This window comes from Mesorhizobium sp. B3-1-6, from assembly GCF_006439555.1.
Taxonomy (GTDB): domain Bacteria; phylum Pseudomonadota; class Alphaproteobacteria; order Rhizobiales; family Rhizobiaceae; genus Mesorhizobium.
This window is the reverse complement of record NZ_VFTM01000010.1, coordinates 112,207-167,661: the sequence shown is the minus strand read 5'-3', so window position 1 is coordinate 167,661 and position 55,455 is coordinate 112,207. Positions and strand designations below refer to the sequence as shown.

The window sequence follows — 55,455 nt, the reverse complement described above, 5'->3', positions numbered from 1 at the left end:
GATATCGCGAACCTTCGAGATTAGCGGAGGTCTCTGTGCGTTCGTCATCCACGGGCGGAGCGGGAGCGAATCGGACGCGCAGACCCTAGGATGACGAAGGCGCGGAGTTCTCCGCCAATCTTCTGACTAGAGTTAGCCAGCGCAAGTCTCTTCAACCTTCCGTGCCCGACCCTAGCCCTCTCAGCTCTCGTGGAAGTGATTGTAGACCAGCTTCGCCACATGCTCGGAAATGCCGTCGACTTTGACCAGGTCCTCGACCGCGGCGCGGCTGACCGCCTTGGCGGTGCCGAAGGCGAGCAGCAGGGCGCGCTTGCGGCCCGGGCCGATGCCGGCGATCTCGTCGAGCGGGCTTTTGACCATCTCCTTCTTGCGCCGCGCCCGGTGCGAGCCGATGGCGAAACGGTGCACCTCGTCGCGCAGGCGCTGGACGAAATAGAGCACCGGATCGCGCACCGGCAGCATGAAGGAGTCCCTGCCCTTGACGAAGAAGCGCTCGCGGCCGGCGTCGCGGTCCGGGCCCTTGGCGATGCCGATGGCCACCACCCGGTCCTCGACGCCGAGATCGGCGAGGATCTGGCGCACCGCCGTCATCTGGCCTTGGCCGCCGTCGATCAGGATGACGTCCGGCCAGGCCGGGAAGCCGCCATTGCCGGCGACCAGATCCTCCTCGCCTGTTTCGTCCTCGACCGCCGGGCCGGGCTGAACGTCGCCATGTTCCTTGAGCAGCCGCGAAAAGCGTCGCTGCATCACTTCGCGCATCATGCCGAAATCGTCGCCTGGCGTGATCTCGGTCGAGCGGATGTTGAATTTCCGGTACTGGTTCTTCACGAACCCCTCCGGCCCGGCGACGACCATGGCGCCGACCGCATTGGTGCCCATGATGTGCGAGTTGTCGTAGACCTCGATGCGCACCGGCGGTTTTTCCAGGCCGAAGGTCTCGGCAAAACCCTTGAGCAGACGCGCCTGGGTCGAGGTTTCGGCCAGCCTGCGGCCGAGTGCCTCGCGCGCGTTCTGCAGCGCATGGTCGGTCAGGTCCTTCTTCTCGCCGCGCTGCGGCACCGAGATGGATATCTTGCGGCCGGCATGGGTGGAGAGCGCCTCCGCGAGCAGTTCTTGCTCCTGCGCGGTCTGCGACAGAAGCAGCGTGCGCGCCGGCAGCTTGTCGTCATAGAACTGCGCCAGGAACGAGCCCAGCACCTCCGCCGGCTCCAGCGCCGGATCGGCCTTGGGGAAATAGGCGCGGTTGCCCCAGTTCTGGCCGGTGCGGAAGAAGAACACCTGGATGCAGGTCTGGCCGCCTTCCTGGTGGATGGCGAAGACGTCGGCCTCTTCCACCGTCTGCGGGTTGATGCCCTGATGCGCCTGCACATGCGAGAGCGCCGCAAGACGGTCGCGATAGATGGCGGCGCGCTCGAAATCGAGCTCCTCCGAGGCCTGCTGCATGGCGGCCGAGATTTCGGTCTTCACCTTCTGGCTGCGGCCGGAAAGGAAATCCTTCGCTTCTTCGACCAGCTCGGCATAGCCCTCATGCGAGATCTCGCCGGTGCAGGGACCGGCGCAGCGCTTGATCTGGTAGAGCAGGCAGGGCCGCGTGCGGTTCTCGTAGAAGGAGTTGGTGCAGCTTCGAAGCAGGAAGGCGCGCTGCAGCGAATTGATGGTGCGCCCGACCGCGCCGGCCGAGGCGAAAGGGCCGAAATAGTCGCCCTTGCGCGAGCGCGCGCCGCGATGCTTGTAGATGCCGGGCGAGACATGGTCGCCGGTCAAGAGGATGTAAGGGAACGACTTGTCGTCCCGCATCAGCACGTTGAAGCGGGGCCTGAGCCGCTTGATGAGGTTGGCCTCCAGCAGCAGCGCCTCGATCTCGGTGCGAGTGACGACGAACTCCATCGTCGCCGTCTCGCGCACCATGCGGCCGATGCGGGCGGTGTGGAACCGCCCCTGAGCATAGTTGGTGACGCGCTTCTTCAGGCTGCGCGCCTTGCCGACATAGAGCACGTCGCCGGCGGCGTTCATCATGCGGTAGACGCCAGGCTGGTTGGGCAGCCGCTTGACGAAGGTCTGGATCACCTCGGCGCCGACCATGCCGTCGGCGTCGCCGGCATGAGGCGTCCAGTCTATGGCCGTGAAGGCGACGTCAGGCCCAGTCGGGATCGACTCCGGCTCGACGATCTCCTCCGCCGCCTCGTCCTCGATGTCGAGATCGACATCGGGCGGCAGATCGTCGGCGGCGCCGTTTCTTTTATGTCTTTGGGCTGCGGGACTCATTCCACCATGCCTGTCACATCGGGCGTCTGCCACGCAAGATGCTGGCCGCCGTCGAGCGCGATCATCTGGCCGGTCACCGAGCGCGCCTGCCAGAGATAGCGGATCGTGGCGCCGAATTCGGGCAATTGCGGGCCGCGCTTCAGAATGAGGCCGTCGACCTGCTTGCCGAAATCATCGTCGTCCTGTCGCTTGTTCTTCAGCGTCGGGCCAGGACCGATGGCATTGACGCGGATGCGCGGCCCGAGCGCCTGGGCCAGCATCTCGGTTTGCGTCCACAGCGCCGATTTCGACAGCGCATAGGAGAAATAACGTGGCGTCGGCCGCCAGACGCGCTGGTCGATGATGTTGACGATCAGCCCCTCTTCGCCTTCAGGCAGGGCGCGGGCAAAGGCCTGCGCCAGAAGCGCCGGCGCCTTCACATGGATGGCGAAGTGGCGATCCCAGGCCTGCCAGTCGAAATCCTCGACACGATCGTCGACGAACAGGGAAGCGTTGTTGACCAGCAGCGTGACAGGTCCGAGCACCGCTTGCGCGCGACCGACAAGGCCGCCCACGGCTTCCATGTCGGTGAGGTCGGCCGCTACCATGGCGGCGCGGCCGCCTTCGCCCGCGATCTTCTCCGCCAGCGCCTCGGCCTCGTCGCTTGACCGGTTGGCGTGGATGGCGACAGCAAAGCCATTGGCGGCAAGGTCCTCGACGATCGCCTTGCCGATCCGTCTTGCTCCACCCGTCACCAGCGCGACAGCCGTGGCTTGTCTCATCTTGTCAATCCTCAATCGGCTTCACGATTCCGGGAAGCCGGCACAATATGACGGGCCAAGCGTTAAATGCCATTTCCACCTGGGGCAAGAATGTGGCGAAGCGGCCCGGACGCGCTTCCGCCCCGCCGGATTCGGGGCACCGCTCCCGGCAATATATGTCGCTGGACCCCTTGAACCAAGCGGTGTGCAGCGCAACATATTTAGCCTGCTGACATTCGCTGTTGCGAAGATGCAACGTCAACTTTCGGCCTCATTCGCGCCGGGATATGACCCAAGTTCAGGTTCGCTTCAGCCGCATTTCAGCACGACATTTGGAACCGTTGAGCGCCAAGCCCGTTTATCCCCCCGGACGGGCCGGGGCGTTTCATGAACAAACAAGCCTAAGTGTCTTGTGGCTTAAGGAGAGTATAACAATGAAGACCAATCTCAAATTCGCGCCGCTCGCCGCTGCGCTCGGGCTGTTCGCCCTTGGTGGTACCGCCTTCGCGGCCGACGTCGTTTCCGAGGAGCCGCCGGCTCCCGCCCCGGTTGCCGAGCTTCCGGTTGCTTCCTGGGCCGGCCCTTATGCCGGTATCAATCTCGGCTACGGCTTCGGCGGCCATGTGAAGGCCCCGGGCGTCGACGCCAAGACCAAGGGCTTCATCGGCGGCGTTTTCGGCGGCTACAACTGGCAGCAGGATAACTTCGTCTACGGTGCTGAAGCCGACCTCGGCTACAATGGCACCAAGGGTTCGGACAACGGCCTTTCGGCCAAGACCGGCATCGAAGGTTCGCTGCGCGCTCGCCTCGGCTATGCCGTGACCCCGGAAATCCTGCTCTACGGCACGGGTGGTCTCGCTGCGAAGAACCAGAAGATCGACGACAGCGTCACCGGCGTGAACGACAGCAAGGCCATGCTCGGCTGGACCGCCGGCGCCGGTACCGACATCAAGATCACGGACAACGTGTTCGGCCGCGTCGAGTATCGCTACACCGACTACGGCAGCAAGAACTTCGGCGACACGGGCAAGGTCAAGTCTTCGGACAACCGCGTCACGTTCGGCGTCGGTATGAAGTTCTAAGTCGTAAAAGCCACGACACGGAAAAGCCGGGCCTTGCGCCCGGTTTTTTTGTGTCCGCGGAAGACAGAACGGCTGCGAGCTCGTCAGTCGTCCTCATTTCGACCGCTTCGGCAGTTTCGCCTTCGCCGGCAGCGTCTCGACGAAAGCCAATGCGCGGCCGAGCCAACCGGCAAGATCGGCGTCGGTTGCCGTCCCTTCGGACGCGACACGGATATAGCCTTCCATCGAGCGTCCACCCATCTCCATCGTGCTTGCATGAGGAAGTGCCGCGGCGGCCGCATGCGCGCCCTTGCCGACACGTACCAGAAGCCCGCGCTTCGAGGTGCCGATCAGCATGTTGCCGTTGATCATGAAACAGGTGCCGCCGAACATCTTCTGCTCGGTGAAGGCGCGTCGACCGAGGGCGGCGCGCAGGCGTGCGACCATCGGGTCCGGCGCGGCGCTGGTTGAGGGCTTTGCCATCTTCACCACTCCGACTTGGGTGATGCCAGGCAAGCATGGAAGGGAATGGGGTTCAAGTGGGGGCGGCGTTATGGAGAAGTGCAGCGGCGAAGCTGCTGATCTCCCCCGCAAAGAGGGAGATTGGCAGTTCTCACCCCGGCACGCTTGCCTTCAGCTCCGGGAACTTCTCGTCAAACCTCGCGGCCCAGCGCACGAGCCGGCTGTGGCCTTTCTCCCATTGGCCGGAAAAGCGCAACGCGAGATAGCCGAGGGCGGCGCGCAGCGCCATGTGGCCGGCGGTGATCTTCTTCGGCAGCTTCGGCGGGTTGGCGTTGATGAAGTCGAGCGCGGTGGCGATCTTGGTCCACTGGCGGTCGAGCCAGGGCTGGTAGACCATCGCCTCCGGCCGCGTGCGGCGCTCGTAGACCATCGACAGCGCGCAGTCGCAGATGCCGTCGGCCAGCGCCTCGAGAACTTCCGCCTCGAGCCGCTTGTCCGGATTGCGCGGGAAGAGGGCGCTCTTCGACAGCCGGTTGAGATGCTGGGTGATGGCGCGGCTGTCATGGATGGAGCGGCCGTCCTCCAGCACCAGCGCCGGGATCTTGCCGAGCGGATTGGCCGAGATCAGATCGGCGGGCTTGTCCTCCGTCTTGACCGGCACGAGGTCGATCGCGATGCCGGCATAGGCGGCCGCCATGCGGACCTTCGAACTGTAGGGCGACGTGGAAGCGTAGAGCAGTTTCGGCATGATCGGGTTCCCAGTTGTTTACGGCACTGTTGACCGATCGGGATCCGAAGGGCAACGGCCAGCCGGGCAATCCGGATTGGCCAATGCATCTTGCCGGCGCAGGCACCCCAAAGAAAAAGCTCCCGGACGTTTTGCCTGGCGGCAAAATTTCCGAGAGCTTTTAGGAGGAGCGTCCGCTCCGACTCCGCTCGCTCTGACACCGAATTGGCGAGAGGGATGCCAAGGTGGCACCCGCCCTCACCTGTTGCGGTTCGCGAGCGAAGCTACGCGATTACTTCTTGGCGGCCGGCTTCTTCGCCGGAGCTGCCTTCTTGACAGCGGCCGGTGCCTTGGCGGCGGCGGCCTTCATCGGAGCCTTGGCGGCGGGCTTGGCCGCGGCCTTGGCTGCCGGCTTCTTGGCGGCAGGCTTGGCCGCCGGCTTTGCCGCGGCCTTGGCGGCGGGCTTGGCCGCTGCCTTCGCCACCGGCTTCTTGGCGGCGGGCTTAGCCACAGCCTTCGCCGCTGCCTTGGCCGGAGCCTTGGCGGCGGGCTTGGCCGCTGCCTTCTTCACTGCTGCAGGTTTCGCGGCAGCCTTAGCCGCCGGCTTCTTTGCCGGCGCTTTCGCCGCCGGCGCCTTGGTTGTCGTCTTTGCCATGCGATGCCCCTTGCGTTTTGCCGATGGTCGTGAGTGACCCGGCGTGTCTATGCATATCTGACTCGCGACTGTCTAGCCAGCGAAGCAACACAATGATTTTCAGTTGTTGAATTTTGGTTACACGAAACGCTCGAAGATGCATCTCATTGAAAAATTGTGAGCGAATCTATCACTTTCGAAGTGACGGCCCGGCCCACAGATTTTCGCGCGGCTTCTATCGCACGATCCTCCACCGACCGGCGGCATAACCTTGCATCACAATGTGAGCAGAGTGCTCATAATAGACAAGAGGCCGTCGGACGTCGACTTCATCTTGTCCAGCAGAAACATCTACAGATGAACCGGTCATGCGCGACGACCAAAGCTTGAGCGCTTTAAAGTGAGCTTAAGGCTCATATTCAGGCACCACAATCAAGCGCCAGCCGGTTGGCGTCCGTGCAGCAGGCGGCGCGCCGGCTCGACCCGGTGCAGATGGACGGCGTAGGTGTCCCAGGGCGGCGAGTGCGCGATCCTGGCCAGCATCCGGCCGATCTCGCCGCGATGGTAGCTGCCGTGCAAGACGATATGGGTCAGCATCTCCTGCCTCGTCATGCAGCCCCTGTCGCCGTCGGTGAAGGTGAAGGCGACCGGGTCGGCAAGCTCTTGCTCCGCAACGGTTTCAAGATAGTCGAGATACCAGCCGTCGATCTCAGCCAAGGCGACGCGCAACGCGCGCGGTTCGGGCGTGTCCGGGGTATTGTCGCTCGGATAGCCATGGGCGACGCCCCTCAGATGCGCGGCAAAAATCCGCGACACGACATGGATATGGTTCATCAGGTAGATCGCGGCGCGCCGCTCCTCGGGATCGCGGGACGGATCCATCCCCGCAAGCTTTCCCGCGAGCTCATCATTCGCCCAGGCCTGATAGACAAGCAGGCTCTTCAGCAAGGTCTTGGCGCTCATGTTCCGGCCCATTTGCGTTGGTGAAATGAATGTGAGTATCCTGTTTATATTCTCGGGAGACGGGCCAGCATGTCTACTCGCATTGCAAAGCCGGCCGCGCGCATGCGCAAGCAGCCGCGCCAGGCGCGTTCGATCGCCACCGTCGAGGCGATCATCGAAGCCGGTGCTCACGTTCTTAGCGAGCTCGGCTGGGCGGGCTTTTCCACCAACAAGGTGGCAGAGGCCGCAGGCGTCAGCATCGGCTCGCTCTATCAATATTTCCCCGACAAGCTCGCTCTGGTCGAAGCGATCCGGCGCCGTCACTTCGATCATGTGCTGTCGGTGATTCGCGAAGCGGCGGCCGACGAGAAGCCGCTGAGGCAATTCGCGCGCGAGCTGGTGCGCGGCATGATCGGCGCACACTCGATTCATCCGACGTTGCACCAGGTGCTGCTCGACGAGGCGCCCGGCGACCGCGGCTCGCGTGCCGCGCATGCCTCGTTCCAGACGCGCTATCTCGAACATTACGCGGCGGCCGTCGCGCAGTACCGCAAGCGCCGCAAGGATACCGAGACGATGGCGCGCGTGCTCTCGTCAGCGATCGAAGGCGTGATCCACAACGCGGCACGGCGCAACATGCTCGACGCGCCGGAATTGCAGAGGCAACTGGTCGAGCTGATCGAGGCTTATGTATCGGGCGGCAGGGCAGCCTGAGGCAGTGACGGCTGACAGGCTGGCGCCGGCCGCGTGCCCGCGCCTCCTCGGTTACCGGCATCGCAATTAAATTCGTATCGCCTGTCGATTCCGACGATCGCCGTTCGTCGTATCATCGCAACCTGCAAACCGAAGGAACACAAGATGCGTTTCATGATGCTGATGATCCCCGGCGGCTACGCCACCGCGGCTCCCGACGTCAGGCCCGAGGCCGAGGCCGTGGCGACGATGATGAAATACAATGAAGAGCTGAAGCGGGCCGGCGTGCTGCTTGCGCTCGACGGGCTGCATCCGCCGTCCTCGGGCGCGCGGGTTTCCTTCAATGGCGGCAAGCCAGCCGTCACCGACGGCCCGTTCGCCGAGGTCAAGGAAGTGCTCGGCGGCTATTGGATGATCGACGTGCGCTCGCCCGAGGAAGCCATCGAATGGGCACGCCGCTGCCCCGCCGGAGAAAACGACGTCATCGAGGTCCGGCGCGTTTTCGAGATGAACGATTTTCCCGAGGACGTCCAGAAGGTCGTCGACGGGTTCGACGAGCTCAAGGATTGACCACGACTGCAACGGTCGAAGCGGTCTGGCGGATCGAGCAGCCGAAACTCGCCGCCAGGCTCACCCGCACCCTGCGCGATGTCGGGCTGGCCGAGGAGGTGGTGCAGGATGCCTTTGTCGAGGCGCTGGAGCGCTGGCCCGGCGACGGCATTCCGCACAACCCGGCCGCCTGGCTGACCAGGGTCGCCATGAACCGCGCGCTCGACCGGCTGCGCCGCACCGTGCTGATCGACGGCAAGCATCGGCAGCTGGCCGTCGATCTCGCCGAGCTGGAGTGCGCCATGCCCGACATCGAGGCGGCGCTTGACGAGGATATCGACGACGATCTGTTGCGACTGATCTTCACCTCTTGCCATCCGGTGCTGCCGGCAGAGCAGCGCGCGGCGCTTGCGCTGCGGATGCTGGGCGGACTGTCGACGCCGGAGATCGCGCGCGCCTTCCTGGTACCCGAGGCCACCGTCGCCCAGCGGATCGTGCGCGCCAAGCGGACCTTGCGCGACGCCGGCATCGCCTTCGAGACGCCGCGCGGGCAAGAGCGGCGCGAGCGCCTGACTGCTGTGCTGGAGGTGATCTACCTGATCTTCAACGAAGGCTATGTCACGTCCTCCGGACCGGACTGGCTGCGAGCCGATCTCGGCAACGAGGCACTGCGCCTCGGCCGCCTGCTGGCGACGCTGATGCCGGAGCAACCGGAGGCGATCGGACTGCTGTCGCTGATGGAACTCGGCGCCTCGCGCTTCGGCGCCCGCACCGACGGAGCCGGCAATCCGATCCTGCTGCTCGACCAGAACCGCGGCCGCTGGGACTGGTCGCTGATCCGGCGCGGCCTCGACCGATTGAAACGCGCGATGGCGCTCACGCCGACGCCCGGTCCCTATCAGCTGCAGGCGATGATCGCCGCCTGCCATGCCCGCGCGGTGAGCGCGGCCGACACCGACTGGATCGCCATTGCCGCCTATTACCAGGCGCTCGCGCTGGCGGCGCCCTCGCCCATCGTCGAGGTCAATCGGGCGGTCGCCGCCGGCATGGCGTTCGGACCGGCGCAAGGGCTGGCCATCGCCGATGCGCTGCGGGACGAACTGCGGCTGAAAGAGTCGCACCTCTTGCCCACGGTGCGCGGCGACCTTCTGGCGAGGCTCGGACGGATGGAGGAGGCCCGCGCCGAATTCCGCCGCGCCGCCGAGCTGACAGCAAATGAGCGGGAGCGCGCGCTGCTGCTGGCGCGGGCTGGTGACGGTGATGGTTGAGAGAAAAAGGATAGGCCGGCGGGACAGCGCCCCTCCGGCCTGCCTATCAGCCGGAAAATTTACCTAAGCACGCGGCAGCGGCCGTTATAAACCAGCCAGCGGTCGAAGCCCGAGACGCAGAATTCTACATTGTCGCCGATCGAGGCAAAGCCCTGGCCTTCCTCGATCAGGTAGAAGATCGAGCGGTCGCGACCGTCCGACAGGTTGACGGTGGCGCGGCAATAGTGGCGGCCGATCGGCCATTCGTCGCTCGCCGGCTCGTAGCGGTGCTGGCGGATGTTGCGGAAATCTGTGATCGCGACATCCGGCAGGTGCGGCACGTGATGCACTTGGTAGGAGAAGCGGTCGGTGATCTTGCTCAGCACCCAGCTTTCGCCGCAGACGCTGCCATCGTCGCCGCTGTAGACGGAAAGGTCTGCGGCCTGCGCCGCCTGGGTGAAGCCCAGCGGAGCGGCAAAGGGAGTGGACAGCGCAACCAGCGCGGCAAGGGCGGAATGGGCGAAGCGAGTCATGACAGCCTCTCAAGGTCGGTTCCGCACACTGTGCGGATTCGCTTGGCGGCGGTCAAGCGGTCGCGAAAACAATGGTTTCCGCAAAACTTCGTTCCAGACTTGACCAGCTAACCAAGAGTGCCGGCAAGCAGCAGCCCGCCGATGACCGCGATGTTGATCAGGAACGCGTTGCGCAGCACCTGGCGCTCCGGTTCCTCGCTGGCCCAGAAACGCAGCAGCATCGCGTTCGTCGCCAGCGTGAAGATGACCAGCGCGCCGGCGGCGAAGGGCCGGGCCATGCCAACGGCAAGCAGGAAACCCGCAACGATCTCGACCGCCGAACCGGCGGCCAGCATCAAGGCCGGAGCTGGAAATTTCTGCGCGGCCAGATAGCCGCGCATCGCCCCGAATTTCAGGAAATGTTCGATGCCGGCGAAGACGAACACGCCACCGATGAGGAGAGCGCCAAGCGCTTGAACGGTTTGACCAGGCATGACGGCCTCCCCTCGATGATCTGCTTCGCTCCGCTCAGTCCTCGGGGACGAAGGCCGGGTTGTAGACGACCTCCCACAGATGATCGTCGGGATCCTGGAAATAACCGGCATAGCCGCCCCAGAAGGTTTCTTGCGCCGGCTTGACCACGCGCGCCCCGGCCTTGACGGCCTCGGCCATTGCCGCGTCGACCTCGGCCTCGCTGCCGACATTGTGGCCAATGGTCAATTCGGTCGGGCTGCGGCCGCTCTGCGGCACCGTGGCATCCCAGGCGATGTTGGCGCGTTCGAAGATGGCAAACTTCAAGCCGCCGGCGAGTTCGAAGAAGGCGACGGCGCCATGCTCGAATTCCCGGCCGATGATGCCTTCGGTCGGCAGGCCGAGGCCGTCGCGATAGAATTTGAGCGACGCTTCCAGATCGTCGACGCCGAGCGTCAATACGGTGATGCGAGCTTTCATTTCTCTCACTCCTTTCTATATTCGAAACCAACATCCGAAATCGGATGTGGTTGGCAAATGCGCCGATGGGCGCCGTCAGGCTGCGTCTGTTCTGCCATGGATGAAGTGGCCGGCCTTGAAGATTTCGGCCAAATTGACCGTCGCACCGATCCGGCATCCGCCGGAGCAGATCGGAGAAGAGATGGAACCGGTCCTGGCGCAGACAACCGGCTTCTTCCGGGAACGGCCCGCTGGCAAAGGCCTGGCCGATGCCTTCTGTGCGATCTGGGTCCACCGCATGGACGAGCGCGCCGCTCCGCCCATCGTCATCACGCCTGACGCGACGATCGACCTGCAATGGATCGACGGCCGCTTCCGCGTTGCCGGGCCGGACAGGGAGCCACAGATCGAGACGCCTGCCGCCGGCGCGGTGATCGTCGGCTTCCGCTTCCGGCCGGGCGCGGCCGCCGGCTGGCTCGGCGTGCCGGCCAGCGAAATCGTCGGCGGGCGGCTGGACCTCCAGGAGTTATGGGGCATGCGTGCCCGCGAACTGTCGGATCGCATCAAGGCTGCGACCGATCTGCCGGCCATGCTGCGGCAGTTGGAAGAGACGGTAGGCATGCACACCGAAGGCCGCGATGCGCTGGACCCGCGGATGGGCCGGGCCTTTGGTGTCCTCGACGAGGGCCTGTCGCCGGAGACGCCGCTGGTTCCCTTCCTGCAACGCCATTTGCATATGAGCGAACGGACGCTGCGACGCCGCTTCGAGGACGCCTTCGGCTATGGCCCGAAGACGCTCGACCGCATCTTGCGCTTCCACCGGTTCCGGCGCCTGCAACGGCAGCAGGGCGAAGCTTCGACCGCGCTGCTCGCCATCGAGGCCGGCTATGCCGACCAGGCGCATCTGATCCGCGAAAGCCGGCGGCTGACCGGTGTGACGCCTACGGCGCTGGCTTAGGCGCGCGGTCGCCCTACTCGCCCGCCAGCCAATCAAGCGTCCATCGCGACGGCTGCCGGACTGCGAGCGCCTTGTGAAGGGCGGGCAACAGCACCTTCAATTCGCCTTCCAGCGTGTAGGGCGGATTGACCACCACCATCCCGCTGCCGTCGAGGCTGGGTTCGTTCGAGGCAGGCCGGATCTCAAAGGCAATGTCGAGCAGTTTTGGAATGCCGGTCTCCCTCAGCGCCGCGCGGAAAGCGGTCACCGCCCTGCGATCCTTGATCGGGTACCAGAGCGCATAGATGCCGCCCGGCCAGCGCCGATGCGCCTTCAGCAGGCCATCGACGAGCCTGGAGAACTCGCCCTCCTCCTCGAAGGGCGGATCGATGAGGACGAGGCCGCGCTTCTCCTTCGGCGGCAGTTGCGCGCCCAGCGCCAGCCAGCCGTCGAGCTCGATCACCCTCGCCTGGAAATCGCCGGCGAGGACGGATTTCAGCCGCGCGGCATCCTCTGGGTGTAGTTCGACCGCCGTCAACCGGTCTTGGTTGCGCAGGAGATGGCGCACGATCAGCGGCGAGCCGGGATAGTGCTTGAGGCCGCCGTCGGGATTTTGCGCGCGCACCGCCTCCAGATAGGGCTTAAGCAGCGCCGCCGCCCGCGGCTCGAGCGTCGCCTCGGCCAGCCGGCCGATGCCGCCCTGCCATTCGCCGGTCTTGCCTGCCTCGATCGAGGCGAGGTCGTAGCGGCCGATGCCGGCATGGGTGTCGATGACGCGGAAAGCCTTGTCCTTCTGCTTGAGATATTCGACGAGGCGCGCGAGCACGGCATGCTTGACGACATCGGCGAAATTGCCGGCGTGGTAGGCGTGGCGATAATTCATGCGCGCTTACCTTTTGAGAGCATGATGTCGAGCGAGAACCGCTTCACACTTTTCGGCATCATGCCCGTGGCGAACCGTTGCGGCCCCAGCGCGGCGGTGGGGGCTGCGAATTGGGATTTTGCGGGCCATCGCCGCGGCGCCCGAAGACCAGCGAAAGCGCCAGTCCGGCAAGGCCGACGCCCATCAGCGTATAGCCGGCCGGCTGCGCGCGTTCGTCGATCGAGCCGGTGCCGGCGCGCAGGATGAGATCGACCGCGCGCATGTCGATGCCGTCGACATCGCCCGGGCCGACGGTGAAGAGGTAAGGACCGGGCGCGACCCTATCGATGGCGCCGGCCTCGTCGCGAAAGATCTTGTCGGGCAGTTGCGGGCTGGCCTGGCGCGGATTGTCGGTGTGGTTGAAGGAGAGCGCCGAGGCCAGCACCGTGCGGCCGCCGCTCGCTGCGGTCAGCGTCAGCACCGTGCGCTGCTGGCCCGCGACGCGCTCGGCCCGCGCGGTCAGGTCGACCAGCACCCTTACCGGAGCGTCGCTCGCGGCAAGTTGCACGGTGACGGGCCGGAAGCGGCCGCCCTCATAGACGCGGTAAGTACCGATCACATGGCCGGAAAAATTGCTCATCGCCCAGGGATAGAAGATGCCGATGGCGGCACCGGCGATGAGGAGAAGGACAAAGAGGAAGCGCATTCAGAGCCTTGGTTTTCTGGGCGAGATCGCCGCTATTTTTTGGCGGGTTCGTTTCGGGCAGCTTCGCGGACCCGCTCCATCTCGTCCAGAAACATTTCCAGGCCAAGCTCGAAAGTCTTGTCGAAGCCGCTGGCGCCGAAATAGGCGCCGGCCTTAATGACGCTCGGATAGTCGCGCGCCAGTTCCTCGTCGCTGACGGTGGTGACCGCCGAAGGCCCCTTGGCGTAGCCGGCCGTCTCGTCGAGGATCGCACCCATCAGATAATAGCCGGCGGCGCGGAACAGGCGGGCGCTGAGCTCGGGGCCGAAACCGCCATCCTCGAACAGGCCAATGATGGCGTTGAGCTTGGCGAGGCAGGGCGGCGAGTTCATGCGATAGACGACGATGAAGGGCGCGAAGGCCGGGTGCTCGGTGGCGACGCGGCGGAATTCCTGCATGCCGACACGCGCCCGCTCGCGCCACGGCAGGCTGTAATCGGGGATGACAAGCCCGCTCATCTGCCGGTCGACCAGCGCCTCGTACAGATGCGCCTGCGAGGGGAAGTGGTGGTAGATGCTCATCGCCTCGCAGCCGAGCCTGGCGGCGAGCTTGCGCATCGAAAAGCCGGAAAGCCCTTCCCGCTCGATCACCTCAAAGGCGGCGTCCTCGATCATCTCGCGGGAGAGCTTTCCGCGGGGTCGCTTTTTTTTGCTCTGTGCATCCATGGCGGCGCTTGACAACTTACACTGTAAGGTTCATCTTCCACACACCTTACAACGTAAGGCTAACAAAAACCAGAGGAGAAGATCATGTCAGTCATTCGCATCGTCTCAACCGTGCATTCCTGCCTTCATTCCGCCTCGCTCATCGCCGCCGCGAGCGTGTTTGCCACTGCCCTGGCTTCCGCGCCCGCCCGGGCCGATGATTATGACGCCACCCTCAAGGACATCCAGTCGACGATGGGCGGCGTGCCGAGCTTCGTGAAACAGTTCCCGAAAGCCGGTCTGCCCGGCGCCTGGGCCGAGGTCAAGGCCATCGAGCTCAGCGACAAAACGGCGCTGACGCCGAAGGAGAAGTCGCTGATCTCGCTGGCGGTCGCCGCGCAGATCCCCTGCAGCTACTGTATCTGGTCGGACACCGAGAACGCCAAGCACGCCGGCGCCACCGACGAGGAGATCCAGGAAGCCGTCGCGATGGCCGCGCTGACACGCCACTGGAGCACCATCTTCAACGGCATGCAGGTCGATTTCGACCAGTTCAAGAAAGAGATGGCCGGGCAGTAAGACTTATCCCGGCATAGCTTACCCGGCAAAGCGGGCGGGCGAACCCCGCCCGCCTTTCGCCGCCTCGATCGACGCTCCAACCAAGCTTGTGGATTCGCCGCCGCCGCTGCTCTATAGGAACAGCGCCTTGAAAAAGCCGGCACGGATCCGATGTCGGACCGCCGCCGGCCGGGCCGACATTCGAGAGTTGCCGCTTTGCAGGCCCTCGGACAGCGCTTCCGCCCCGACCGGGCGGCCCATTTGGAGACCTAATTGAAGCGAGCGATATCGATAATCGTCACTCTGGCGCTGCTGGCATGGCTTGCCAGCGACCAGCGCTGGAAGATGGTGGGCGATGCTTTCGCCTCCATCACGCCCGGCGCTTTCGTGGCGGTGGCGGCGGCGCTGTTCGTCACCTATGTGCTCAGGGCGCTGCGTGTCTGCGACGAGTTTCGCGACGATGTGAACGGCCGCTTCGGCGCCGTGCTTCGCGTCATCCTGATCCACAATGCGATGATCAATGTCGTGCCGTTCCGCGGCGGCGAGACGGCCTTCCCGATCCTCTTGCGCCAGGTGTTCGGCGTCTCGATCGTGCGCGCCAGCGCTTCGCTGCTTTGGTTTCGGCTGCAGGACGCTTTCGTCGTCGGTGTGCTGGCCTGCCTGGTCTGGCCGGGCCTGCATCCGGCGCTCAGGGCCGCCGGCATCGCGGCGCTGATCGCCGTGGCATGGTATCTGCCGCGCTGGGCGCGCGCGCCGCATAACTGGACCACTGGCGGCAGGATCGTCTCGAAGCTCGGCAAATTGCGCGATATCTTCACCGAAGCGACGGGACGCTCACGCTATGGCTGGTGGTGGACGATCGCCAACTGGGCGCTGAAGCTCGGCGTGCAGGGATGGCTGCTCGCAATGCTGCTCAACATCTCCTTCCAGACCGCCTTTCCGGGCGCCGTCGGCGCGGAAGCCGCGGCCATCCTGCCGGTGCAGGGCGTCGCCGGCTTCGGCACCTATGAGGCGGGCGCCGCAGCCGCGTTGCTCTATTCCGGCATTGCCATGAAGGATGGCCTGCAGGCGGCGCTGGCGCTGCATCTCTTCATCCTCTGCTCGGCGGTCGCAACCGGTGCGATCGCCTGGCTGTTCCCCTCGAAATCGACGCTGCCGGAAACCCCGACGGCAGGACCGGCAAGGAAATGACCGCCATGAACGTGCTTCCCATTCCGGCTTCCGGACTGCCCGAGGGCGCCGTCATGCCCGAGCACAAGCTCTCCATCGTCATCCCGATGTATAACGAGGCTGACAATGTCGAGCCGCTGCTCGTCCGCATCCATCAGGCGATGGAGAATTACAGCCAGCCCTGGGAAGTGGTGCTGGTCGACGACGGCAGCACCGACGCCACACCCGCCGAGATCCGCCGGCTGGCGGCTCAATACGGACCGCATGTGCACGGCGTGGAACTGGTGCGCAACTACAAGCAGACCGCGGCCATGCAGGCCGGCCTCGACGCCGCGCGCGGCGACGTCATCGCAACACTCGACGGCGACCTGCAGAACGACCCGTTCGACATTCCACGCATGGTCTACCGCCTGCTGACCGAGGATCTCGACCTCGTCGCCGGCTGGCGCAAGGACCGCAAGGAAGGTTTCTGGATGCGCCGCTTGCCCTCGCGCATCGCCAACAGGCTGATCGCGCGCGTCACCGGCGTGCAACTCAAGGACTATGGCTGCAGCCTGAAAGTGTTTCGTGGCAGCGTCATCCGCAGCGTGCGGCTCTATGGCGAGATGCACCGCTTCATACCGGCGTGGCTGGCGACGGTGACGACGCCGCGCCGCATCGCCCAGGAAGTGGTGACGCATCACGCACGCATCCACGGTCAGTCGAAATATGGCATCTCGCGCACCTTCCGCGTGGTGCTCGATCTCGTCTTCATGTTCTTCTTCCTGCGCTACCGCACGCGGCCCGGACATTTCTTCGGCGGCATCGGCATCGTGCTCGGCGTGCTCGGCTCGCTGATTCTTGCCTATCTCTTTGCGATCAAGGTTTTCCTGGGACAGGATATCGGCACCAGGCCGATGCTGATCACCGGCTTCTTCCTGGTGATTGCCGGGCTGCAGGCGGTGACGTCGGGCGTGCTCGCCGAGATGCTTTCGCGCGTCTATCTCGAGGCCAATGGCGCGCTCGCCTATGTCGCGCGGCCGCAGCCCGCGCATGGCGAGGGCGACGGCTGGCACTGGCCGAGCAAGCCGGCGGCTGTGGAAAAGCCGAAGGCGCGCCGGAAGTGATCGGGCAGACTGGCCGGCACCAGCTGCATTGCCAATCGCCTTGATTTCGCGCATCGGTCCCCGCGACGGGAACGACCGCGAATGACCGATGCCGAGGGCTGACAGATCCATCCTGATTACAGGGGCACGCGCGCCGGTGGCGCTGCATCTGGCGCGCCTTCTCCATGGCGCCGGGAAAAGGGTGATCCTGGCCGACACGCCGGCGCGGCCCATCGCGGCGGCGAGCAAGGCCTGCGCGCGCTATTGCCGGCTGCCGCCGCCGCGCTTCGAGCCGCAGGCTTATGCGGATGCGGTGGAGGCGCTGGTCCGAGCGGAAGGCGTCGAGATGGTCGTCCCGACCTGCGAGGAGGTCTTTCACCTCGCACTCGCCTGGCGCGGCAGGACCACGCCGGTGCGATTGTTCGCCCCCGATATCGGGTTGCTGGCGCAGGTTCACAACAAGCACAGCTTCATCCGGTTGGCTGAACAGCTTGGCCTGGCGGTGCCGGAGACCACGCTTCTCAATTCCCGCGACGATCTGGAGGCGGTACGTGGCCGCTCACGCGACCTGGTGTTCAAGCCGGTCTGGTCGCGCTTCGCCAGCCACGTTCTGCTGCGTCCGACACCGGATTTCCTCGATGCGATCGTGCCCTCGCCCGCCATGCCCTGGGTGGCGCAGCGTTTTGTCGAGGGCAAGGAGATCAGCGCCTATGCGGTGGCGCTAGAAGGCAGGCTCAAGGCGCTTGCGCTCTACCGCTCGCTCTACCGCGCCGGCAAAGGCGCCGGTATCTTCTTCGAGCGGGTCGAGGACGATGCGGCGCGCGATCTGGTCGAGCGCATCGTCGCCGGCACCGCATGGACCGGGCAGATTTCCTTCGACCTGATGCGCGAGGCGCGTGGCCGTGTGCTGCCGCTCGAATGCAATCCGCGCGCGGTGAGCGGCCTGCATTTCTTTCGCGACCCCGCGCGCTTCGTGGATGCCGTGCTCGGCGACGGTCAGGAAGTCGCGCCCGACGTTACCGCCCCGCAAACGGTGCGGCTTGCGATGTGGATTTACGGATTGCCGGCGGCGCTGCGTTCGGGAGGGTTTGGCGGATTCCGAAAGGCGATGCGCGAGGGCAAGGAATTGCTCAATTGGACGGAAGATTCAGCGCCGGTTAAGGCGCAATGGCCGGCGCTGGCGGAGATTGCACGGGTGGCATTGCGCGAGCGGGTCAGCCTGCCGGCGGCATCCACGCGCGATATCGAGTGGAATGGGCCTGCTGGAAGCGCTTCAAGCCCCGAGTGAGCCCGGGCCGACAGGCTTGACCTCAAGTTGCAAACCCAGCGCCCTGGTGACGCCCAGCAGAGTGCTGAGGCGCGGGTCGCCCTTCTCGCTCAGTGCTTTGTAAAGCGCCTCGCGCGTAACGCCAGCCTCTTTCGCCACGGCCGTCATGCCTATGGAGCGCGCTACGTCGCCGAGCGCGTGCGTAATGAGCGCGGGATCGCCATCCTCGAAGGCAGCTTCGATGTAGGCCAAGCGATCCTCCGGAGTTTTCAGGTGGTCGAGAATGTCGAAGCGGGTGGTTTCGAGAGGCATCGTCATATCTCCTTTGCCATCTGTTTCGCCTTGGCGATGTCGCGCCTTTGGCTGGACTTGTCGCCGCCACAGAGCAGTATGATCACGGCGTTTCCAATCTTCACAAAGTAGAGCCGGTAGCCTGGGCCATGGTCGATCCGAAGCTCGCCGATGCCATCGAAGTATTTGACATCGCCGATGTTACCGATCTCGACCCGACGGATGCGGGCGACGACGCGCTGTCGAGCCGCGGTGTCGCGAAGCGCGTCCAGCCAGTTGGTGAAATCGGCGGTCTGCCGGACCTCGATCATGCGTGAACTATAATTCACGAAAGCATTCAAATCAAGGTATGTGAACTATAATTCACAGCTCGATATAATGCACCCTTGCCTCACCTGCCGCCGCCGGCATCTTACCCTCCATGATCGCGGCGATGTCGCGGCGCAGGAAATCAAGCGGGCCGATCACCGGCAGGGCCTGCGGCGGCAGCCGAGCGTTGTCGCTGGCCGATTTCAGCACCCGGCGGTCCTGGTGCAGCGCGACGGTGAAGAGCGGCTTGAAGGCCAGCGCCTTCATCTCGCCGAGCAGACCCTGGCGGCGGCCGATCAGCCAGCCGACGCCCTCGACGGTGCGTTCGTCGGCCTGGCGGAGGTGAAAGGTGGTGGCCAGGACCAGCCCGTCCTTGCCCCAATATTCGAGCTCGGCGATGCCGGGATGACGGAAGCGACCAATGGTTTTCGCGCGCTCGCCTTCGAGCAACCGGCTGATCAGGCCCTGCTGGCGATCCTCGCCAGTGTAGCTGGCCTCGACCCAGCCCTCGCCACCGGTCACCTCGACCCGCACCAGATGGCGCTTGGAGGTGAGGCCGCGCAGCAGGCCCTTATGGGTGAAATGGGTGTGCGTGGCATCGAGGATGTTTTCCGCCGCGTCGATCACCGTCGACTGCGTCGATGAGCGCACCCGCCGCGCGATGATGTCCCTGCCCTGCATGCAGTGCAGGTAAGGCTCGCCCCGCGGCGTGCCGGACGAGATGAAGACGACGCCGTCGCGCTCGATCGCCGCGTAGCGGCGGACCCGGTAGTGCGGCAGGGCGCCGACAAGGCCGGGGATCGCGGTGCAGCGGCCTTCGCCGTCATAACGCCAGCCGTGATAGGGGCATTCGATCTCACCGCCGACGATCTTGCCGGTCGACAGCTCGACCAGCCGGTGCGGACAGCGGTCGAACAACGCGGCGATGCCCTGCGCCGAGCGGAACAGCACCACCGGAGCGCCGTCGAACAGAATGCGCTTCGGCCGCTTGCCGATATCGGCGGACAGCGCCGCCGCCTGCCAATGATCCTCCCCACGCCGCTCGCTCACAATTCGAACCTCCTGAGCAGGGGAATGCCGACCAGCGCCAGCACGGTCTCCATGACGCGGATCGCCAGGCGCCGGCGAAGCGCAAGATGCCCGGCATAGACGGCGTTGTATTCGATCGCGGCGACCGCGCCGCGCCGGCGTTTGAAATCGGCGGCACCCGCGCTCATGTTGAAGAACAGGCCGCGCGCCGTGGCGTGGTCCTGCGCCACCGCCATCATCATGCGATAAAGCCCGTCGGCCACCGGCAAGCCCGTGTCGTAGCCGACGATGGGCTGGGTCAGCGTACCGCCGTTTTCGAACAGGCCGGTGACGGCGACCAGCTCGCCGCCCGGCCTGCGCAGCCCCGCCAGGCCGATGATGCCGCGCCGGTGCATTTCGGCGATGTAGCGAGCCGTGTAGTGCGGATTGAGCGGCGTGTATTTGTCGAGATAGAGCATGTTGTAGAGGATTTCGGCACGCGCATAGTCGGCCTCGGTGAAATCGCCATTGCCGACCCGCTCGAACGGCGTCGCGCGCAGGCGGGCGCGATCGCGCTTCATGTCGCGCGTCATTGCGGGTGATGCGCTGCGGTCGGCGAAGATGTAGATCTGGCGCGCCGCCAGCATGCGGAACCCCTCGGCCTTCAAGGCGGCCATGGTCGCTGGATCGGCGATATCGTTCAACGAGCGGATGACGATGGCGCGATCGGGAAAACGCGCGGTCAGGGTCGCGCGCAGCGACGCGACCGCCGGCCGGTCGAGCAGCGGCACCGGGTTGGTCGAATAGAGCCAGTTGTTGACCTGCGCCTGATGGTCGAGGCCGCTTGCCCTGACAAGCGGCGCGCACGCCCCAATCAGGGCGTTGAGCGCGCGTTGCAGCAGCGGGTGGGCGGCGAAGTTGCGCGTCTCGTCCATCGCATAGTCGATATAGGCGCAGGTCGGGCAGCAGATATAGCAGTTGGGCGCTTCATCGGCGTCGTTCAGCGTCAGCGGAAAAATACGCCCGGCGACTTCGAACGTCTCGACTTTCGTCTTCAGGTTGGCGATGAGATCGCGCACCGGCACCTCGTTGAAAAGCCTCACAAAAGCCTCGACCTTTGCCGGCTTGTTCTCGACCCGGTCGGCCTGCTGCGCAGGCCTTTCCATCATCGCCGCGCCGCTCACCGCGCCGGCCCCAGGCGGCATTCGACGCGGCGCAGCTTGCGGCCTGTTTCCAGCGGCAGCGGCGCGCGGATGAGCGTCACGGTAGCGACCGCCTTTCGCATTTCCAGCAGCGCGCGGACTGCCTGATGAGCGGCCTCCGCCGCTTCGTCCGCGAGCGTTGGTGGAAGCCGGAGTTTGACCCTGTCCGGCGCGGACTGGACGAGGCGAAAGTCATCGATGCGGCGGTCGGCCTTGAGCACGGCGTTGCGCAACACATCCGGCGTGACCAGGATCGGGCCATCCGGTGACATGAGACGGAAGACATCGTCCATGCGACCGACGATCTCGTCGACGCAGCGCAGCGGCGAGCCGCAGCCGCAAGCCTGTCCGGACAGGCGCAAAAGGTCATTCATCCGGTAGCGCACCATGATTTGGGTTTGGCGGCGAAAGGCCGTCACCAGCGGCGTCACCAGCCCCTCTCCCGCCGGCTCGAATTCGAAGAAGACGGAGTCTTCCGCAAGATGCAGTCCGCCCTGCCGGCAGGTCACCGCAAACAGGCCTTCGGTCGCCATGTAGATCTGGTCGAGCGGCAGTTGGAAGAAATTTTCGATTACCGGACGGTCGACCGGATCGAGCGTCTCGGCGGCGGAAAAAACGCGCTTCGGCCGGAGCCGAAAGTCTTCGGCCGCGAAATGGCGCAGGATTTTTGGCGGTGCGATGATGACCGTCGGGTCGAACATTTCGAGCGCGCCGCGCCAGCTCTCCGGCCCTGCGGTCAGATCGAAGAAGGCGAGCTTGATCAGGCGCGATTTGCGGGCGCTGTCGTAAAGCCAGGTGTTCTGCGGCAGGATGACGGCGAGGCGCATGCCGCGCCACAGAAGATCCGGCGCCGCCTTGGCCAGAATCGCGCCCAGCCAGCGGTATTTTTCGGCCTCGGAAATCACGAACAGGCCGCGATTGCCCGATGTTCCGGTGCTGGCGCCGACAGTGAGCGATCCGGCGCGGCCATCGCGCGCCAGGGCCGCCCAGGCTTGCGTGGCGGTGAGACCGTGGATGTTGAATTCGTCGAAGCGCGCCATCAGCAGCGCCTTGTCGGTGATCGGCAAGTCGGCGAGGTGCGCCGGCGCCTTGCCGTAAAAGGACGCGCGCGGCAGGTCGCGGTCAAGGAAGCGCCGCAAGGCGGCCGCCTGCCAGCGCTCGAAGCCGGGCCGGGTCTTGCGCGAGACCCAGTGTGTCAGGGCGAAGCAGCCTGCCGCTTCCGCCAGCCCGTTCATGCGGCCTCCGGCGCGAGATCATAAGATGTCGGAGCGGGATCATGGCAGAGCATCACCTCGCCGCCGACGGCGAGGAAGCGGCGCAGCATGGCACTGGTCGGCTCGATCGCCGCGGCATCCTCAGCGATCAGCGTGGCAGGGAAACCAGGCGCGCGGTTTTCGGTCAAGGCCGTGAGCAGCCATTGCACGTCGACGGCATAAAGCAGCGGCCGCTCCAGGCCGGTAAACAGCAGGCCGAACTGGCCATCGGCATGTCCAGGCAGATCGACCGCGATCACGCTGCCGTCGCCAAAGAGATCGGAGCCGCCGGGTACATCCTCGCGCGCCTCGACCCTCCGCTTCGCGGACAGGCCCTCCAGCCTCGCCTCGAAATCCAGCGGGAAGAGTTCGGCAAAGACGCCATGGCGCAGATTCTGCCTCGGGCTGCGCGCCTTGACCCGCGCCCAGGCGGCATCGCTGGCGATGAAGCGGGCATCGCGGAACAGCGACAGGCCCGAAATGTGGTCGGCGTGGAAATGGGTGACGATGATTGTGCGGATGTCATCGGGCGACAGGCCGAAGCGCTTCAGCACCGGCAGGGCCTGCTCGGCGGCGTTCAACTCGGGCTTCAGCAGCGTGCCATAGAGCTGCAGCATCCGGCCGCGCCCCTCGCCTGTCAGTGCTTCCGGCGTATAACCGGTATCGATGAGCACCGGCCCGGCAACCGGGTGAAAAATCAGCCCGTAGCGGACACGCAACCTGACTCTTTGCCAACCGCCGCCGCGCAGTATCAGCCGCTCGGCGGCGCTCACCCAGGCACTGTTGGCGAAGACGATCCTCAAGGCTCGGCGTCACCGGCAAACGTGCGGTCAAGCCCTTGCTCGAACAAGATTTTCGGTGCCCAGCCAAGCATCCGCTTCGCCTTGGAAAGATCGAGACTTTGCGCATAGGCGAAGAGACCGAGCCCATAGCGGGTGACCGGCGGCTCGGGCTGCCCGGGCAACCGAAGCGCCACCGCTTCCATCAGGCCGGCCGCCAGCATCGCCGGCATGAGGGGCGTCGGCAGCCAGCGCGCCTTGAGACCGGCGCGGCTGCAGGCCTCGTCGGCGATGCGGCGGACCGGCAGCACTTCGCCGCCGGAGATGTTGAAGACCTGGCCCTCCGCTTCCCTGGGCGCGGCAAGCGCCGCCAGCACCGCGTCGACGACGTCGTCGACATGGGTGAGATCGATGGCCGCCCGGCCATCGCGAAACAGCGGCAAAGGCCGGCTCCTCGCGGCCTTGATCAGGCGCGGCAGCAGCGCCCGATCGCCGGCGCCGTAAATGCCGCGCGGCCGCAGGACCACCGGATGGATGGCGGGCTGGCCGAGTACGATCTTTTCAGCCTCGCGCTTGGTGCGGGCATAGTGATTGACGGGCTCGGGCAAGGCCGCGTCCTCGCTGAGCCCAAGCTGGTCGCGGAAGGCAAAGCAGACGGACGGGCTGGAGATGTGGACGAAGCGGCCGACGCCTTGCCGCTCGGCGAAGTCGAGCAGGTTCCGTGTCGCCGTGACATTGGCCGCCTCGAAATCCGCGAGGCGTCCGAAAGGCGAAGAGAGCGCTGCGCAATGGATGATCCGCTCGACCCTGCCAAGCCTCGGATCGAGCGCGCCATCGAGCGGCTGCGCGAGATCGTGGCGGACGATGCGATGGCCGGCGGCCTCCAGCGCGGCGCAGCGCGCTTCATCGCGGCCGAGCCCGAGCGCCAGCGTGCCGGACGCGGCAAGCCGCTCGAGCACATGAGCACCGAGGAAGCCGCTGGCGCCGGTGACAAGCACAGCCATCCCTCAGGTCTCCAGCGCCATGCCGCCGAAGGAGACGCCGGCCGACGTGCCGAGGAAGAGCAGCTTCATGCCTGGCGCGACGCGCCCCTCGCGGCGCGCGACGTCGAGCGCGAAGGGAATGGAAGCCGCGATCTGGTTGCCGAAGCGGGCGGAGATGTCGACGAGCTTTTGCGGCGCAAAACCGGTCTGGCGCGCCATATGGGCAAGCGCGAAGGGGCTCGCCTGATGCGGCACGACGAGATCGACATCGTCATGCCGCCAGCCGGCGCGCTCGAGCAGAGCATCGACGAAGCCGTTGAAGTGGCGCGAGGTAAGCCGGAACAGTTCCTTGCCGTCCATGTGGAACAGGCTGTGCGCGGCAAACGCTTCCCGATCCTTGCGGAAATCGAAGCGCGTGCCGCCCGAACCAATGCCGCAGGCTTCCCAGCCCGACGGATAAGTGCGCATCAGGCTCGCCGCCACCTTTCCCTCGCTTGGCTTGGCCTTGCGCAGCACGGCCGCCGCGGCGCCGTCGCCGAAGAGCGCGGCGATCTCCGGCGCGTCCTGCCACGGCAAAGCGCGCGAGGCGACTTCGGACGAGAAGACCAGAGCCGTCTCGCACTGCCCCGCCTCGATCATGCGGCCCGCGGTCTCGAAGGCTGTGAGGAAGCCAAGGCATGTGCTGTTGACGTCGAAGGCGGCGGCCGAGCCGTCCGCCACCCCGAGGCACTGCATGACCAGCGGCGCGGTCGCCGGCAGCGGTTGGTAGGGCACGCCGCAGCCGCCGACGATCAGGTCCACGGCGCCGGCCTCTACGCCGGCATCCTCAAGCGCAAGGCGCGCGGCGGCACAGGCGAGATCGATCTGCGATTCGGCATTGCAGACATAGCGCTCGACGACACCGGTGACGGTTTCAAGCGCGCCCTCGCCAAGGCTCAGCTTCGCCTCCAGGGCGCGTGTGGTGAGGCGCTCAGCCGGTACCGCCCTGCCGGTTCCGACGATCCTGATCCGCATTCTCCCCCCACCGCGTGAGCTTGGCCCTATCTAACGCAAAAAGCGGTTCGAGGCGACGACCATCATCGGCGTCTGCGCGACCATGTTTGATAGTCGATCATTCTGCTGTAAGTATGCGATGCTTCCAGGGGGTGAGGTATGGCTAATTCTTTTTCTCGCTTTATTTCTTTTGTCTTTGGGAATTCTGTTTCTAAGCCAAATGCAGACGCTGTCAGAAGCCCGTGGCCGAGCGGTCTCCAGCATCTGTTTATCGAGCCATCAAAGAAGGATATCTGGGAAGCGCTGGACGGCTGGAAGTGGATTGGGCTTGATGGCTTGGAGCCCGGCGCAGTCTCTGCGTTCGGCGACATTTTCTTCCGCGCTCCCGATGGTTCCGTCAAATTGCTGGACATGGTCGGAGGCCGATTGACCCAAGTGTCGGAAACGTGGCCGGAACTTACAACCCAGTTCAATGATCCTGATCGTCGCGACGAACTGTTGCTGGCTGGATTAGTGACGACGGCACGAAAGAAGGGATTGGTCTTGGGGGTCGACGAATGTTACGACTTCGAAAAGCCGCCCGTGCTCGGTGGCGAAATGTCCGTTAAGCAAATCAACAAGACTTTCTTCGTGGTCAAAGTGCACATAGCCGGCCAGATTCACCGGCAAGTAAAAAACCTTCCGCACGGCACAGAAATCAACAAGGTAACGATCGGCGATCGCTGACGGCTCTCACGCCTTGCGCTCCCAGCGACGGTCGGGCGTCTGCTGCCAGTAGGTCACGGCGTGGCCGGCTTCCTTCAGCGTCTTCCAATGCGTCCGCGCGCCTTCGAGCTGCGCGGCGTCATGGCCATCGAAAAGGAAGACGGCGCGCTCGTAGCCCGATAGTTCGGGCGGGCTTGCGCCGTCAACCAGGAAGCGAATCTGCGCGGCGTTCTGGTTGCCCTCGCCCGTGGTGAGCAGGACCGGCTGTTCGGCCGGATAGGCCTCGCGGTCGGTGGCATGCGCCAGAAAGGAATCGTCGCGGAAAATCCAGAGATGCTGGTCGAGCGCGTCGCGACGCTCCTCGGTGCCGGTCTGCACCACCGCGCGCCAGCCGCGCTCGACGCTGCGCTCGAGCAGGCCGGGCAGCGCCTCCTCGAGCGTCGATTCGGTCAAATGGTAGAATAGGATGTCGGCCATCCCTACCCTTCGTAGTGATCGCGCACCAGCCTGTCGAGCAGCCTCACGCCGAAGCCCGAGCCCCAGGACTGGTTGATCTCGCTCGACGGCGCGCCCATCGCGGTGCCGGCGATGTCGAGATGCGCCCAGGGCGTGTCCTTGACGAAGCGCTGCAGGAACTGCGCGGCGATGATGGCGCCGCCATAGCGGCCGCCGATATTCTTCATGTCGGCGTTCTTGGAATCGATCAGCTTGTCGTATTCGGGCCCGAGCGGCATGCGCCACAGCCGCTCCTGGCTGGCCTGGCCGGCGCCGAAAAGCCGGCCGGCAAGCTCGTCATTGTTTGAGAACAGGCCGGCATAGTGCTGGCCGAGCGCCACCATGACAGCGCCGGTGAGCGTCGCCAGATTGATCATGAATTTCGGCTTGAAACGGTCGTTGGCGTACCAGAGCGCGTCGGCCAGGACCAGGCGGCCTTCCGCGTCGGTGTTGAGCACTTCGATGGTCTGGCCAGACATCGATGTGACGATGTCGCCGGGGCGCTGGGCATGGCCGTCGACGGCGTTCTCGACCAGGCCGATGATGCCGACCACATTGGCCTTGGCCTTGCGCGCGGCGAGCGCGTGCATCAGGCCGGTGACGGCGGCCGCGCCGCCCATGTCGCCCTTCATGTCCTCCATTCCGGAGGCAGGCTTCATCGAATTGCCGCCGGTGTCGAAGGTGACGCCCTTGCCGATGAAGGCAAGCGGCGCGTCCTTGGCCTTGCCGCCGTTCCAGCGCATCACCGCCAAGCGCGCGCCGCGCGGCGAGCCTTGCGCAACGCCGAGCAGAGAACCCATGCCGAGCTTCTTCATCTCTTTTTCAGCCAGGATCTCGACCTCGACGCCGAGCTGCTCCAGCGCCTTGACGCGTTCGGCGAATTCGACAGGCCCGAGCGCATTGGCCGGCTCGTTGACGAGATCGCGCGCAAGCAGCACGCCATCGGTCACGGCTTCCTCGCCCGCAAACGCCTTCTTCGCGGCCGCGGGGTCGGCGCACTGGATGGTTATCCTCGCGGGCTTCGCCGCCTCGGCCTTCTTGGCGCCCTTCGCGTCAGATTGCCCGTCTTCCTTGTCTTTCTTGGTCTTGTATTTATCGAAGGAATAACTGCGCAGCAGCATGCCGGCGGCTAGGTTGGCCGCCTGGCGGCCGTCGGGCTGCAGTTCGGGCAGATCGAGGATGACGGCCACCTCGGCCGCCTTGCGCAGCGAAGCGGCAATGACCCCACCGAGCTTCAGCCAGGCATTGTCGTCAAGGCTCGAGACCTTGCCGGCGCCGATCGCCACCAGCCGGTCGACCGAAGTTCCTTCCGGCGCCAGCACCTCGGCCGAGCTTGCGAACTTGCCGGAAAAATCCGCGACCGGAAAGGCGCGTGCCAGCGCGCCGACCGGATCGCAGGCCTTCGCCGCCTCGCCGAGCCCACCGCCATCGGCCGCGAACACGAAGACGCTGCCCTTTTTCGGCGCGGCAAACTTGGCGAAAGAAATGGAAGGTCTCGACGTCATCAGGTCCTGCTTTCGGGGATGGCCGGAAGGTGCCGGCAAAGGGTATTTCTTGGCGAGCAACGCGTTTGGCAAGCGTGCGCGACATTTGGTCGTTTTCAGCCATTTGGCAAGACTTTGGCCGAAATCGCTGTCTATATCAGCGCCACCATAGACAAAGGATTCGCCCCGGCACGACCTTAGCTTGCCGCCGTAACGTGCTGTTAACCATCGATGTTTTGCATTTCTTATCCATTGACGCGGAGACTCCGCCGCGCCGGGGCACGCGGCGTGGGGCGACGAACCGGAGCGAGCCGCCTATGACCCAGTTGTGCGGGCGTTGCCGGATCACTACCTTGTCGGCGGGCATGATGCCGTTCGGCAAAATCGAGAAAAGCCTTCATGAAGGTCGTTGAACGCTACATCATGCGCCGCGCGCTGACGATGTTCCTCGCATCGCTGGTCTGGACGCTGGCGATCGTGTGGACGACGCAGGTGCTGGCCAAGATCGACCTCGTCACCGACAACGGCCAGTCGGCGCTGACCTTCTTCGAAGTCGCGGCGCTCATCATCCCCTCCATCATCCCGATCGTGGTGCCATTCGCCCTTGTGGTGGCGGTGGCGCAGACGCTGAGCGCGATGAACACAGATTCGGAGCTGGCGGTGCTCGGCGCCGCGGGCGCCTCGCGCTGGACGATCGCGCGGCCGATCCTGCTGCTCGCGGCCTTTGCCTGCGCGTTTTCCTTCGTCGTCGACAACGCCGCCGACCCCTATGCCAGGCAGAAAAACCGCCAGCTGGTGGCGGCCTCGCGCGCCGACCTCGTGTCGCTGATCATCCAGGAAGGCACGTTCCGCAAGATCGACGAGGGCCTTTACCTGCAGGTCGGCGAACGGCTTCCCGGCAACCGGCTCGGGGGCATCTTCGTCGCCGATTCGCGCGAGGAAGGGGCCAGCCTCACCTATTACGCCAAGACCGGCAGCATCGTCGAAAAAGGCGACGAGAAGGTGCTGATGATGAATGACGGCGTCATCAACCGCAAGTCGGTGACCGGCGACCTCTCCGTCATCCGCTTCACCTCTTACGCCTTCGACATGTCGGCCTTCCTGTCGGCGGCGAACGACATCACGCTTTTGCCCAAGGACCGGACGACGGCGTATCTGCTCAACCCGGATCCCAACGACAAGATGTTCCAGCGCGAACCCGGCAGCTACCGGGCGGAACTCAACCAGCGCTTCGCCGAATGGTCCTATTCGCTTGTGTTCGCGCTGATCGCGCTTGCGGTCGCGGGCGATGCGCGCTCGCATCGCGAGTCGCGCATCAATCCGCTGATCACGGCGATCGCAATCGCGCTTTTCGTGCGATGGCTGGGCTTCTTCGCCGCCGGCAAGGCCGACAAGGTCTGGTATTACGTCTACCTGCTCTACGGCATACCCATCATCGCCTCAGCGGTTTCGATCTGGTTCATCGTTTCCTCGCGCACCATGGAATTGCCGGTCAGTTGGGCCGACTGGCTGACGAACCTTGCCAAGCGCACTGGCGACAATTGGACGGCATTCAAGCTCTGGCTCGCCCGGCGCACTTCCGGCCAGGGAGCCTGACCATGGGCTGGACGCTGGGCCGCTATTTCTTCTTCCGCTACGTCTCGATCACCTTCTGGTTCTTCCTGGGCCTGCTGGCGCTGGTGTTCCTGATCGACTTTACCGAGCTTTCCGGCCGCACGACCGGGTTGCCCGGCTTCACCTACGGCATTGCCTTCGCCATTTCGGCGCTCAGGATGCCGATGATCATGCTGCAGACGGTGCCGTTCGTCGGGCTGTTCTCGGCAATGGCGACGCTGGTGTCGCTCAACCGCCGTTACGAGCTGGTGATTGCGCGCTCGGCCGGCGTCTCGGCCTGGCAGTTCCTGTTCCCCTGCTGCGTCGGCGCGCTGATGTTCGGCGTGCTGTCGGTCGCCATCATCAACCCGATCGCCGCGCATGGCTTTTCCTGGTCCGAGCAGATGGAGAACGACCTGCGGGCCGGCAAATCGAATGCCGTCACCACCAATGTCACGCCGTGGCTTCGGCAAAAGACCGAATCGGGCGACACCATCATCGGCGCCCGTGCCATCCTCAATCAGGGGCTGGAGATGGCGGATGCGGTGTTTTTCGTCCTCGACCATGAGGGCAACATCACCGAGCGCAAGGATGCCGCCAAGGCCTTCCTGCGCGACGGCTATTGGGAATTGCAGGACGTCAAGGTCTTCAAGGGCGGCAATATCCAGACGCTGGCGTCCGACAAGGTGCCGACGAATCTGAAGCCGGAATTCGTGCAGGAGCGGCTGGCGCGTCCGGAAACCATCCCCTTCTACGAGCTGCCGCGCAAGATCGAGGTCGCCCGTTCCTTCGGACTCAAGGCAAACGCCTTCGCCATGCAATTTAATTCGCTTGTGGCATTGCCGTTCCTTCTCGTCGCCATGACGCTGATTGCTGCAACGGTTTCAATGAGATTTGCGCGAATGGGGCAGTCGGCAACGATGATTCTGGGTGGCGTCGTGGCCGGCTTTCTGCTTTATGTCGTTTCGGTACTGGTCAAGGCATTCGGTGTCGCCGGATTCGTGCCTACTGTGGTGGCTGCATGGGTTCCGGTTGTCGTGGCTATGTTCTTTGGGGTGACGTTTCTGCTATACAAGGAAGACGGCTAGTGAGGGAGGCGGTTTTGCGCAGCCATAGGCAGGCCGGTCTGGCACGCCTCTATGGGGCGACCGCCTTGGCGTGTCTGTTCGCCTGTGCGGCGCCGACGGTGCCCGCGCTGGCGCAGACGATCGCTGCCAAGTCCGTCCCTTCCGGCACGCAGATGCTGCTGGCCGCCGATACGCTTGTCTATGACAACGACAAGCATACGGTGACGGCCGTCGGCGGCGTGCAGATCGACTATGGCGGCAACAAGCTGGTCGCCCAGCGTGTGGTCTACAATCGCGACACCAAGCGCCTCGTCGCCAGCGGCGCCGTCGAGTTGATCAACAGCGACGGCACCAAGGTCAATTCCGACCATATCGACATCACCGACGATTTCGCCGACGGCTTTCTCAACGCGCTGCGTGTCGAGACGATCGACAAGGCTTATTTCGCCGCCGAGAGCGCCGAGCGCATGGGTGGCGTGCTCACCACCTTCCACAACGGCGTCTACACCGCCTGCGAACCTTGCGAGGACAAGCCGGACAAAGCGCCGACCTGGCGCGTCAAGGCGCGCAAGATCATCTGGAACGGCGAGAAGAAGACGGTCCGCTTCGAGAACTCGAATTTCGAGTTCTTCGGCTTCCCGCTCGCCTACCTGCCGGCCTTCGAAATCGCCGACCCGACGGTGAAGCGCAAGAGCGGCTTCCTGATCCCCGGCATCGTCTACAACAACCATCTCGGCGTCGGCGTCAAAGTCCCCTATTATTTCGCGCTGTCTCCGACCTATGACCTGACCGTCACCGGCAGCGGCTATACCAAGCAGGGTTTCCTCGGCGAGGCCGAGTGGCGCCAGCGCTTCAACAACGGCCAGTACACGCTGAAGATCGCCGGCATCAACCAGCAGGATCCCGATGCGTTTGTAGATTCGGCCGGCCATAATGTGAATTCCGGGCCTGCCAACGATCCGAACAAGTTCCGCGGCATGATGGGCACCAAGGGCCAGTTCGCCATCAACGAGCGCTGGAATTTCGGCTGGGACGTGCTGCTCCAGACCGACAAGGAATTCTCGCGCACCTACAACATCGACGGCTACAGCGACCTCGTCCACCAGTCGTCGATCTATCTGACGGGCTTGAGCGACCGCAATTATTTCGACGTCCGTGCCATGCGCTTCGAGGTGCAGGAAGACACGCTCTCCAGCGACCCGACAGCGCGCGCTGCCAAGCAACCCTGGGTGCTGCCGTCGCTCGACTACGCCTATATCCCCGACACTTCGGTGGCCGGTGGCCAGCTGTCGTTCAACGTCAACGCACGCGTGATCAGCCGCAACCGGCTGGACGCCGTGCTGGCCGATGGCAGCGATCCGAATTCGATCAACAACGTGCGCGGCATCGAAGGCGAGTCGAGCCGGCTGACGGCGGAAGCCGAGTGGAAGCGCACCTTCACCACCGATAACGGCCTGCAACTGACGCCTTTGCTCGCGTTGCGCGGCGACGCCGGCTATGTCAACGCCAATTCGGCTTCGCTCGATGCCGTCAACCAGATGGCGACGAATCTCGGCCAGGACGTGGACATGCGCTCGTCGCTCGCCCGCTACATGGCCACCCTCGGCCTCGAGGCGCGTTGGCCGCTGCTGTTTTCGATGCCCAGTTCCAGCCACATCCTGGAACCGACCGCGCAGGTCTTCGTGCGCCCGAACGAGCAATATGTCGGCGGACTGGCGATCCCCAACGAAGACGCGCAGAGCTTCGTCTTCGACGCCACCACGCTGTTCGAGCGCGACAAATTCTCGGGCTACGACCGCATAGAAGGCGGCACGCGCGCCAATGTCGGCTTCCGGTATTCGGGCGCCTATGACAATGGCTGGGGCACGAACGCCATCTTCGGCCAGTCCTATCAGCTCGCGGGCGAAAACTCTTTTGCCGCGCCCGATCTCGTCAATGTCGGGGCCGAGTCCGGTCTGGACAAGCCGACCTCGGATTATGTCGGCCTGGTCGGCTTCAACAGCCCGAGCGGTTTCTCCGGCTCGCTGAGCGGGCGTTTCGACGAGCAGACCTTCGAGGTCAGGCGCGCCGAAGTGAAGGCCGCCTATTCCAGCCTGCCGATATCGCTCAGCGCCAAATATGCCTTCATCGAGGCGCAGCCGCTCTATGGTTTCACCACCGACCGCCATGAGCTCACGCTCGGCGCCTCGACCCATGTGGCGCAGAACTGGCGGCTGTTCGGCACCGGCACTTACGACATCCAGACAAATGTGCTGGTCAAGGACGGTGTCGGCTTCGCCTACAACGATTCCTGCTTCACTTACATCATGACGTATTCGCAGACGCGTGACACCGTCACCAAGGAAGTGTCGCAGAACATCGGTTTCAACCTGTCGTTCCGCACGCTCGGCGATTTCGGTTCGTCAACAAGCGCGGTCGATACCATCCAGTGACCAAGGGTGGGCGTACGGAGCCGTGCGTCGCTCGGCGCTGATGGTGGTTTGGTCTTGATTTGGCGCCTGATCCCCTGAGTATAGGCTCGATTCTAGGCGTCATGAGCCGGCGACATCGTTTCGCCGCATAAGACGGGCAATGGGGTCGACCGCATCGCGCAGGCGTTCGGAGGACGCGCGGCGCCGTCATGGTGGGGAAGATTGGGAAGGTAAGATGAGGAAATACCTGTTTTCAGCGGGATACGCGCTTCTGGTGGCGACCTCGGTTTCGGTCACGGCTGTCGTGCAGCCTGCTTTCGCCGCTGAGATCAAGTATGTCGTCAACAACATAGCGATCACCACCGGCGACATCGCGCACCGCGCTGCCTTCTTCAAGCTGCAGCACAAGAAGGGCGATGCCGCGCAGGAGATGATCGACCAGACGCTGCGGCTGGCCGAGGCCAAGCGGCTCGGCATCCGCATCAGCGACCAGCAGGTCGACGCCGCCTACCAGCGCTTCGCTTCGGGCAACAAGATGCCGCTGGCGAAACTCGACGCGATCATGGCGCAATCGGGCGTCACCAAGGAACACTTCAAGGAATTCATCCGTGCCCAGATGGCCTGGAACCAGGCGCTCAGCGCGCGCTACCGCTCCGGCGAAGGCGGCTCGGTGACCGAGCAGGATGCCGTGCGGCGCATGCTGGACAAGGGCGGCGCCAAGCCGACCGCGACGGAATACATGCTGCAGCAGGTAATCTTCGTGGTGCCCGCGTCGGAGCGCGCCGCCACGCTCGCCAAACGCAAGCGCGAGGCCGACGCCATGCGCGCTCGCTTCAGCGGCTGCAACACCACGCGCGACTTCGCCAAGGGCCTGATCGACGTCACCGTGCGCGACCTCGGCCGCGTGCTGGCGCCACAATTGCCGTCCGACTGGGCCGAGCAGATCAAGGCGACCAAGGTCGGCGCCGCGACGCCGACCCGCGAGACCGAGCGCGGCGTCGAATTCATCGGCATCTGCTCCTCGCGCGATGTTTCCGACGACAAGGCCGCGCAGATGGTGTTCCAGGCAGAAGGCAGCAACGACAAGGACGCCGACGAACTCAGCAAGAAATATGTCGCCGAGCTGCGCCAGAAGGCCAAGATCGTCGAACGCTAGAGCGACAAGCGTGCGATACCGCAGCTGGCCCACCGCATGAACGCGCAGAAGACCGATGCGCCGCTGGCGCTCAGCGTCGGCGATCCCTCGGGCATCGGGCCCGAGATCGCCATCGCCGCCTGGCAGGCCGGCGACAGCGCCGGCGTGCCGCCCTTCTACCTGCTTGCCGACCCCGCTTTGATCGAAGCCCGCGCCCGCCTGGTCGGCGCAAATGTTGCGATTGCCGAGACGCTGCCAGGACAGGCAGCGCATCATTTTTCCCGCGCGCTGCCCGTCGTGCCGCTTTATGCGCGCCATGTCGACAGCCCGGGAGAGCCGGACCCGGCCAATGCCGCAGGCACGATCGAAGCCATCGACCGCGCCGTCGCGGACTGCCTCGCCGGCCGCGCCGCGGCGATAGTCACCTGCCCGATCGCCAAGAAGCCGCTCTATGATGCCGGATTTGGCTTTCCGGGCCACACAGAGTATCTGGCGCATCTGGCCTCGCGCCACACCGGCAGGGACGTGACGCCGGTGATGATGCTGGCCGGACCGGACCTGCGCACCGTTCCGGTGACCATCCACATCGCGTTGGCCGAAGTGCCGAAAATGCTCACGACGGAGTTGATCGTCGCAACCGCGCGCATCACCGCCGCCAATCTCAAGAGCCGCTTCGGCATCGCGCGGCCGAAGCTTGCGATCGCCGGGCTCAACCCGCATGCCGGCGAGGGCGGCGCCATGGGGCTGGAGGATGCAGCGATCGTCGCTCCCGCCGTCGAGATGTTGCAGGCGGAAGGCATCGACGCGATCGGACCGCTGCCGGCCGACACGATGTTTCATCAACGCGCGCGCGCCGCCTATGACGCAGCGCTCTGCATGTATCACGACCAGGCGCTGATCCCGGCCAAGACTTTAGCCTTCGACGAGGCGGTCAACGTGACGCTCGGCCTGCCCTTCATCCGCACTTCGCCCGACCACGGCACCGCTTTCGACATCGCCGGCAAGGGCATCGCGCGCGCCGACAGCCTGATCGCCGCGTTGAGGCTGGCGCGTCGGCTGGCCGACAGCGGACGGCAGGCCGCCGCCGCGTGAGGATGCATTGAGCGGACGCACCACAATCGACGGGTTGCCGCCGCTGCGCGAGGTGATCGAGCGGCATGGCCTGCAGGCCAAGAAGGCGCTCGGGCAGAATTTTCTGCTCGACCTCAACCTGACAGGCAGGATCGCGCGCGCCGCCGGGGATCTCGGCGAGACGACAGTGATCGAGGTCGGTCCGGGCCCAGGCGGACTGACGCGGGCACTGCTCTTCAACGGCGCGCGGCGCGTGATCGCCATCGAGCGCGACGAGCGCTGCCTCGAAGCGCTGGCCGAGGTTTCCAACCGTTATCCCGGCCGGCTCGAGGTCATTCCCGGCGATGCGCTGAAGACGGATTTTGCCGCACTCGCCGGCGCGGCGAACGGCGCGCCTGTGAAGATCGTCGCCAACCTTCCCTACAATATCGGCACGGAGCTTCTGATCCGCTGGCTGACGGTGGCCGACTGGCCGCCCTTCTACCAATCGATGACGCTGATGTTCCAGCGCGAGGTAGCGGAGCGCATCACCGCGGCTCCTGGCAGTGACGCCTATGGCCGGCTGGGCGTCCTGGCCGGCTGGCGCACCGAGGCGAGGATCGCCTTCGACGTGCCGCCGCAGGCGTTCACGCCGCCGCCGAAGGTCACCTCATCGGTGGTGCATCTGGTGCCGCGACAGTCCCCCCTCCCCGCCGACACCAAAAAGCTCGGTCGCGTCACCGAGGCTGCCTTCGGCCAGCGCCGCAAGATGCTCAGGCAAAGCGTGAAGAGCCTGGGTGGCGAGGCGCTGCTGACCCGCGCCGGCATCGACCCGACGCGTCGGGCGGAAACGCTGAGCGTCGAGGAGTTCGTCAGGTTGACGAACGCGGTGTAGTATCCGGCGTCGGCCCGCCATAATCGGCGGCGCGATTGCCCGGAAATCGTGGAACATGGTAGTGTCGCTGAATGAAGAAGAGCCACACCGTCATTCGCTCCGGCCAAAATGGTCAATTCATCCTGACCAGTGACAGAGGCGAGAAGATCAGCGCTGTTGAAGGTCTCAGATTGTCACGCCGCATGGCGACAATCCTAACGGAAAGCCGCGCGCGGGGCCTTACCGGGGACGAACGCAGGGCCTTGATCAAGGAACAAGTATCCCGAAAAAAATAGGATCAGCAGGTGGTATACGCCGCTGAAGACGATCCGCTATGCTATCCGGGCACGACTGTTCTTCGTAACAAGCTGAATATCGAGGACCAGGCCGAACTCGACGAATTCGAGTTAGCGCTTTTTCTGACGAGAGCCGATGAGAATATGCCGGTCGGTAGGCTGGACTATGAGCACTACAAAGTCGTTCATCATCACCTATTCCAGGACATTTACGAATGGGCTGGCGAGGTTCGCACCATTCGCATCGGCAAAGGCGGCAACTGGTTCTGTTATCCCGAATACATCGATCAGGAGATGCGCAGGATATTCGAGGGATTGACTGACGCCGACCATTTTCGCGGGCTTGCCATCGAAGACTTTGCGGTTGGGGCTGCGCATGTTTTGGCCGAGATCAACGCCGTGCATCCATTCCGTGAAGGCAATGGCCGTACACAGCTCACTTTCCTGGTAATGTTGATAGAGAATGCAGGATTCTCGTTTAATGCCGACATGCTCGAGCGCGAACGCGTTCTGGACGCAATGATCGAGAGCTTTGCCGGTGAGGAAGTACCGTTGTCGCGCCTCATCATGGATATCGCCATGCTGAAATGACGGGCGATTTACCCCGTCTTCTCGTCCAGCAACCCCGAAATGAAATCGAACAGGCCAGGGCGCCTGTCGCGCCGAAGCCGCTCCGCCGTCACGATGGCGCGGACCTCGGCGAAGGCGCGGTCGAGATCGTCGTTGACGATGACGAAGTCGTATTCCTTCCAATGCTCGATCTCGAGGCGGGCGTTCTTCAGCCTGGTCTCGATGACGGATTCCTGGTCCTCGGCGCGACGCTTTAGGCGCGCCTTCAATTCCTTCATCGACGGCGGCAGGATGAAGATCGAAACGATATCGGCGCGCATCTTCTCCTTGAGCTGCTGGGCGCCCTGCCAGTCGATGTCGAAGAGCATGTCGCGGCCTTCGGCCAGCGCGATTTCCGCGGGCTCACGCGGCGTCGCATAGCAATTGCCGTGCACCTCGGCCCATTCGAGCAACGCGTCGGAGTCGCGCAGCCGCTCGAACTCGCGCATGGTACGGAAATGGTAGTGGACGCCCTCGATTTCCGAGCCGCGGCGCGGCCTTGTCGTAACGGAGACCGAAAGCTCGAGACTTCCATCGCTTTCCAGAAGATTGCGCGCGATCGTCGACTTGCCGGCGCCCGACGGCGACGACAGCACCAGCATCAATCCACGACGGCGGATGCGGGACCCCAGATCCCTGGCGGCCGTCGGTTCCTTGGCAACCATCCCGTCACTCCAGATTCTGGACCTGTTCGCGAAACTGGTCGACCACCGCCTTGAGCTCCAGCCCGATCGCGGTGACCGCGGCGGCGTTCGACTTCGAGCACAACGTATTCGATTCGCGGTTGAATTCCTGCGCGAGAAAATCGAGCTTGCGGCCAACGGCGCCACCGCTTTTGAGCAGCGCCCGCGCCGAAGCGACATGTGTCTTCAGCCGGTCGATCTCCTCGCGGATATCGGCCTTGGTGGCGAGGAAGGCCGCTTCCTGGTGCAGCCGGACGGCATCGAGATTGGCCGAGGCATCTATCAACAGACGCATCTGCTCGGCGATGCGCGCGCGGATCGCGGCGGGTTCGCGCGAGGGGTCGGCCTCCGCCTTCAGCGTCAGCGTCTCGATGGTGTCGACATGGCCGGAAAGAAGCGCGCCAAGTGCCGCGCCCTCACCGAGGCGCGCCTGTTCAAGGCCGGCGAGCGCCGCCTCGAGCGCCGACAGGATCGTGGCATCGAGGGTAGCCCGCTCCTCCTCGGTCTCCACGGCCTCGGGGATGTCGAGCACCCCGCGCAGGGAAAGCAGGCCATCCGCGGTGGCGGGCTCGGTGCCGAACTGATCCTGCAAACGCTTGGCCAGCCCCGCCAAATCCTTGAGGAACGCCTCGTTGACCACCGGCTGGACTTGCCTGGCGGCGGCGCGGCCGACGGTCAACGTCGCCTGGAAGTTGCCGCGCGCAAAGCCCTTCTGAATAGTCTGCCGGACCGCCGTCTCCAGCCGGTCGAAACCCTGCGGCAACCTCAGCCTCACCTCGGCGCTCTTGCCGTTCACCGATTTCACCTCCCAGGCGATCGAGGTGCCATCACTTTCGGCGGCGGACCGCGCAAAACCGGTCATGCTTTGCAGGCTCATTGCCCTGTCGTCCCCCTGTCGCAGCCAAGGCATGCGTGGCCCAGCGCTGCGCGCCCCAAACATCGCCGGACGAAAGGCCGGCGCCCCCTCAAAACATGAATACGGCCTCGCGTCAAAGGACGCGTACTTCCGTTTGATGCATGTCGTCTTCCCAAAACCGCTGCGCACTTTTGGGCGACATGCAGTGCGTTTGATGCATGTCGTTTTCCCAAAACCGCTGCGCACTTTTGGGCGACATGCATTGCGCCTATTGCGCGTCGCCGCCGCCGCCGTCGCCGTTCTCGCCGCTGCCGCCATTGGCACCGGCATCGCCGCTGTCGCCGTTGCCATCGGGAGCCGCCGGCGCCGTCGTCTGGCCGGACGCCTTGGCGGCGGCGTCCGCCTGCTTCTTCTGCAGCGCCCGATAGCGGGCAACGTTCTGGTTATGCTCTTCCAGCGTCGCCGCGAAGACATGGCCGCCATTGCCGTCGGCGACGAAATAGAGGTCGTCGGTCTTCGACGGATTGGCGACCGCTTCGAGCGCCGCGCGACCCGGATTGGCGATCGGCGTCGGCGGCAGGCCCTTGATCATGTAGGTGTTGTAGGGCGTCTGCTTGTCGAGGTCCGACTGGTAGATCGGCCGGTCCGCCGGCTTTCCCTTGCCGCCGAAGAGGCCGTAGATGATGGTCGGGTCGGACTGCAGCCGCATGCCCTTGGCCAGGCGGTTGAGGAACACCGCGGCGACGCGCGAGCGCTCGTCGCTCCTGCCCGTCTCCTTTTCGACGATCGAGGCCAGCGTGACGAAGTCGTCGATGTTGGCGATCGGCAGGTCGGGCGCGCGGTGCGACCAGACGTCGTCGACCAGCTTCTTCTGGTCGGCGATCAGCTTATCGACCATCTGCTGCCTAGTGGCGCCGCGGGTAAAGCGCAGCGTGTCGGTGGCGATGCTGCCCTCCGGCGGCAAGGCCGGCGGCATATCGCCGGTCAGCGCCTCCTGATCGGCGACCCGCTGCAGCGCCTGCTCGACCGTCAGCCCTTCGGGAATGGTGAGCGAGTACATGACCGACTTGCCGCTCTTGAAGAGCTCCATGATGTCGCGCATCGAGGCGCGCGGCTTGATGGCGTACTCGCCAGCCTTCAGCGCCGATTCATTGCCCGTGGCGCGCACGCCCAGCCGGAAGACGCGGGCATCGCTGATCAGATTGCGGCGTTCCAACTGGTCGGCGATCTCCTGCACGCCGGTGCTCGGCTTGATCAGGAAGGTGTCGCCATTGGCGGATGGGCCGGGCTCGACGAAAGCCTGCATGCCGAAATAGAGCGCGACACCCGAGGCGAGCACGACCAGGATGACCATGGAGAGGAAGAAATTGAGGAAGACGACGACCTGGCTGCGCGAGGCGCGCGAGCGCTTCGACGGCGGCGGCGTGCCGGCTTCCGGGCGCAACGCCTCGGCCGCGGTCTTCGGCCTGATCGGCCCCTTTGTGCCTTGCCGTCCGAATTCCCCGTCGCCGCCCGGATTTGTGCTGCCCGGATTTGTGCTCATGGCGCGCCCTACCGTCTGATCTTGCAACGAATCCCCCGGCAAAAAGCTAGAGGAGAATTTGGCAAAAATGACGGCAGGTGGCGGAACTGCCGGCTGGTTGTCTGTCTCTGAGCAATCCCGGGTAGAAAACCGCTGCGCACTTTTCCTGGGATTGCTCCGGCTGGCCCTTCAGCCATTGTAACGCTGGAACACGAGCGAGGCGTTGGTGCCGCCGAAGCCGAAGGAATTCGACAGCGCGACGTCGATCTGGCGCTGGCGTGGCTTGTTCGGCACAAGATCGATCGCCGTCTCGCGTTCCGGATTGTCGAGATTGATGGTCGCCGGCGCGATGTTGTCGCGGATGGCCAGGATCGAGAAGATCGCTTCCGCGGCACCCGCGGCGCCCAGCAGATGGCCGATCGACGACTTGGTCGACGACATCGAGATCTTCGAGGCGGCATTGCCGACCAGGCGCTCGACCGCGCCGAGCTCGATCGTGTCGGCCATGGTCGAGGTGCCGTGCGCGTTGATGTAGTCGATGTCGGCCGGCGAGAGCTTCGCCCGGTTAAGCGCCGCCGTCATGCAGCGGAAGGCGCCATCGCCGTCTTCGGCCGGCGCGGTGATGTGATGGGCGTCGCCCGTCAGGCCATAGCCGGTGACTTCCGCATAGATCTTGGCGCCGCGCGCCTTGGCATGCTCCAGCTCTTCCAGGACGACAACGCCGGCGCCCTCGCCCATGACGAAGCCGTCGCGGTCGCGATCATAGGGACGCGAAGCTGTTTCGGGGCTGTCATTGCGCTCGGTGGAGAGCGCCCGGCAGGCGGCGAAGCCGGCAATCGACAGCCGGGTGATCGGCGCCTCGGCACCGCCGGCCAGCATCACATCGGCATCGCCCCACATGATCAGCCGGGCGGCGTCGCCAATGGCGTGCGCGCCGGTCGAGCAGGCGGTGACCACCGCATGGTTCGGGCCTTTCAGGCCGTGGCGAATAGAGACCTGGCCCGAGACCAGATTGATGATCTGCCCGGGGATGAAGAAGGGGCTGATGCGGCGCGGGCCGCGTTCCTTCAGGATCATCGCGTTTTCGGCGATGCCGTCGATACCGCCGATGCCGGAGCCGATCAGCACGCCGGTGGCGCACTGGTCCTCATGCGTCTGGGGCTTCCAGCCGGAATCGGCCAGCGCCTCGTCGGCGGCGGCGATGCCATAGAGGATGAACTCGCCGATCTTGCGCAGTTCCTTCGGCTCGAGCACGGCCTCCGGATTGAAGGTGCCGTTCAAGCCGTCGCCGCGCGGGATGACGTGGGCGATCTTGCAGGCAAGATCGTCCACCTCGAATTCGGTGACGCGGCGGCAAGCGCTGCGGCCGGAGAGCAATTCCCGCCAGCTGTGCTCGACGCCCATGCCAAATGGCGAAAGCAGGCCAAGGCCCGTGACGACGACACGCCTCATCGCAGGTCCTCCCCGATAATGCCTGCGAAAGAACTCAGGCCGAGGCCTTGTCGATATACTTCACGGCATCGCCGACGGTCAGGATGGTCTCGGCCGCATCGTCCGGAATCTCGACGCCGAACTCTTCTTCGAACGCCATGACGAGTTCGACCGTGTCGAGGCTGTCCGCGCCCAGGTCGTCGATGAAGCTCGCCTGCTCCGTCACCTTGTCGGCGTCGACGCCGAGATGCTCGATGACGATCTTCTTGACGCGCTCTGCGGTGTCACTCATTTGGGGCAATCCTCGTCTTAAGTTGTCTATCTTCGTTAGCGGGCGGAATGCCGCTAATCAAGCTGAAAGATGGTCTTGCGGGCAACGCACGCCACAGGACCGGTTTTTGCCCGAACCGCCGGGTTGCGGGCCGCATTACACGAAAAATGGCGGGCGTCCAAGCCGAAATGGCTGTTTTCACAGGCGCCCGCCCATGCCTCAGATCATCGCCATGCCGCCGTTGACGTGAATGGTCTGGCCGGTCACGTAGGCCGCCTCGTTGGAGGCGAGATAGGCGACGGCCGACGCCACTTCAACGCTGGTGCCCATGCGCCTTGTCGGGATCGCGGCCATGATCGTCTCTTTCTGCTTGTCGTTGAGCTTGTCGGTCATGGCCGATTCGATGAAGCCCGGGGCGACGCAGTTGACGGTGATGTTGCGGGTGGCGATTTCCTGCGCAAGCGACTTGGAAAAGCCGATCATGCCGGCCTTGGATGCGCAGTAATTGGTCTGTCCGGGATTGCCGGTGACGCCGACCACCGAAGTGATGTTGATGATGCGGCCATGGCGGCGGCGCATCATGGGATGGGTGAGTTCGCGGGTGAGCCGGAACATGGCGGTGAGGTTGACCTCGATCACAGAATCCCAGTCGGCGTCCGACATGCGCACGAACAGGCCGTCCTTGGTGATGCCGGCATTGTTGACCAGGATATCGACGCCCTCGAGGTCGGCTTCAGCCTTCTGTCCGAGCGCCTTGACAGCGTCGCGGTTGATCAGGTCCGCTGGAAACAGTTTTACGCGGTCGCCCAATTCGCCCGCCAGGGCTTCCAGCTTCTCCACACGGGTGCCGTGCAGGCCGACGATAGCGCCCTGGCTGTGCAGCACCCTGGCGATCGCTTCGCCGATGCCCCCTGTTGCGCCGGTGACGAGCGCCTTGCGGCCAGTCAGTTCGAACATTTTCTCAACCTCATTTTTCCGAATGCGCCGCAGGCGATCCCGGTTCCGTATACGTCAAATCATCCAGGCCATGCCAGAAATCTTCGGTAGTCAGGACATCCTCGTCACCGCGCCGAATGCGTTCCACAACCTCAGCTGCAATGCGATAGTCCTCCTCCATGTGCTCGGTTTTGCTTCGACCAATCTTCGAAGGAGACATTCGACACCTCCGGTAACGTTCGAGCGATCCTTAGCCAAGCGCCGCCAGCGCCGCCTCGACTTCCGCCGCCGTGCCGATGGCGCCGGTGGCGATGTCGCGGTTGATGCGGCGCGCCAGGCCCGACAGCACCTTGCCGGCGCCGACCTCGTAGAGGCTCGCAACGCCATTGGCGCCGAACCATTCCACCGTCTCGCGCCAGCGCACGCGGCCGGTCACCTGCGCGACCAGGCGGCGAGCGATCTCATCCGGGTCGCTGGTCGGCGTCACCGTCACGTTGGAGACGACCGGAACCACCGGCGCCTGCTTCGCCACACCCGCCAGCGCCTCGCGCATGATATCTGCCGCCGGCGCCATCAGCGCCGAGTGGAAAGGCGCGGAAACCTGCAGCATCAGCGCCCGCTTGGCGCCCTTTTCGGTGCACAGCTTCGCCGCCAGCTCGACCGCCGCCCTGGCGCCCGAAATCACCAGCTGGCCGCCGCCATTGTCGTTGGCGACCTGGCAGACGGAGCCTTTGGCCGCTTCCGCGCAAGCCGCTTCGACATCGACCTGCTCCAGCCCGATGATGGCAGCCATGGCGCCCTCCCCGGCCGGCACCGCAGCCTGCATGGCGTTGCCGCGGGTGCGCAAAAGCTTGGCGGCGTCGCCGACCGAAACGAAGCCAGCTGCGGCAAGCGCGGAATATTCGCCCAGCGAATGACCGGCCACATAGGCCACCTTGTCCTTCAGCGAGAAGCCGCGCGCTTCGAGCGCCCGCATCGCCGCCAGCGACACCGCCATCAGTGCCGGCTGGGCGTTGGCGGTCAGCGTCAGCGTCTCTTCCGGCCCTTCCCAGATGAGTTTCGACAGTTTTTCGCCGAGCGCGGCGTCCACTTCCTCGAAGACGCGGCGCGCTTCGGGGAATTGATCGGCGAGGTCCTTGCCCATGCCGACGGCCTGGCTGCCCTGTCCCGGAAAGGTGAATGCGACGGCCATTTTGGGTCTCTCCAGAGGCTGGTTTTTCCCTGCCTCTGGCGCAAGGCGCACAGCCAAGTCAAGCCCGCCGGCGCCTCTTCAGCCAGCATTTCAGCCGGAAAACCCAGCTGACTCCCTGTTCCGAAAGGCTTTTTGGCGATCACACCTGATGAAAACCGCTCACGTTTAGTTTGCTGGCTCTTCTTATTTCCGCCACAGGCGCTAGCTTTGCGTGACATTTCGATGACAGAAGCGTGACGGGCGTGGAAGGCGTGTCGCGTTGGCCGGGGGAAGTAGAGTGGCAAGGATCAGAAAAGGCGCGGCCAAGCCCGTGCCGCAGTTTTTGGAAGACGATCCGTCCACCGGCTACTTGCCGGGACGGGCCTGGCCGACTGTACGCTACGGCCTGACGACGCTTCTCGTCTCCGCCCTGCTCGTATTCGCGATCGAGTTGATCGTGCGCGGCGATTTCTTCGGCACGGTCGATTTCTTCCTGCAGCCGTTCAAGCCGGGCTGGACAACTATCATCGTCTTCGCCCTGGTGCTGGTCGGGCTGGACGCCATACTCGGGCGCAGCCACCAGAGCCTGATGATCGTGGCGCCGCTGACGCTGGCGCTGGCCTTTGTCGGCCACCAGAAATCGCACTATCTCGGCGATCCGCTTTATCCGACGGATTTCCTGTTCGCCCGCCAGATCGTGGCGCTGATGCCGCTTCTGGTGCGCGAGCGGCCGTGGACGGCCGTCATGCTGGCGGTCGGCATCGTCGGCGGGCTGACGCTGCTTGTCTACGGCTGGCGGACCTGGCGCAGGCGGGTGCCGATCCTCAGCCGAAAAGGCCGCCTGGCGCGGCTGGCGCTTGCCGTGCCGCTGCTCGCCTTCTTCGTCTCGATCATGGACTATGCCACCTTCTCGTGGACGCGCGACCGGCTGCAGATCATCCCGATCATGTGGGACCAGAAGGAAAACTACGCCTCCAACGGCTTTGCGCTGGCTTTCGCGATGAATGTGCCGATGGCGCATGTCTCGGCGCCGCCCGGCTACTCCGAAAAGGCGATGGCCGCGATCCAGCGCCCCGACGTCGCCGCTTCGGTGCCGGACGAGAAGCCGGATATCGTGGTGGTGATGAGCGAATCCTTCTGGGATCCGACGCAGTTGCCCGGCGTCACCATCAAGCCCGACCCGATCCCGACAGTGCGCGCCTTGCGCTCCGGCTCGATGTTCTCTCCCGAATTCGGCGGCATGACCGCCAACATCGAGTTCGAGGCTCTGACCGGCTTTTCCAACGCCTTCCTGCCGGCTGGCTCGATCCCCTATCAGCAATATGTGCGCACCCCGACCCCGTCGCTGGCGACCTTCCTGAAGAGCGAAGGTTACTATGCGCGTGCCATCCATCCTGGCACCAACTGGTTCTGGAACCGCGGCGCGGTCTATGCCGATTTCGGCTTCAAGGACTTCAAGTCTGAAGAGACGCTGCCGCCGATGGAAAAGCGCGGCCCGCTTGCCTCCGACGCTGCAATGACCGACGAGATCATCCGCGAGGCCGATGCCAGCGACGACCCGGTGTTCTTTTTTGCGGTCAGCCTGCAGAACCATGGGCCTTACGAGCCTTACCGCTACAGCAACCCGACGCATTCGGTCGATGCGCCGATCAACTCCTGGGCGCGGGAATCGCTGCTCTCCTATGCCGAAGGCTCGGCCGACGCCGACCATGGCCTTAAGCGCCTGATCGACTGGGCGAAGGCGCGCCAGCGGCCGACGATCATCGCCTTCTTCGGCGACCATCTGCCGCCGCTGGGACCGGTCTATGTCGAGACGGGCTATCTCAAGGACAATGTCGCGCCGCGCAGGGAACCTAACGCCGGCGCCGCGATCGAGCATCACGACACGCCGCTGGTCATCTGGTCGAACCGCTCCGGTCCGGTGCAGAACCTGGGCTCGGTAAGCCCGGCCTTCCTGCCCTACCATATCCTGACCACCGCGGGCATCACCCACCCCTATTACACCGGTTTCCTCGGCGCGCTGCGCGAACACTACCGGGTGGTCGACCGCAACCTGCTCCTGTCGCCCTCGGGCGAAGCCACGCCGGACTGGGCCAGGCAGAAGCAGATCGACCCGAAGATCAACGATTTCCGGCTCATCCAATACGACATGATGTTCGGCAAGCGCCGCTCGGCGCCCGACTTCTTCCCCGAAACGGTGGACAAGCTCGTCGCGCATACGAGCTGAGGCGAAGGCGGTCAGAGCTGATCACAGCCATCCCGGCCATTGGCGGGAAGCGATGCTCTAATTCCGGAGCCTCGGAAGGTTTCGTCGCCGCAATCTGGACGTCAAAAGCCTGGAACGGGCTGGGTCTTTCCACTCAGTCGCGCGCCAATCGTCAAAGCCGCCGGAAAACTCTTGATCACGGCGCGCATGGCCGTCGCGCCACCTGGCCCAAGCGCTATCCGGGCAATCAAGGCCGCGGCACGCAGACGCGTCGAGAATTGCCGACGCCATTCGCGTTCGTACCGATGACCGGCGGCGTCGCGGCCCTCGCGACCTTTGCCCGATGCGATCAGTTCTCGCGCAAGCAGCCAGCCCGATTGCAGCGCCATCGAAATCCCTTCGGCGATGGCGGGATGCGACTCACCCGCGATGTTGCCGACGCGGAAGATGCCCTGATCGTAGCCGGCCCGGATACCGGGATGAATCGGTCCCGCAGCCAGCCAGGGACCATCCAATTCGGCACCGGCCAGCACAGTTGCTACGCCTCGGCACGAGGCCAGGACATGGCGCGATACCGCATCCGCCGCCGCAATATTTCCAAAGCGCTGGCGAAGCCCGGATAGAACATCGCGGCGGATGCAGCAGGAGATTGAAACCCGGCCTTGGTCCGCCGTCACCATCCCACCATATCCGCCTGGGAATACGAGCAGCGGCATCAGGTCGGGCGCCAGCGCGGCGCCGGCAAAATGCGCCTTGAACCCGAAAAGGTCGGAAGGTTGGCTCGTTCTTTCAAGCTGGCTGGGGAGTTTCCCGCTTTCCCAGGATCCGTGCGCGGCAATGATGACAGGTGCGCTGAGGACCTTCTGTTGCTGGCCCGACTCCACAGTCACAAATTGCAAGTCATCGCGCCGACGAACCGCGACCGCCTTGCAAGGCTGGAGAATTTCGACGCCCGCACGTTCGGCGGCCTGCAGCAGGATGGTGTCCAAACGATCGCGGCCGAGCGCGCGGCCAAGACCCGTCCTGGCGGTCGGCATTCGGGCCTGCGCAGAGACATCGCCCGAAAAGAACCCGACCCGACGTATTTCGGGGCCGGCTTCCGCGCGCCAGCTTTCGCCAACGCCCAACTGATCGAGCAAGGCAAGGCTGGTGCCTGACATAAACTCGCCGCAGACCTTTCGGCGAGGAAACAGCACCTTCTCCACCATTGCCACCGACCAACCCCGTTGGGCGAGCGCAATGGCGGTGGAGCTGCCGGCAGGGCCGGCGCCGATGACAATTGCGTCGTGCATCATTTCGTGTCGGGCATGCTGCCACCGACAAAACCTTGCGTGAACAGGCCTCTGCGGCCCTCCATCACAGGCATTCCACCTGACAGTTGCCACAATTGTGAAAGTTCCGTGCCGCGAAAACCGGCGCGGACACTTTGCGCCGCATCGTTCAGCGTTACTGCGCAAGCGCCGATCAATCGCAGGAACCGTGTCGCCACAAGTGGCACCTTGGCTCTCAATGGCTCCGTCGCGACGAGTATCGGGGCCATCGTCATGATCCGAGAAAATAGCTCCAGCAGGCGCATGTCATCGAAGTGATGGAGGATAAGGTTGGCGCAAACAAGGTCGAAGGGCCTGTCCTGTGTCCAATCGAACAGATCTGCAGTTACGGGTTGCGCCCGCCAACCCAATTCAGCGAAAGAGTTGCGCAAGTCCTCGCCTATCAGGCCGATCCTGTCGACCATGACGATCTCGACGTCGGGCCAATAGCGCGCCATCAGCCGCGCCACCGTCAGCATGAACTTTCCGTCGCCGGCGCCTATTTCGAGGATACGCAGCGGTGGCTTTTGCACATTCGCTCGCATCAGCGATGCCATGATCCTGGCCTGGAACATCAATGCATTGATGCGAACGAGGTCGCGACGGGATGCAATCGCACGGGGATCATCGGCCGGGAGGCCGTCAAGGAGTTCTGGCTCTAGATGCCGGATGTTTATGTCGGTCATGCGCTGGATCGGAAATCTAGGGCCTCAGCGGGGCAATCCGGCAATAGAATTCGGTCGTACCTTCATGGCCGCGCGCACTGTTCATCGCGGAACTCGCATGTGAACTCAACCCGGATGGCGAAGCGAAGGTCGGTCCCTTCATGCAAGATCGGAGGCTGATATCACAGTTTGCTAATGAGAAATATCGGCGCCGCGCAATAAAATGCCCTATGCAGGCGTTTACCTTATGAACGCTTCCCCAATACGCAGACCTCTATGAGACCCGATTGGGCTCATTCTCGGAGCTATCTTGTCCCCACAAGCGTATCTGAATGGCATTGCCACGTGTGTCCCCGAACACGACGTGCATCAATTCTTCCTCGGCTATGGAGCCTCGCTGCTTGAAAACGATGCGCAAGGCCTTGCGCTCTTCGAGCGGATGGTCGCTCTGGCCGGGATCGAACATCGCTATTCCTGCTTTGCGCCTGCCGACGATCCGCACGGCGGGGCAATAGACCGCGACGGCACCTCGGTCAGAGGCTCGTTCGCCAGCACCGCAATCCGTATGCGGATGTACGAAGCCGCCGCGCCGGAGCTCGCGCAAAAGGCCGTCGACAAACTTCTGGCCAACGACGACCGCTCGCTGATCACGCATTTGATCGTGACAAGTTGCACCGGCTTTTCGGCGCCTGGCATCGACCTGGAGCTGGTGCAGCGATGCGGCCTGTCGACGTCGGTCGAGCGTACCATCGTCGGCTTCATGGGATGCCATGCCGCCATCAATGCCTTGAAGCTTTCACGCCACATCGTGCGCTCGGATCCGAGCGCACGCGTGCTGGTCGTCAACATCGAATTGTGCACGCTGCATTTCAAGGAAGCCACGAAGCTCGAGAAGCTGATCTCGTTCTGCCTATGGGGCGACGGTTGCGCGGCCTCGCTGGTGACGGCCGAACCGCATGGCATCCTGCTCGAAAGCTTCCACGCCATCGTGGCGGCGGAGCGCAAGGAGCTGATGAGCTGGCACATCCGCGACGACGGGTTCGACATGGTGCTGTCCGGCCAGGTTCCCGGCGCCGTCCGGGAGACGCTGCGCAACGAGCATCCGGCCATCCTCGGCGGCAGGCCCGCCAAGGAGATCGATTTGTGGGCGGTGCATCCTGGCGGCCGCTCGGTGCTCGACGCAGTCGAGCGGGCACTCAAACTGAAGCCGACCGCGCTAGCAGCATCGCGCGAAGTGCTCCGGCGATACGGCAACATGTCGTCAGCAACCGTGATGTTCGTGATGGCCGAAATGCTGAAGGAGCCGTCGGGCCTGCTCGGCTGCGGCATGGCGTTCGGGCCCGGATTGACGACAGAGACCATGATGTTCCGGACTGCCTGATGAAGTCGAACACTATCCGGCACCGCGTCCGTGCTTCCGCAGCCCGCTGGCTGGTGCCCTACTTGCCGTATCCGCACTTCATGTGCGTGGCGCCGCTTGACGCCGTATTGCGGGTCTTGTGGCGCGCGGAAGGCCAGTTCCCTCCCGCTTACTGGCCACGCCTGGTGCTTCTGCTCCTGCTTTCCGGCATCAACACGATCGCCTCCCTGCCGGAGCGCCTGACCCTTGCAGCATGGCTGCGGCTGCGGCCTCCCCGGATGGAGCCGAACAACGCGCCCGTGTTCGTTCTTGGTTACTTCCGATCCGGGACGACATTTTTGCAGAACCTGCTGGCAGCAGACCCAAGTTTGAGATCGCCGAGCTGGCCGCAGGTCCTGGCGCCTCAGACATTCGTCCTTGGCTGGGCTCTCCTGCGCACCTTTTTCGTGCCCTTGCTGCCGTTGACGCGCCTCGACGCGGTCGTGCCGGTGGGCGCCAGGCTGCCGGCGGAGGACGACTTCGCATTGAACAATCTGGGTGGGATGTCGATCCTGGCTGGACGCGCCGTGCTTCCCCGCCGGCAAGCCTTCTTCAATCGATATCACGATCTCGACGCGCTTTCGGCGGACGAGCTGAGCCGCTGGCGCTCACATCAATTCGCATTCGTCCAGAAGCTCACTCTCGTCGCAGGCGGGCGGCGACTTCTGCTCAAGTCGCCGAGCCATACGGCCCGCGTCCGCACTCTGCTGGAACTGTTCCCGGGCGCCAAGTTTGTCCACATCTCTCGTTCGCCGGAAGCTGTATTCCGGTCCAACATCTTTCTGGTGCGAGAATTGCAACGGGCATTCGCCCTGCAGTCGCCGCTGCCCGAGGACGAGCAGGAGGAGATCATCACGCGCGATTATCTCGCGACGGAGATGCACTATCTGGCAGATAGAGCCCGGATTCCAGCCGCCGACCTCGCAGAGGTGCGGCTACAGGATCTCATTGCCGACCCGATGGCCGAGATGAAGCGGATCTACCGCGAACTGGACCTACCATTTTCCCGCGGCTGCGAGGAGCGCATGCTCCAAGTCGCCGCGACGTTTGGCAAACAGCTGCGCAACCGCCATCCCGACCTGACGGAAGGGCAGAAAGCGCGCGTAGCCCGCCTCGAACCGCTCGCTTCCAGCTTCGGGGATGCGCCGGCGCTGGCTCGCGGAACGCTCAATATTGACAGTCAACCGCGCATTGGGTGACATGGGATGATGACAGCAGGCCTATGGTCGCAGACAAGCTGGGCAGCTTTGGCCCGGCTGCTGGTTGTCCCTTTGTTGCTCGCCATCTGCGCCCCACCGCTTTCGGCATCTGCCGATGAGCAGAGCGATGCGGCCAAGCTGGTTGAGACCGTGCGCCAGGCGGCGATTGTGCTTGGGCACGGTGGACCCGCCAAGGCGCAGCTGCGTTCGATCTCCGCTGCCTTCGACGGAAAGGGGATCGCCCAAGCCGTGCTCGGGGCACATTGGCGCAGCGCCAGTGCGGACGACCGCGCCGCCGTGGTCGATGCGCTGCTTTATGCCATCGCCCACAGGCTGGCCGACAAGCTCGAGCGGACGCAGGACAAGAGTTTCACCGTGCTCGGCACAAAGGCCCTGGCCAACGGCGACATCCTCGTGCGTAGCGAATTCCGCCGGCCGCTCCACGGCCCGACCTCCGTGGACTGGCGTGTGCGCCACTGCCGCGGACAATTGTGCATCGGCGATGTCTTTGTCGACGGCGGCTCGGTGACCGTGCAGCAGCGGGATCGCATTGGCCAGCTGCTCGCCGCCAACGGCGGCTCGATCCCCGCGCTTGTCGCCGATCTCAGGAAAGGCCGAGTATGACTCCTCGCCGGTGCTCATGTCCGCCCTCGTCGAATTGAGCAACGTCGGCCGCGACTTCGACGGCGGCCGCATTGTCGCCGTTGAGGATGTGTCGCTGGCGATCGGGACCGACGAGACCGTCGCCATTGTGGGCCGCAGTGGCAGCGGCAAGTCCACAATCCTGAACCTTATCTGCGGGCTCGACCGGCCGACCCGCGGCGAAGTCCGGTTCGAAGGACGGGCCGTCAATGGAAGGGCTGCCTGGGCAGCCGTCCGGGCCAGCAGGATCGGTATCGTTTTCCAGAATTTCTCCCTGCTCCAGTCCTTGTCGGCCCGCGAGAACATCGAGGTGGCGCTGTTGGGAAACCTCGGCGGAGCGCGGCAGCGCAGCGTTCGCGCGCTGGAACTGCTGGCGCATTTCGGTCTTGCCGATCGCGCTACGCTACGGCCGGCCGAGCTTTCCGGCGGCGAACGCCAGCGGCTTGCAATTGCGCGGGCGCTTGGCAACCGTCCGAAGCTTCTCCTTGCGGACGAGCCGACAGGAAGCCTCGACGTGCAGACGGGCCAATCGGTCATGGGCATCATCGGCGATGCGCATCGCGAATTCGGGACCGCAGTGATCGTGGTGACCCATGACGAGGACGTGGCCGCATTGTGCGGCCGGCGCGTCGAGATCTCGGATGGACGCATCCGTTCGGACAGCCGAATGGCGGCGATGTCGGCGCCTGCGCCGGCTTCGCGGATCCGCTAAGCCATGACAGAGCTGACACTTCCCCTGCGCGGTCTTATTGCGCGTCCGCTTCGCACCCTGCTCACGGTGCTCGGCATCGCTTTGGCGGTCGCCGGGTTTGTCGCACTTACGGGCCTGACCGCCGGCGTCCAGCGATCGTTTGCGTCGGGAATCGACGAGAACGGCGCGGACCTGGTGGTAAGCCAGCGCAGCTCGTTCAACCTGGTGAGCAGCACCGTGCCCAAGTCGCTAGGCCCGGCGCTTTCCGCTGTGCCTGGCGTCGAGGCCGTGTCGGGCGTTCTCCTCAACATCACCACCGCCGACGAGGACGCGAATATCGTGATGGCCGGCTGGCCGAGCGGCAGCTTCCTATGGAAAGGCGTGCCCCTCGTGGCGGGGCGAATCCCCGCGCCGGGGGACCAGTGGCCGGTGGTCCTTGGCCAATCCATTGCCAGCGCATTGGGCAAGCGGGTCGGCGAAACCGTCGAGCTGCAGTTCCAGCCCTATCAGATCGTCGGCATCGCGTCGTTCTCGTCCATGCTGAACCAGAACAGCGCCATCGTTCCGCTCGAAGGGCTGCAGCAACTCCTGTCGCGGGAGGATGTGTTCACTCTGTTCGAGGTGAGATTGAAGCGCCCGCTCGACAACAACGACATCGCTGTTGCCCGCATCCGGCTTATCGCAGCCGCACCGGGGTTCGAGGTGGGCGACACCGGGCAGTTTGCCAACAGCATTCGCATCTTCGATCTGCTTCAGGCGATTGCCCGGACAATTTCACTGGTTGTCATGATGATGGCCTCTGTCGCCGTTGCCAACACACTTCTGATGGCCGTGAACGAACGGACGTTCGAGATTGGGGTTCTCGCAGCACTGGGCTGGTCACCGGGGCGGATTCTTCGGCTCATTCTCATCGAAGGCGTTTTCATGAGCGCAGCCGGCGGCGTCATCGGCATTATTCTCGGCGCCCTTGCCATGGAATTGGCAGCGAAGACAAAGTTCGCGGCGGGCCTGATCGTCCCTTATTTTTCAGGCTGGTCGATCGCGCAGGCGCTGATCTTCGTCTTCATCGCCGGGCCGCTCGGCGCGCTCTACCCTGCCTGGCGCGCCACGCGCCTTCTCCCCGCTGAAGCGCTCCGCAGGCTCTGACGCGACTTGCCTTGTCGGCCGGGAGGGCGTTCCGGTGCCGATGGCGCCGGCAAAAGCATCGACCTGTCCGGCGGAGGTCTGGTTCTGTTCGCCGGACGGGCGCACAGAAGCGATCGGTATACGACCGTTCCCGTGCCGCGGCGCCCACTCTCGTCAGTTGGTGAGCTGCAGCCTGGAGAACTTGTTGGCGATGGTCTGGAAGACGTTGGGCAGCTTGGCCGGGTCCTCGACGGCGTAATAGTCGCTCGGGTCGGAAGCGCAGGCGCTGTAGAGCGAACGATTGGCCGCCGTGTCGGCCTGCAGCACCATGGTGTAGATCTGCACGCCCTGGTTCTTCAGCTGTGTGCAGACATCCTTGGTCCAGCCGTCGACATTGCGCGCCGCCGCCGTCTGGTTGCTCGAACCGAAACGGCCGCTGGCGAGGTAGCCATAGGAAGTGTAGTCCGATTTCTGCGGCGTGTTCGATGCGCCGTAGACGACGTTCTCGCCATCGGTCAGAAGCATCACCACCTTTGTGACGCCCGCCGTCTTATAGGGGGCGGCGGCGGTGTAGGGTGGCTGCGGCGACAGCACCCGCTGGCCCCAGCTCAAGCCCTCCGACACGTTGGTGCCGGAGCCGTTCCATTCGCTCATCTGGCTCGCCGCCTGGCGAAGCTTGTCGAAGTCGTCGGTCAGCGGAATGATCGGCGTCGGGCAGGCGCGGTTCGGGCCGATGGTGATCGGATTGCCGGCCTCGGTGATTTCCTTGCCGGTCGAGGCGACGTATTTGGCGATCGTCGTCAAATCCGCGCTGAGCAGCGCGTTGAGCACGCCCGTCAGCAGCCCGCTCAGATCTATGCCCAGTATGTTCTGGTTCAGCTTGGTCTTATCGATAGTGTCGTTGAGATAGGAATTGTTGTAGCCGGTCGACGAATTGCCATACGAGGCCGAGGGCTTCCTGGCGACGTCCGGGTCGTCCGGCGCGAAATAGGGCACGAACAACGTATCGGGCTTCGACGGGTCCGGCGGCGTATCGGAAATGTTCAAGGCGCCGGGCCGCGCCTCGACGCAACCCTTCCAGCCCGTATTGTTCCAGCCGCCCGTCTGTCCGAGCTGCTTGAACAGCGCCATGTGGTTCGGTCGCTTGCCGCCGATGATCGGAAAGTTGACGCCGTTGGTGGACGACTTGCCGTCCATATCGATCCAGGACGGATCGAATTCGGGGCCGTTGACGTCGACGGCGGTGACGAAGGGCACCAGCGAGGCCCGCACGGACCGGGTCGGCGACTTGACCGCCTCGAGATAATCGAGCAGCGACTTGGTCGCCGTCCGGAGCGCGGCGATACGCGCGCCGGCCATCGAGCCAGTGTTGTCGAGCACCAGCACCACTTCGAGCTGATTGTTCGATTCGACCGCCGAAGCGTCGACGCTGATATGCTTTTCGGCGCCAAACAGGAACGCGAAGTTGAGATTGACGTCGGCCGAGGCCGTGGCCCTGGTCTTGACGAAGTTGACGCCCCTGTCGACGGTGAGCGTGGCCTTGGCGTTGGAGAGTTCACCGTGGCTGGCGACATTGGCCTGGAAATAGCTGTTGAAGGCATCATTGCGTGTCGTCTCGGCGTCGCCGAGATGCGAAGAGGCGAGGTTCGCGGCGTCCAGCGCGTTCTGCAGATTGCTTTTTGCACGCATCAGGGTGGAGACGTCGGTGGCAAACGCCACCGCGCCCAGCATGGCCGGCACGCCCACCGCCAGCATCAACGAGAAATTGCCGCGCCTTGAGCGCCAAAACTGCCTGAGAAGCATTCCCTACCCCTGGAATTGCTCGATTTTCCGCCGCCTTGCGGCCCGCGTGCCTCTCATGCGCCTTTCATGATAAACGGGTGGTTACAACCCGCTACAACCTTATGGGGGTGGTTAAAGTTCGATTACTGGAAAATCGATAAAATCGGACAACGGCCGGCGTCTTCCGAAAACTGCGGCGCCTTCTCCAGCCATGCAGGGAACTCCCGACTGTGGCCAGTGCCTCAGTCTGAAATTGAACCCGTCGCTCGCGGTGCAAAGAAGCACGTCCATCTCATTCGATATCCGCCTACGCGAAATGTCGGGTAGAGATTTTCGCAGATATGGTACTGGTCATCAGGCGCTGCCTGCACGCGGTTCCATGGAATGAACCACTCGCCTGTAGGCGGATCGTTCCGAGAGTAAGGCTCGGGTTGCTTGACGTAATAGCCCTGTCTGGCAGATCTGACATCGCTTGACGCGATAGGACGGCAATCATGATCGTCGCAGCATTTGAGATTAAGAACAGGATCAGTCTTACCCGAATACCAGCTATGGGCGTTGGCGTCGCCCACCAAAGTAAGACATATAAAGGCGATACGCCGTTGCAGCCGCCCCATGGATTTCAGGCCCTCACATTTTGCCTATAGCATATTATGGATTGCTAATATTTATACTGAGGTCGCATCGATAGGCGCATAGGTCCGATCGGCTGCCGTCACTCGGCAACTCGCCTTTGCAGGACCGCGCGTTCCCGGCTTCGGCAACGGCCCCCGCTTAAGGTTGAGGCACTGCGTGGCCTTGCCTTCGCTGGAAATTGCTGTATAGACCCCCGCAATCTGCCGGTCCTTGCTGGGGGCTGAACGGAGGGCCGTGGCCTTTTCGAAGGTCGCGACACGAAGCCAGAAGGGCTTCCAGCCTCCCGTGTCTCCGCTCTCGACCGTCTCGTGATGCTCCTTTCTTCCCCGCTCTTTCGCGACCGGGTCAGACAAGTTGCAGAGG

56 protein-coding genes are annotated in these 55,455 nt (G+C 64.3%); 23 read left to right on the top strand and 33 right to left on the bottom strand.

What is annotated here, in order from left to right; translation table 11 throughout:
• Nucleotides 1-180 precede the first annotated feature (180 nt).
• Together uvrC and FJ414_RS11640 are read right to left on the bottom strand one after the other, a co-directional pair.
• Entirely contained in the window at nt 181-2,265 is a 2,085-nt protein-coding gene (uvrC, locus tag FJ414_RS11645) for an excinuclease ABC subunit UvrC (RefSeq protein ID WP_140644524.1), read from the bottom strand.
• On the bottom strand, nt 2,262-3,026 hold the full coding sequence (locus FJ414_RS11640) for an SDR family oxidoreductase (protein ID WP_140644523.1): 765 nt from the start codon (nt 3,024-3,026) through the stop codon (nt 2,262-2,264). Before FJ414_RS11640 ends, uvrC begins: the two co-directional genes overlap by 4 nt.
• Before the next feature lie 413 nt (nt 3,027-3,439).
• Between FJ414_RS11640 and FJ414_RS11635 the strand changes: the two genes are divergently transcribed.
• A complete protein-coding gene (locus FJ414_RS11635; RefSeq protein ID WP_140644522.1) occupies nt 3,440-4,087 on the top strand; it encodes an outer membrane protein in 648 nt (215 codons plus the stop codon).
• 93 nt (nt 4,088-4,180) lie between these two features.
• Here FJ414_RS11635 and FJ414_RS11630 read toward each other — a convergent pair whose 3' ends face one another.
• The 4 genes from FJ414_RS11630 to FJ414_RS11610 all read right to left on the bottom strand — a co-directional run bounded on the left by FJ414_RS11630 (nt 4,181) and on the right by FJ414_RS11610 (nt 6,852).
• Nucleotides 4,181-4,549 carry a TfoX/Sxy family protein gene (locus FJ414_RS11630; protein WP_140644521.1) on the bottom strand — a complete coding sequence of 123 codons (369 nt, stop codon included), beginning with the start codon at nt 4,547-4,549 and terminating at the stop codon, nt 4,181-4,183.
• Nucleotides 4,550-4,679: 130 nt separating this feature from the next.
• A complete protein-coding gene (locus FJ414_RS11625; protein ID WP_140644520.1) occupies nt 4,680-5,276 on the bottom strand; it encodes a glutathione S-transferase in 597 nt (198 codons plus the stop codon).
• Between the two features lie 271 nt (nt 5,277-5,547).
• The gene (locus FJ414_RS31435; protein ID WP_181181592.1) at nt 5,548-5,910 is read right to left on the bottom strand and encodes a hypothetical protein; all 363 of its coding nucleotides are present in this window, start codon (nt 5,908-5,910) and stop codon (nt 5,548-5,550) included.
• A 411-nt stretch (nt 5,911-6,321) separates the two neighbouring features.
• Nucleotides 6,322-6,852, bottom strand: a complete 531-nt coding sequence (locus FJ414_RS11610) for a DinB family protein (RefSeq protein WP_140644518.1) — start codon at nt 6,850-6,852, stop codon at nt 6,322-6,324.
• A gap of 102 nt (nt 6,853-6,954) precedes the next feature.
• On the opposite strand from FJ414_RS11610, the gene FJ414_RS11605 reads away from it, so the two are divergent.
• The 3 genes from FJ414_RS11605 (at nt 6,955) to FJ414_RS11595 (ending at nt 9,341) form a co-directional block, all read left to right on the top strand.
• Complete coding sequence (locus FJ414_RS11605; RefSeq protein WP_140644550.1) at nt 6,955-7,545, top strand: TetR/AcrR family transcriptional regulator; 591 nt, start codon at nt 6,955-6,957, stop codon at nt 7,543-7,545.
• Nucleotides 7,546-7,689: 144 nt separating this feature from the next.
• Nucleotides 7,690-8,094 carry a YciI family protein gene (locus FJ414_RS11600; protein WP_140644517.1) on the top strand — a complete coding sequence of 135 codons (405 nt, stop codon included), beginning with the start codon at nt 7,690-7,692 and terminating at the stop codon, nt 8,092-8,094.
• A complete protein-coding gene (locus tag FJ414_RS11595; protein ID WP_140644516.1) occupies nt 8,091-9,341 on the top strand; it encodes an RNA polymerase sigma factor in 1,251 nt (416 codons plus the stop codon). The genes FJ414_RS11600 and FJ414_RS11595 overlap by 4 nt, the downstream gene beginning before the upstream one ends.
• A 59-nt stretch (nt 9,342-9,400) precedes the next feature.
• Here the strand turns inward: FJ414_RS11595 and FJ414_RS11590 are convergent, their stop codons facing one another.
• The 3 genes from FJ414_RS11590 to FJ414_RS11580 form a co-directional block, all read right to left on the bottom strand.
• A complete protein-coding gene (locus FJ414_RS11590; protein WP_140644515.1) occupies nt 9,401-9,853 on the bottom strand; it encodes a hypothetical protein in 453 nt (150 codons plus the stop codon).
• Nucleotides 9,854-9,960: 107 nt separating this feature from the next.
• Nucleotides 9,961-10,326, bottom strand: coding sequence for a DoxX family protein (locus tag FJ414_RS11585; protein ID WP_140644514.1), 366 nt, complete (start codon nt 10,324-10,326; stop codon nt 9,961-9,963).
• 34 nt (nt 10,327-10,360) lie between these two features.
• Nucleotides 10,361-10,783 (bottom strand): VOC family protein, encoded by a 423-nt coding sequence (locus FJ414_RS11580; RefSeq protein WP_140644513.1) that lies wholly within the window; start codon nt 10,781-10,783, stop codon nt 10,361-10,363.
• Between the two features lie 181 nt (nt 10,784-10,964).
• Between FJ414_RS11580 and FJ414_RS11575 the strand changes: the two genes are divergently transcribed.
• Complete coding sequence (locus FJ414_RS11575) at nt 10,965-11,720, top strand: helix-turn-helix domain-containing protein (protein WP_140644512.1); 756 nt, start codon at nt 10,965-10,967, stop codon at nt 11,718-11,720.
• A gap of 13 nt (nt 11,721-11,733) precedes the next feature.
• Here FJ414_RS11575 and FJ414_RS11570 read toward each other — a convergent pair whose 3' ends face one another.
• Genes FJ414_RS11570 through FJ414_RS11560 form a run of 3 tightly spaced genes read right to left on the bottom strand, consistent with a single transcriptional unit; the run spans nt 11,734 to nt 13,920 of the window.
• Nucleotides 11,734-12,582 (bottom strand): 23S rRNA (adenine(2030)-N(6))-methyltransferase RlmJ, encoded by an 849-nt coding sequence (locus tag FJ414_RS11570; RefSeq protein ID WP_140644511.1) that lies wholly within the window; start codon nt 12,580-12,582, stop codon nt 11,734-11,736.
• 58 nt (nt 12,583-12,640) lie between these two features.
• Nucleotides 12,641-13,267 (bottom strand): hypothetical protein, encoded by a 627-nt coding sequence (locus tag FJ414_RS11565; RefSeq protein ID WP_140644510.1) that lies wholly within the window; start codon nt 13,265-13,267, stop codon nt 12,641-12,643.
• A 32-nt stretch (nt 13,268-13,299) separates the two neighbouring features.
• Nucleotides 13,300-13,920: a TetR/AcrR family transcriptional regulator gene (locus FJ414_RS11560; protein ID WP_246672369.1), complete on the bottom strand. Its 621-nt coding sequence runs from the start codon at nt 13,918-13,920 to the stop codon at nt 13,300-13,302.
• A gap of 135 nt (nt 13,921-14,055) precedes the next feature.
• Here FJ414_RS11560 and FJ414_RS11555 point away from each other — a divergent pair, with 135 nt between their 5' ends.
• From FJ414_RS11555 to FJ414_RS11540, 4 genes are all read left to right on the top strand, one after another.
• Complete coding sequence (locus FJ414_RS11555) at nt 14,056-14,529, top strand: carboxymuconolactone decarboxylase family protein (protein WP_140644508.1); 474 nt, start codon at nt 14,056-14,058, stop codon at nt 14,527-14,529.
• A 252-nt stretch (nt 14,530-14,781) separates the two neighbouring features.
• Nucleotides 14,782-15,699, top strand: coding sequence for a lysylphosphatidylglycerol synthase domain-containing protein (locus FJ414_RS11550; protein ID WP_140644507.1), 918 nt, complete (start codon nt 14,782-14,784; stop codon nt 15,697-15,699).
• A 5-nt stretch (nt 15,700-15,704) separates the two neighbouring features.
• Nucleotides 15,705-16,784 (top strand): glycosyltransferase family 2 protein, encoded by a 1,080-nt coding sequence (locus tag FJ414_RS11545; RefSeq protein ID WP_140644506.1) that lies wholly within the window; start codon nt 15,705-15,707, stop codon nt 16,782-16,784.
• Nucleotides 16,785-16,872: 88 nt separating this feature from the next.
• The gene (locus tag FJ414_RS11540; protein ID WP_140644505.1) at nt 16,873-18,051 is read left to right on the top strand and encodes a hypothetical protein; all 1,179 of its coding nucleotides are present in this window, start codon (nt 16,873-16,875) and stop codon (nt 18,049-18,051) included.
• Here FJ414_RS11540 and FJ414_RS11535 read toward each other — a convergent pair.
• The 8 genes from FJ414_RS11535 to FJ414_RS11500 are packed head-to-tail and all read right to left on the bottom strand — an operon-like array spanning nt 18,037 to nt 24,869.
• Nucleotides 18,037-18,342 carry an addiction module antidote protein gene (locus FJ414_RS11535; protein WP_140644504.1) on the bottom strand — a complete coding sequence of 102 codons (306 nt, stop codon included), beginning with the start codon at nt 18,340-18,342 and terminating at the stop codon, nt 18,037-18,039. The two genes, FJ414_RS11540 and FJ414_RS11535, sit on opposite strands and share 15 nt — an antisense overlap.
• A gap of 2 nt (nt 18,343-18,344) precedes the next feature.
• Nucleotides 18,345-18,632 (bottom strand): type II toxin-antitoxin system RelE/ParE family toxin, encoded by a 288-nt coding sequence (locus FJ414_RS11530; RefSeq protein ID WP_095767029.1) that lies wholly within the window; start codon nt 18,630-18,632, stop codon nt 18,345-18,347.
• Between the two features lie 52 nt (nt 18,633-18,684).
• Complete coding sequence (locus FJ414_RS11525; RefSeq protein ID WP_140644503.1) at nt 18,685-19,680, bottom strand: Rieske 2Fe-2S domain-containing protein; 996 nt, start codon at nt 19,678-19,680, stop codon at nt 18,685-18,687.
• Nucleotides 19,677-20,804, bottom strand: a complete 1,128-nt coding sequence (locus tag FJ414_RS11520) for a GNAT family N-acetyltransferase (RefSeq protein WP_246672368.1) — start codon at nt 20,802-20,804, stop codon at nt 19,677-19,679. Before FJ414_RS11520 ends, FJ414_RS11525 begins: the two co-directional genes overlap by 4 nt.
• Nucleotides 20,805-20,818: 14 nt before the next feature.
• Nucleotides 20,819-22,075: a F390 synthetase-related protein gene (locus FJ414_RS11515; protein ID WP_140644501.1), complete on the bottom strand. Its 1,257-nt coding sequence runs from the start codon at nt 22,073-22,075 to the stop codon at nt 20,819-20,821.
• Nucleotides 22,072-22,896 carry an MBL fold metallo-hydrolase gene (locus tag FJ414_RS11510; RefSeq protein ID WP_140644500.1) on the bottom strand — a complete coding sequence of 275 codons (825 nt, stop codon included), beginning with the start codon at nt 22,894-22,896 and terminating at the stop codon, nt 22,072-22,074. Before FJ414_RS11510 ends, FJ414_RS11515 begins: the two co-directional genes overlap by 4 nt.
• Nucleotides 22,893-23,876, bottom strand: coding sequence for an NAD(P)-dependent oxidoreductase (locus FJ414_RS11505; RefSeq protein WP_140644499.1), 984 nt, complete (start codon nt 23,874-23,876; stop codon nt 22,893-22,895). Before FJ414_RS11505 ends, FJ414_RS11510 begins: the two co-directional genes overlap by 4 nt.
• A 3-nt stretch (nt 23,877-23,879) precedes the next feature.
• Nucleotides 23,880-24,869, bottom strand: a complete 990-nt coding sequence (locus tag FJ414_RS11500) for a 3-oxoacyl-[acyl-carrier-protein] synthase III C-terminal domain-containing protein (RefSeq protein WP_140644498.1) — start codon at nt 24,867-24,869, stop codon at nt 23,880-23,882.
• A 138-nt stretch (nt 24,870-25,007) separates the two neighbouring features.
• Here FJ414_RS11500 and FJ414_RS11495 point away from each other — a divergent pair, with 138 nt between their 5' ends.
• Nucleotides 25,008-25,574 carry a T6SS immunity protein Tdi1 domain-containing protein gene (locus tag FJ414_RS11495; protein WP_140644497.1) on the top strand — a complete coding sequence of 189 codons (567 nt, stop codon included), beginning with the start codon at nt 25,008-25,010 and terminating at the stop codon, nt 25,572-25,574.
• A gap of 6 nt (nt 25,575-25,580) precedes the next feature.
• On the opposite strand, the gene FJ414_RS11490 is transcribed toward FJ414_RS11495, so the two are convergent.
• Nucleotides 25,581-26,030 carry a DNA polymerase III subunit chi gene (locus tag FJ414_RS11490; RefSeq protein ID WP_140644496.1) on the bottom strand — a complete coding sequence of 150 codons (450 nt, stop codon included), beginning with the start codon at nt 26,028-26,030 and terminating at the stop codon, nt 25,581-25,583.
• A gap of 2 nt (nt 26,031-26,032) precedes the next feature.
• A complete protein-coding gene (locus tag FJ414_RS11485) occupies nt 26,033-27,553 on the bottom strand; it encodes a leucyl aminopeptidase (RefSeq protein WP_140644495.1) in 1,521 nt (506 codons plus the stop codon).
• 378 nt (nt 27,554-27,931) lie between these two features.
• Here FJ414_RS11485 and lptF point away from each other — a divergent pair, with 378 nt between their 5' ends.
• The 7 genes from lptF to FJ414_RS11450 all read left to right on the top strand — a co-directional run bounded on the left by lptF (nt 27,932) and on the right by FJ414_RS11450 (nt 36,549).
• On the top strand, nt 27,932-29,128 hold the full coding sequence (gene lptF / locus FJ414_RS11480; RefSeq protein WP_140644494.1) for an LPS export ABC transporter permease LptF: 1,197 nt from the start codon (nt 27,932-27,934) through the stop codon (nt 29,126-29,128).
• Nucleotides 29,129-29,130: 2 nt separating this feature from the next.
• The gene (gene lptG, locus FJ414_RS11475; protein WP_140644493.1) at nt 29,131-30,213 is read left to right on the top strand and encodes an LPS export ABC transporter permease LptG; all 1,083 of its coding nucleotides are present in this window, start codon (nt 29,131-29,133) and stop codon (nt 30,211-30,213) included.
• Nucleotides 30,213-32,624, top strand: a complete 2,412-nt coding sequence (locus FJ414_RS11470; RefSeq protein WP_181181590.1) for an LPS-assembly protein LptD — start codon at nt 30,213-30,215, stop codon at nt 32,622-32,624. The genes lptG and FJ414_RS11470 overlap by 1 nt, the downstream gene beginning before the upstream one ends.
• A gap of 214 nt (nt 32,625-32,838) precedes the next feature.
• Nucleotides 32,839-33,759: a peptidylprolyl isomerase gene (locus FJ414_RS11465; RefSeq protein ID WP_140644492.1), complete on the top strand. Its 921-nt coding sequence runs from the start codon at nt 32,839-32,841 to the stop codon at nt 33,757-33,759.
• Nucleotides 33,760-33,795: 36 nt separating this feature from the next.
• Nucleotides 33,796-34,830, top strand: a complete 1,035-nt coding sequence (gene pdxA / locus FJ414_RS11460; RefSeq protein WP_140644491.1) for a 4-hydroxythreonine-4-phosphate dehydrogenase PdxA — start codon at nt 33,796-33,798, stop codon at nt 34,828-34,830.
• A 7-nt stretch (nt 34,831-34,837) separates the two neighbouring features.
• The gene (gene rsmA / locus FJ414_RS11455; RefSeq protein ID WP_140644490.1) at nt 34,838-35,683 is read left to right on the top strand and encodes a 16S rRNA (adenine(1518)-N(6)/adenine(1519)-N(6))-dimethyltransferase RsmA; all 846 of its coding nucleotides are present in this window, start codon (nt 34,838-34,840) and stop codon (nt 35,681-35,683) included.
• Nucleotides 35,684-35,967: 284 nt separating this feature from the next.
• A complete protein-coding gene (locus FJ414_RS11450) occupies nt 35,968-36,549 on the top strand; it encodes a Fic family protein (protein ID WP_140644489.1) in 582 nt (193 codons plus the stop codon).
• A gap of 8 nt (nt 36,550-36,557) precedes the next feature.
• Here FJ414_RS11450 and gmk read toward each other — a convergent pair whose 3' ends face one another.
• The 8 genes from gmk to fabD form a co-directional block, all read right to left on the bottom strand.
• A complete protein-coding gene (gene gmk / locus FJ414_RS11445) occupies nt 36,558-37,232 on the bottom strand; it encodes a guanylate kinase (RefSeq protein WP_095767013.1) in 675 nt (224 codons plus the stop codon).
• 4 nt (nt 37,233-37,236) lie between these two features.
• Entirely contained in the window at nt 37,237-38,127 is an 891-nt protein-coding gene (locus FJ414_RS11440; RefSeq protein ID WP_140644488.1) for a YicC/YloC family endoribonuclease, read from the bottom strand.
• Nucleotides 38,128-38,374: 247 nt separating this feature from the next.
• On the bottom strand, nt 38,375-39,649 hold the full coding sequence (mltG, locus tag FJ414_RS11435; protein ID WP_140644487.1) for an endolytic transglycosylase MltG: 1,275 nt from the start codon (nt 39,647-39,649) through the stop codon (nt 38,375-38,377).
• Nucleotides 39,650-39,817: 168 nt separating this feature from the next.
• The gene (gene fabF / locus FJ414_RS11430; protein WP_140644486.1) at nt 39,818-41,080 is read right to left on the bottom strand and encodes a beta-ketoacyl-ACP synthase II; all 1,263 of its coding nucleotides are present in this window, start codon (nt 41,078-41,080) and stop codon (nt 39,818-39,820) included.
• A 34-nt stretch (nt 41,081-41,114) separates the two neighbouring features.
• Nucleotides 41,115-41,351 carry an acyl carrier protein gene (locus FJ414_RS11425; RefSeq protein WP_006203723.1) on the bottom strand — a complete coding sequence of 79 codons (237 nt, stop codon included), beginning with the start codon at nt 41,349-41,351 and terminating at the stop codon, nt 41,115-41,117.
• A gap of 198 nt (nt 41,352-41,549) precedes the next feature.
• Nucleotides 41,550-42,287: a 3-oxoacyl-[acyl-carrier-protein] reductase gene (gene fabG, locus FJ414_RS11420; RefSeq protein WP_140644485.1), complete on the bottom strand. Its 738-nt coding sequence runs from the start codon at nt 42,285-42,287 to the stop codon at nt 41,550-41,552.
• 10 nt (nt 42,288-42,297) lie between these two features.
• Nucleotides 42,298-42,486 carry a hypothetical protein gene (locus tag FJ414_RS11415; RefSeq protein WP_140644484.1) on the bottom strand — a complete coding sequence of 63 codons (189 nt, stop codon included), beginning with the start codon at nt 42,484-42,486 and terminating at the stop codon, nt 42,298-42,300.
• Between the two features lie 30 nt (nt 42,487-42,516).
• Nucleotides 42,517-43,458, bottom strand: coding sequence for an ACP S-malonyltransferase (fabD, locus tag FJ414_RS11410; protein ID WP_140644483.1), 942 nt, complete (start codon nt 43,456-43,458; stop codon nt 42,517-42,519).
• Between the two features lie 277 nt (nt 43,459-43,735).
• Between fabD and FJ414_RS11405 the strand changes: the two genes are divergently transcribed.
• Nucleotides 43,736-45,664, top strand: a complete 1,929-nt coding sequence (locus FJ414_RS11405; protein ID WP_140644482.1) for an LTA synthase family protein — start codon at nt 43,736-43,738, stop codon at nt 45,662-45,664.
• A gap of 101 nt (nt 45,665-45,765) precedes the next feature.
• On the opposite strand, the gene FJ414_RS11400 is transcribed toward FJ414_RS11405, so the two are convergent.
• Nucleotides 45,766-46,938 carry an NAD(P)/FAD-dependent oxidoreductase gene (locus tag FJ414_RS11400; protein WP_140644481.1) on the bottom strand — a complete coding sequence of 391 codons (1,173 nt, stop codon included), beginning with the start codon at nt 46,936-46,938 and terminating at the stop codon, nt 45,766-45,768.
• Nucleotides 46,935-47,639 (bottom strand): class I SAM-dependent methyltransferase, encoded by a 705-nt coding sequence (locus FJ414_RS11395; protein WP_140644480.1) that lies wholly within the window; start codon nt 47,637-47,639, stop codon nt 46,935-46,937. Before FJ414_RS11395 ends, FJ414_RS11400 begins: the two co-directional genes overlap by 4 nt.
• A 343-nt stretch (nt 47,640-47,982) precedes the next feature.
• On the opposite strand from FJ414_RS11395, the gene FJ414_RS11390 reads away from it, so the two are divergent.
• The 5 genes from FJ414_RS11390 to FJ414_RS11370 all read left to right on the top strand — a co-directional run bounded on the left by FJ414_RS11390 (nt 47,983) and on the right by FJ414_RS11370 (nt 52,695).
• A complete protein-coding gene (locus FJ414_RS11390; RefSeq protein WP_246672367.1) occupies nt 47,983-48,999 on the top strand; it encodes a type III polyketide synthase in 1,017 nt (338 codons plus the stop codon).
• Nucleotides 48,999-50,216 (top strand): sulfotransferase, encoded by a 1,218-nt coding sequence (locus tag FJ414_RS11385; RefSeq protein ID WP_140644478.1) that lies wholly within the window; start codon nt 48,999-49,001, stop codon nt 50,214-50,216. Before FJ414_RS11390 ends, FJ414_RS11385 begins: the two co-directional genes overlap by 1 nt.
• A 72-nt stretch (nt 50,217-50,288) precedes the next feature.
• Nucleotides 50,289-50,840, top strand: a complete 552-nt coding sequence (locus FJ414_RS11380) for an ABC transporter substrate-binding protein (RefSeq protein ID WP_181181589.1) — start codon at nt 50,289-50,291, stop codon at nt 50,838-50,840.
• On the top strand, nt 50,767-51,570 hold the full coding sequence (locus tag FJ414_RS11375; protein ID WP_210239663.1) for an ABC transporter ATP-binding protein: 804 nt from the start codon (nt 50,767-50,769) through the stop codon (nt 51,568-51,570). The genes FJ414_RS11380 and FJ414_RS11375 overlap by 74 nt, the downstream gene beginning before the upstream one ends.
• A 3-nt stretch (nt 51,571-51,573) precedes the next feature.
• Nucleotides 51,574-52,695, top strand: a complete 1,122-nt coding sequence (locus FJ414_RS11370; protein WP_140644476.1) for an ABC transporter permease — start codon at nt 51,574-51,576, stop codon at nt 52,693-52,695.
• Nucleotides 52,696-52,848: 153 nt separating this feature from the next.
• Here the strand turns inward: FJ414_RS11370 and FJ414_RS11365 are convergent, their stop codons facing one another.
• Nucleotides 52,849-54,477 carry a pilus assembly protein gene (locus FJ414_RS11365; RefSeq protein WP_140644475.1) on the bottom strand — a complete coding sequence of 543 codons (1,629 nt, stop codon included), beginning with the start codon at nt 54,475-54,477 and terminating at the stop codon, nt 52,849-52,851.
• Between the last annotated feature and the right edge of the window lie 978 nt (nt 54,478-55,455).

Coding starts and splice junctions, on each gene's coding strand:
- uvrC (WP_140644524.1), bottom strand. CDS start 2,265: ATGAGTCCCGCAGCCCAAAGACATAAAAGAAACGGCGCCGCCGACGAT.
- FJ414_RS11640 (WP_140644523.1), bottom strand. CDS start 3,026: ATGAGACAAGCCACGGCTGTCGCGCTGGTGACGGGTGGAGCAAGACGG.
- FJ414_RS11635 (WP_140644522.1), top strand. CDS start 3,440: ATGAAGACCAATCTCAAATTCGCGCCGCTCGCCGCTGCGCTCGGGCTG.
- FJ414_RS11630 (WP_140644521.1), bottom strand. CDS start 4,549: ATGGCAAAGCCCTCAACCAGCGCCGCGCCGGACCCGATGGTCGCACGC.
- FJ414_RS11625 (WP_140644520.1), bottom strand. CDS start 5,276: ATGCCGAAACTGCTCTACGCTTCCACGTCGCCCTACAGTTCGAAGGTC.
- FJ414_RS31435 (WP_181181592.1), bottom strand. CDS start 5,910: ATGGCAAAGACGACAACCAAGGCGCCGGCGGCGAAAGCGCCGGCAAAG.
- FJ414_RS11610 (WP_140644518.1), bottom strand. CDS start 6,852: ATGAGCGCCAAGACCTTGCTGAAGAGCCTGCTTGTCTATCAGGCCTGG.
- FJ414_RS11605 (WP_140644550.1), top strand. CDS start 6,955: ATGCGCAAGCAGCCGCGCCAGGCGCGTTCGATCGCCACCGTCGAGGCG.
- FJ414_RS11600 (WP_140644517.1), top strand. CDS start 7,690: ATGCGTTTCATGATGCTGATGATCCCCGGCGGCTACGCCACCGCGGCT.
- FJ414_RS11590 (WP_140644515.1), bottom strand. CDS start 9,853: ATGACTCGCTTCGCCCATTCCGCCCTTGCCGCGCTGGTTGCGCTGTCC.
- FJ414_RS11585 (WP_140644514.1), bottom strand. CDS start 10,326: ATGCCTGGTCAAACCGTTCAAGCGCTTGGCGCTCTCCTCATCGGTGGC.
- FJ414_RS11580 (WP_140644513.1), bottom strand. CDS start 10,783: ATGAAAGCTCGCATCACCGTATTGACGCTCGGCGTCGACGATCTGGAA.
- FJ414_RS11575 (WP_140644512.1), top strand. CDS start 10,965: ATGGAACCGGTCCTGGCGCAGACAACCGGCTTCTTCCGGGAACGGCCC.
- FJ414_RS11570 (WP_140644511.1), bottom strand. CDS start 12,582: ATGAATTATCGCCACGCCTACCACGCCGGCAATTTCGCCGATGTCGTC.
- FJ414_RS11565 (WP_140644510.1), bottom strand. CDS start 13,267: ATGCGCTTCCTCTTTGTCCTTCTCCTCATCGCCGGTGCCGCCATCGGC.
- FJ414_RS11560 (WP_246672369.1), bottom strand. CDS start 13,920: ATGATCGAGGACGCCGCCTTTGAGGTGATCGAGCGGGAAGGGCTTTCC.
- FJ414_RS11555 (WP_140644508.1), top strand. CDS start 14,056: ATGTCAGTCATTCGCATCGTCTCAACCGTGCATTCCTGCCTTCATTCC.
- FJ414_RS11545 (WP_140644506.1), top strand. CDS start 15,705: ATGAACGTGCTTCCCATTCCGGCTTCCGGACTGCCCGAGGGCGCCGTC.
- FJ414_RS11540 (WP_140644505.1), top strand. CDS start 16,873: ATGCCGAGGGCTGACAGATCCATCCTGATTACAGGGGCACGCGCGCCG.
- FJ414_RS11535 (WP_140644504.1), bottom strand. CDS start 18,342: ATGCCTCTCGAAACCACCCGCTTCGACATTCTCGACCACCTGAAAACT.
- FJ414_RS11530 (WP_095767029.1), bottom strand. CDS start 18,632: ATGATCGAGGTCCGGCAGACCGCCGATTTCACCAACTGGCTGGACGCG.
- FJ414_RS11520 (WP_246672368.1), bottom strand. CDS start 20,804: ATGGAAAGGCCTGCGCAGCAGGCCGACCGGGTCGAGAACAAGCCGGCA.
- FJ414_RS11515 (WP_140644501.1), bottom strand. CDS start 22,075: ATGAACGGGCTGGCGGAAGCGGCAGGCTGCTTCGCCCTGACACACTGG.
- FJ414_RS11505 (WP_140644499.1), bottom strand. CDS start 23,876: ATGGCTGTGCTTGTCACCGGCGCCAGCGGCTTCCTCGGTGCTCATGTG.
- FJ414_RS11500 (WP_140644498.1), bottom strand. CDS start 24,869: ATGCGGATCAGGATCGTCGGAACCGGCAGGGCGGTACCGGCTGAGCGC.
- FJ414_RS11495 (WP_140644497.1), top strand. CDS start 25,008: ATGGCTAATTCTTTTTCTCGCTTTATTTCTTTTGTCTTTGGGAATTCT.
- FJ414_RS11490 (WP_140644496.1), bottom strand. CDS start 26,030: ATGGCCGACATCCTATTCTACCATTTGACCGAATCGACGCTCGAGGAG.
- FJ414_RS11485 (WP_140644495.1), bottom strand. CDS start 27,553: ATGACGTCGAGACCTTCCATTTCTTTCGCCAAGTTTGCCGCGCCGAAA.
- lptF (WP_140644494.1), top strand. CDS start 27,932: ATGAAGGTCGTTGAACGCTACATCATGCGCCGCGCGCTGACGATGTTC.
- lptG (WP_140644493.1), top strand. CDS start 29,131: ATGGGCTGGACGCTGGGCCGCTATTTCTTCTTCCGCTACGTCTCGATC.
- FJ414_RS11465 (WP_140644492.1), top strand. CDS start 32,839: ATGAGGAAATACCTGTTTTCAGCGGGATACGCGCTTCTGGTGGCGACC.
- pdxA (WP_140644491.1), top strand. CDS start 33,796: ATGAACGCGCAGAAGACCGATGCGCCGCTGGCGCTCAGCGTCGGCGAT.
- gmk (WP_095767013.1), bottom strand. CDS start 37,232: ATGGTTGCCAAGGAACCGACGGCCGCCAGGGATCTGGGGTCCCGCATC.
- FJ414_RS11440 (WP_140644488.1), bottom strand. CDS start 38,127: ATGAGCCTGCAAAGCATGACCGGTTTTGCGCGGTCCGCCGCCGAAAGT.
- mltG (WP_140644487.1), bottom strand. CDS start 39,649: ATGAGCACAAATCCGGGCAGCACAAATCCGGGCGGCGACGGGGAATTC.
- fabF (WP_140644486.1), bottom strand. CDS start 41,080: ATGAGGCGTGTCGTCGTCACGGGCCTTGGCCTGCTTTCGCCATTTGGC.
- FJ414_RS11425 (WP_006203723.1), bottom strand. CDS start 41,351: ATGAGTGACACCGCAGAGCGCGTCAAGAAGATCGTCATCGAGCATCTC.
- fabG (WP_140644485.1), bottom strand. CDS start 42,287: ATGTTCGAACTGACTGGCCGCAAGGCGCTCGTCACCGGCGCAACAGGG.
- FJ414_RS11415 (WP_140644484.1), bottom strand. CDS start 42,486: ATGTCTCCTTCGAAGATTGGTCGAAGCAAAACCGAGCACATGGAGGAG.
- fabD (WP_140644483.1), bottom strand. CDS start 43,458: ATGGCCGTCGCATTCACCTTTCCGGGACAGGGCAGCCAGGCCGTCGGC.
- FJ414_RS11400 (WP_140644481.1), bottom strand. CDS start 46,938: ATGATGCACGACGCAATTGTCATCGGCGCCGGCCCTGCCGGCAGCTCC.
- FJ414_RS11395 (WP_140644480.1), bottom strand. CDS start 47,639: ATGACCGACATAAACATCCGGCATCTAGAGCCAGAACTCCTTGACGGC.
- FJ414_RS11385 (WP_140644478.1), top strand. CDS start 48,999: ATGAAGTCGAACACTATCCGGCACCGCGTCCGTGCTTCCGCAGCCCGC.
- FJ414_RS11370 (WP_140644476.1), top strand. CDS start 51,574: ATGACAGAGCTGACACTTCCCCTGCGCGGTCTTATTGCGCGTCCGCTT.
- FJ414_RS11365 (WP_140644475.1), bottom strand. CDS start 54,477: ATGCTTCTCAGGCAGTTTTGGCGCTCAAGGCGCGGCAATTTCTCGTTG.